The organism is Streptomyces sp. NPDC101152 (genome assembly GCF_044768275.1).
Classification (GTDB): Bacteria; Actinomycetota; Actinomycetes; order Streptomycetales; family Streptomycetaceae; genus Streptomyces.
In genome coordinates this window covers 122,078-179,748 of record NZ_JBIWPO010000003.1, presented here as the reverse complement: position 1 = coordinate 179,748, position 57,671 = coordinate 122,078, and the positions used below count along the sequence as shown (strand labels likewise).

Annotated in this window: 42 protein-coding genes (1 of these 42 cut by a window edge); 18 read left to right on the top strand and 24 right to left on the bottom strand. The window is 71.6% G+C overall.

Features of this window, described 5'->3' with window-relative positions:
• On the bottom strand, positions 1–2,732 hold the 5' portion of the coding sequence (locus tag ACIRVK_RS05435) for an NEW3 domain-containing protein (RefSeq protein WP_404244078.1). 1,495 nt of this gene lie to the left of the window's left edge; only the first 2,732 of its 4,227 coding nucleotides appear in the window; it begins with the start codon at positions 2,730–2,732; the stop codon falls past the left edge of the window.
• Between the two features lie 144 nt (positions 2,733–2,876).
• Complete coding sequence (locus ACIRVK_RS05430; RefSeq protein WP_404244077.1) at positions 2,877–3,761, bottom strand: MurR/RpiR family transcriptional regulator; 885 nt, start codon at positions 3,759–3,761, stop codon at positions 2,877–2,879.
• Between the two features lie 158 nt (positions 3,762–3,919).
• Here ACIRVK_RS05430 and ACIRVK_RS05425 point away from each other — a divergent pair, with 158 nt between their 5' ends.
• Entirely contained in the window at positions 3,920–4,684 is a 765-nt protein-coding gene (locus ACIRVK_RS05425; RefSeq protein ID WP_404244076.1) for a sugar isomerase domain-containing protein, read from the top strand.
• Between the two features lie 605 nt (positions 4,685–5,289).
• Entirely contained in the window at positions 5,290–8,103 is a 2,814-nt protein-coding gene (locus ACIRVK_RS05420) for a SpoIIE family protein phosphatase (RefSeq protein ID WP_404244075.1), read from the top strand.
• Here ACIRVK_RS05420 and ACIRVK_RS05415 read toward each other — a convergent pair.
• The gene (locus tag ACIRVK_RS05415) at positions 8,075–9,412 is read right to left on the bottom strand and encodes a hypothetical protein (RefSeq protein WP_404244257.1); all 1,338 of its coding nucleotides are present in this window, start codon (positions 9,410–9,412) and stop codon (positions 8,075–8,077) included. The two genes, ACIRVK_RS05420 and ACIRVK_RS05415, sit on opposite strands and share 29 nt — an antisense overlap.
• 90 nt (positions 9,413–9,502) lie before the next feature.
• On the opposite strand from ACIRVK_RS05415, the gene ACIRVK_RS05410 reads away from it, so the two are divergent.
• A complete protein-coding gene (locus tag ACIRVK_RS05410) occupies positions 9,503–10,741 on the top strand; it encodes a molybdopterin-dependent oxidoreductase (protein ID WP_404244074.1) in 1,239 nt (412 codons plus the stop codon).
• Positions 10,742–11,090: 349 nt separating this feature from the next.
• Here ACIRVK_RS05410 and ACIRVK_RS05405 read toward each other — a convergent pair whose 3' ends face one another.
• From ACIRVK_RS05405 to ACIRVK_RS05395, 3 genes are read right to left on the bottom strand one after another with little or no spacing between them, the layout of a single operon-like run.
• Positions 11,091–11,843 (bottom strand): class I SAM-dependent methyltransferase, encoded by a 753-nt coding sequence (locus ACIRVK_RS05405; RefSeq protein WP_404244073.1) that lies wholly within the window; start codon positions 11,841–11,843, stop codon positions 11,091–11,093.
• A complete protein-coding gene (locus ACIRVK_RS05400) occupies positions 11,840–12,520 on the bottom strand; it encodes a DUF2064 domain-containing protein (RefSeq protein WP_404244072.1) in 681 nt (226 codons plus the stop codon). Before ACIRVK_RS05400 ends, ACIRVK_RS05405 begins: the two co-directional genes overlap by 4 nt.
• Entirely contained in the window at positions 12,517–13,224 is a 708-nt protein-coding gene (locus ACIRVK_RS05395; RefSeq protein ID WP_404244071.1) for a glycosyltransferase family 2 protein, read from the bottom strand. The genes ACIRVK_RS05400 and ACIRVK_RS05395 overlap by 4 nt, the downstream gene beginning before the upstream one ends.
• A 104-nt stretch (positions 13,225–13,328) precedes the next feature.
• Here ACIRVK_RS05395 and ACIRVK_RS05390 point away from each other — a divergent pair, with 104 nt between their 5' ends.
• The gene (locus tag ACIRVK_RS05390) at positions 13,329–14,042 is read left to right on the top strand and encodes a response regulator transcription factor (RefSeq protein ID WP_404244070.1); all 714 of its coding nucleotides are present in this window, start codon (positions 13,329–13,331) and stop codon (positions 14,040–14,042) included.
• Positions 14,043–14,044: 2 nt separating this feature from the next.
• Positions 14,045–15,157 (top strand): sensor histidine kinase, encoded by a 1,113-nt coding sequence (locus tag ACIRVK_RS05385; RefSeq protein ID WP_404244069.1) that lies wholly within the window; start codon positions 14,045–14,047, stop codon positions 15,155–15,157.
• Positions 15,158–15,472: 315 nt separating this feature from the next.
• Here the strand turns inward: ACIRVK_RS05385 and ACIRVK_RS05380 are convergent, their stop codons facing one another.
• Genes ACIRVK_RS05380 through ACIRVK_RS05370 form a run of 3 tightly spaced genes read right to left on the bottom strand, consistent with a single transcriptional unit; the run spans position 15,473 to position 18,664 of the window.
• Positions 15,473–16,474: an NAD-dependent epimerase/dehydratase family protein gene (locus tag ACIRVK_RS05380; RefSeq protein WP_404244068.1), complete on the bottom strand. Its 1,002-nt coding sequence runs from the start codon at positions 16,472–16,474 to the stop codon at positions 15,473–15,475.
• 52 nt (positions 16,475–16,526) lie between these two features.
• Positions 16,527–17,978, bottom strand: coding sequence for a sensor histidine kinase (locus ACIRVK_RS05375; RefSeq protein ID WP_404244067.1), 1,452 nt, complete (start codon positions 17,976–17,978; stop codon positions 16,527–16,529).
• On the bottom strand, positions 17,975–18,664 hold the full coding sequence (locus ACIRVK_RS05370) for a response regulator transcription factor (RefSeq protein ID WP_404244066.1): 690 nt from the start codon (positions 18,662–18,664) through the stop codon (positions 17,975–17,977). Before ACIRVK_RS05370 ends, ACIRVK_RS05375 begins: the two co-directional genes overlap by 4 nt.
• A gap of 151 nt (positions 18,665–18,815) precedes the next feature.
• Here ACIRVK_RS05370 and ACIRVK_RS05365 point away from each other — a divergent pair, with 151 nt between their 5' ends.
• From ACIRVK_RS05365 to ACIRVK_RS05350, 4 genes are read left to right on the top strand one after another with little or no spacing between them, the layout of a single operon-like run.
• A complete protein-coding gene (locus tag ACIRVK_RS05365; protein WP_404244065.1) occupies positions 18,816–20,153 on the top strand; it encodes a ferric reductase-like transmembrane domain-containing protein in 1,338 nt (445 codons plus the stop codon).
• A gap of 18 nt (positions 20,154–20,171) precedes the next feature.
• Positions 20,172–20,564 (top strand): FMN-binding protein, encoded by a 393-nt coding sequence (locus tag ACIRVK_RS05360; RefSeq protein ID WP_404244064.1) that lies wholly within the window; start codon positions 20,172–20,174, stop codon positions 20,562–20,564.
• Between the two features lie 22 nt (positions 20,565–20,586).
• The gene (locus tag ACIRVK_RS05355) at positions 20,587–21,306 is read left to right on the top strand and encodes an FAD:protein FMN transferase (protein WP_404244256.1); all 720 of its coding nucleotides are present in this window, start codon (positions 20,587–20,589) and stop codon (positions 21,304–21,306) included.
• Between the two features lie 26 nt (positions 21,307–21,332).
• Positions 21,333–24,491 carry an ATP-binding protein gene (locus ACIRVK_RS05350; protein ID WP_404244063.1) on the top strand — a complete coding sequence of 1,053 codons (3,159 nt, stop codon included), beginning with the start codon at positions 21,333–21,335 and terminating at the stop codon, positions 24,489–24,491.
• On the opposite strand, the gene ACIRVK_RS05345 is transcribed toward ACIRVK_RS05350, so the two are convergent.
• Entirely contained in the window at positions 24,481–25,752 is a 1,272-nt protein-coding gene (locus ACIRVK_RS05345) for a cytochrome P450 (protein ID WP_404244062.1), read from the bottom strand. The genes ACIRVK_RS05350 and ACIRVK_RS05345 overlap by 11 nt on opposite strands.
• A 177-nt stretch (positions 25,753–25,929) precedes the next feature.
• On the opposite strand from ACIRVK_RS05345, the gene ACIRVK_RS05340 reads away from it, so the two are divergent.
• Genes ACIRVK_RS05340 through ACIRVK_RS05330 form a run of 3 tightly spaced genes read left to right on the top strand, consistent with a single transcriptional unit; the run spans position 25,930 to position 28,432 of the window.
• On the top strand, positions 25,930–27,057 hold the full coding sequence (locus tag ACIRVK_RS05340) for an ABC transporter ATP-binding protein (RefSeq protein ID WP_404244061.1): 1,128 nt from the start codon (positions 25,930–25,932) through the stop codon (positions 27,055–27,057).
• The gene (locus ACIRVK_RS05335; RefSeq protein WP_404244060.1) at positions 27,054–27,764 is read left to right on the top strand and encodes an ABC transporter permease; all 711 of its coding nucleotides are present in this window, start codon (positions 27,054–27,056) and stop codon (positions 27,762–27,764) included. Before ACIRVK_RS05340 ends, ACIRVK_RS05335 begins: the two co-directional genes overlap by 4 nt.
• A complete protein-coding gene (locus ACIRVK_RS05330) occupies positions 27,761–28,432 on the top strand; it encodes an ABC transporter permease (protein ID WP_404244059.1) in 672 nt (223 codons plus the stop codon). Before ACIRVK_RS05335 ends, ACIRVK_RS05330 begins: the two co-directional genes overlap by 4 nt.
• A 96-nt stretch (positions 28,433–28,528) precedes the next feature.
• On the opposite strand, the gene ACIRVK_RS05325 is transcribed toward ACIRVK_RS05330, so the two are convergent.
• Genes ACIRVK_RS05325 through ACIRVK_RS05310 form a run of 4 tightly spaced genes read right to left on the bottom strand, consistent with a single transcriptional unit; the run spans position 28,529 to position 32,832 of the window.
• Positions 28,529–29,131, bottom strand: coding sequence for a GTP-binding protein (locus tag ACIRVK_RS05325; protein ID WP_404244058.1), 603 nt, complete (start codon positions 29,129–29,131; stop codon positions 28,529–28,531).
• Positions 29,118–29,537 (bottom strand): DUF742 domain-containing protein, encoded by a 420-nt coding sequence (locus ACIRVK_RS05320; RefSeq protein WP_404244057.1) that lies wholly within the window; start codon positions 29,535–29,537, stop codon positions 29,118–29,120. Before ACIRVK_RS05320 ends, ACIRVK_RS05325 begins: the two co-directional genes overlap by 14 nt.
• A gap of 56 nt (positions 29,538–29,593) precedes the next feature.
• The gene (locus tag ACIRVK_RS05315; RefSeq protein WP_404244056.1) at positions 29,594–30,073 is read right to left on the bottom strand and encodes a roadblock/LC7 domain-containing protein; all 480 of its coding nucleotides are present in this window, start codon (positions 30,071–30,073) and stop codon (positions 29,594–29,596) included.
• Entirely contained in the window at positions 30,070–32,832 is a 2,763-nt protein-coding gene (locus ACIRVK_RS05310) for an ATP-binding protein (protein ID WP_404244055.1), read from the bottom strand. The genes ACIRVK_RS05315 and ACIRVK_RS05310 overlap by 4 nt, the downstream gene beginning before the upstream one ends.
• A 360-nt stretch (positions 32,833–33,192) precedes the next feature.
• Between ACIRVK_RS05310 and ACIRVK_RS05305 the strand changes: the two genes are divergently transcribed.
• The gene (locus ACIRVK_RS05305; RefSeq protein ID WP_404244054.1) at positions 33,193–34,155 is read left to right on the top strand and encodes an ABC transporter substrate-binding protein; all 963 of its coding nucleotides are present in this window, start codon (positions 33,193–33,195) and stop codon (positions 34,153–34,155) included.
• Between the two features lie 67 nt (positions 34,156–34,222).
• On the opposite strand, the gene ACIRVK_RS05300 is transcribed toward ACIRVK_RS05305, so the two are convergent.
• From ACIRVK_RS05300 to ACIRVK_RS05270, 7 genes are all read right to left on the bottom strand, one after another.
• Positions 34,223–34,804, bottom strand: coding sequence for a GTP-binding protein (locus ACIRVK_RS05300; protein WP_404244053.1), 582 nt, complete (start codon positions 34,802–34,804; stop codon positions 34,223–34,225).
• Entirely contained in the window at positions 34,791–35,147 is a 357-nt protein-coding gene (locus ACIRVK_RS05295) for a DUF742 domain-containing protein (RefSeq protein WP_404244052.1), read from the bottom strand. Before ACIRVK_RS05295 ends, ACIRVK_RS05300 begins: the two co-directional genes overlap by 14 nt.
• A gap of 1 nt (position 35,148) precedes the next feature.
• A complete protein-coding gene (locus tag ACIRVK_RS05290; protein WP_404244051.1) occupies positions 35,149–35,580 on the bottom strand; it encodes a roadblock/LC7 domain-containing protein in 432 nt (143 codons plus the stop codon).
• A 14-nt stretch (positions 35,581–35,594) separates the two neighbouring features.
• Entirely contained in the window at positions 35,595–37,994 is a 2,400-nt protein-coding gene (locus ACIRVK_RS05285; protein WP_404244050.1) for a nitrate- and nitrite sensing domain-containing protein, read from the bottom strand.
• A gap of 148 nt (positions 37,995–38,142) precedes the next feature.
• Positions 38,143–39,156: a substrate-binding domain-containing protein gene (locus ACIRVK_RS05280; protein WP_404244049.1), complete on the bottom strand. Its 1,014-nt coding sequence runs from the start codon at positions 39,154–39,156 to the stop codon at positions 38,143–38,145.
• Between the two features lie 228 nt (positions 39,157–39,384).
• Positions 39,385–39,921 (bottom strand): hypothetical protein, encoded by a 537-nt coding sequence (locus ACIRVK_RS05275; protein WP_404244048.1) that lies wholly within the window; start codon positions 39,919–39,921, stop codon positions 39,385–39,387.
• A gap of 24 nt (positions 39,922–39,945) precedes the next feature.
• On the bottom strand, positions 39,946–41,046 hold the full coding sequence (locus tag ACIRVK_RS05270; RefSeq protein ID WP_404244047.1) for a S8 family serine peptidase: 1,101 nt from the start codon (positions 41,044–41,046) through the stop codon (positions 39,946–39,948).
• Between the two features lie 273 nt (positions 41,047–41,319).
• Here ACIRVK_RS05270 and ACIRVK_RS05265 point away from each other — a divergent pair, with 273 nt between their 5' ends.
• The 3 genes from ACIRVK_RS05265 to ACIRVK_RS05255 all read left to right on the top strand — a co-directional run bounded on the left by ACIRVK_RS05265 (position 41,320) and on the right by ACIRVK_RS05255 (position 53,912).
• Positions 41,320–52,218, top strand: coding sequence for a LamG-like jellyroll fold domain-containing protein (locus tag ACIRVK_RS05265; RefSeq protein ID WP_404244046.1), 10,899 nt, complete (start codon positions 41,320–41,322; stop codon positions 52,216–52,218).
• Between the two features lie 104 nt (positions 52,219–52,322).
• Positions 52,323–52,592, top strand: a complete 270-nt coding sequence (locus ACIRVK_RS05260; RefSeq protein ID WP_404244045.1) for a hypothetical protein — start codon at positions 52,323–52,325, stop codon at positions 52,590–52,592.
• A 783-nt stretch (positions 52,593–53,375) separates the two neighbouring features.
• A complete protein-coding gene (locus ACIRVK_RS05255; protein ID WP_404244044.1) occupies positions 53,376–53,912 on the top strand; it encodes an SMI1/KNR4 family protein in 537 nt (178 codons plus the stop codon).
• Positions 53,913–53,939: 27 nt separating this feature from the next.
• Here the strand turns inward: ACIRVK_RS05255 and ACIRVK_RS05250 are convergent, their stop codons facing one another.
• Complete coding sequence (locus ACIRVK_RS05250) at positions 53,940–54,389, bottom strand: ATP-binding protein (protein WP_404244043.1); 450 nt, start codon at positions 54,387–54,389, stop codon at positions 53,940–53,942.
• Between the two features lie 147 nt (positions 54,390–54,536).
• Between ACIRVK_RS05250 and ACIRVK_RS05245 the strand changes: the two genes are divergently transcribed.
• The gene (locus ACIRVK_RS05245) at positions 54,537–55,460 is read left to right on the top strand and encodes a helix-turn-helix domain-containing protein (RefSeq protein ID WP_404244042.1); all 924 of its coding nucleotides are present in this window, start codon (positions 54,537–54,539) and stop codon (positions 55,458–55,460) included.
• A complete protein-coding gene (locus ACIRVK_RS05240) occupies positions 55,457–55,654 on the top strand; it encodes a DUF397 domain-containing protein (RefSeq protein WP_404244041.1) in 198 nt (65 codons plus the stop codon). Before ACIRVK_RS05245 ends, ACIRVK_RS05240 begins: the two co-directional genes overlap by 4 nt.
• A gap of 198 nt (positions 55,655–55,852) precedes the next feature.
• Here ACIRVK_RS05240 and ACIRVK_RS05235 read toward each other — a convergent pair whose 3' ends face one another.
• Both ACIRVK_RS05235 and ACIRVK_RS05230 read right to left on the bottom strand, forming a co-directional pair.
• Positions 55,853–56,281 (bottom strand): DUF6114 domain-containing protein, encoded by a 429-nt coding sequence (locus tag ACIRVK_RS05235; protein WP_404244040.1) that lies wholly within the window; start codon positions 56,279–56,281, stop codon positions 55,853–55,855.
• Entirely contained in the window at positions 56,281–56,937 is a 657-nt protein-coding gene (locus ACIRVK_RS05230) for a DUF6230 family protein (protein ID WP_404244039.1), read from the bottom strand. The genes ACIRVK_RS05235 and ACIRVK_RS05230 overlap by 1 nt, the downstream gene beginning before the upstream one ends.
• Positions 56,938–57,671: the final 734 nt, after the last annotated feature.

The following is a 57,671-nucleotide window of genomic DNA, read 5'->3' as shown; positions in this document are numbered from 1 at the left end:
GCGACCACCAGCAGCGGCAGCCGCTCCAGGTCCCGCAGGTCGGCCCCCGGCACCCACTCCTCGCGCAGCCCGGCACGCGGCGCGACCCACACCGCCGCCACACCGCCCTCGGCCAGCCGGCGCCGCAGTTCCCGCCCGGCGGCCGGGTCCCAGCCCAGTGCCTCGGCGACGACGGCGTTGCGCTCCGGTCCGCCGACCGCGATCCGGATGTCGGGGAGGTTGGAGTCGACCTCCAGATCGCCGTAGCGCGGGCCCCCGGCGATCGTCGAGGTCGCCGTGACCCCGGCGCGGACGAGCGCCGCCGCCAGCGGGGTGCCCAGTTCGCCGGCCTGCTCCCAGGACGGGTACACCAGCTCGGCCACGCCGATGGACCGGTGGCCGATCAACTCGCCTGTGTCGTCGCGCAGTTCGACCCGGGCCGTGGAACCGATCCCGAACCATGTGTTCGCCGGGTTGTCCAGCGTCCACGGGAACCGCTCGCTGTCGACGTCCACGAAGCCGAAGCCGCGCCCGATCACCGCGTCCGCGACCTCGTGCACCGGCAGCCCGCCCTGCACGTCGGAGGGCCAGCGGACCCGGATCAGCCGGTCCGCGCCGTCGTAGCCGTCGACGGTGGTGGTGACGTCGAGGCGGGGGACGCCGGTCCACAGCGTCAGGCGCTGGGTGTACCGGAAGAGCCCCAGATCGGCGCGGACCGTGAGGCGCGAGCCGGCCGGGGAGTGCTCGACGTGGACGTCCGCCCGCACGTCACGGCTACGGGCGGCGGTGGTGCCGGTCGGGGTGAGGTGCCAGGGTCCCTCGCCGAACCGGGGGTGCCTCGCGTACTCCTCCTGTACGACCAGCTCGTTGCCGATGTCGCCGGAGCGCAGCAGTTCGCGGCCGCCCTCGGTGAGCGCGCGCAGGGCGCTGACACCCCCGCCGCGCGCCGGGTCGACCGTCACCTCGTAGAACTCGTTGCGGATCGTCGTGCCCTCGCCGGGGGTCCACTCGGGGACGGAACCCTCGGTGAGGGGAAGGGCCTTGAGGCCCATGCCGGGGGCATCGGGGACGACGACGTGCAGCCGGCCGTCCTCGCGGACGGCGGGGAGGCCGGCGGGCACGAGGCCCGGGTCGTCGACCGTCAGCACGTCGCGCCGGGTCCACGTCGAGGAGTTGAAGGCGACGAGGTCGGGGCCGTCCGACGGCGTGACGTGGTCGGCGAGGACCTGGGTGGCGTCGGCGTGGACGGTCTCGGCGAGGTCGTGCAGCTCCCGCCAGCCCGTCATCAGGTCGATGTAGACCTGGTCCGACTCGGAGCCGGTGATCGCGTCGTGGTGGGCGCCGTAGACCAGTTGCCGCCAGGCCTTGTCGAGGGCCGCGTCCGGGTAGGGGTGGCCGGTGACCAGGGAGGCGAGGGTCGCCCATGCCTCCGCGTCGGCCAGCAGCGCCTCGCCGTACCGCTGGGCCTGCTTGGTGTCGATGTAGGAGACGTCCTTGCCGGTGTAGACCGGGTTCATGTCCCGGGTCTGCGGTGAGGCCCTGCGGCCCTCGGCCTCGAGCTCCGCGCGCACGGCGGCGAAGAAGTCGCGCGGGGTGCCGCTGACGAACCGGGGCCAGACGTAACGGGCGTTCCAGTCCCGGTGGATGTCCATCACCCAGCGGCAGGGCGGCGCGTAGTCGCCGCCGACCGGGAGCAGGACGTTGCGGGTGAGAGCGACCGACCTCAAGCCCCGGAACAGCTTGAGGGCGGCCGCCTCCGCCGCCGGCAGGGTGGGGGCGTTGTCGATCGCCCAGCCGGCGCCGTAGTGGTTGACCATGTAGGCCGTCAGGAGCCCCCGCCCGGAGGGGGCGATCCAGCTGAACTCCGCCGGGAACTGCATCCGCCCGGGGTCGCGCGGCTCCTCGCCGAAGACGGACAGGGTCGGGCCCCACTGGTGGAACGGTCCGCGCGCCCAGGAGCTGGAGCTGATCCCCGCGTCCGCCATCAGCCCCGGGAACTGCGGGTCGTGCCCGAACGCGTCCAGCTGCCAGGCCGTCTCCGGCGAGCCGCCCATGATCCCGCGCTGGAACCCGTCGCCGTACAGCGCGTTGCGTACGGTCGCCTCGGCGCCGGTGAGGTTGGTGTTCGGCTCGTTGTAGGTGCCGCCCATGATCTCCACCCGGCCCGTGCGCATCAGCTCGCGCAGGAAGGCCCGCTCCTCGGGGAAGGAGTCCCAGTACGGCTTCAGGTAGTCGACCTCGGCCAGCACGAAGGTGTAGGCCGGGTCCCGCCGGGCCAGGTCGCAGTGGGCGCGCACCAGGCTCATCCCGGACTGGCCGCGCGAGTCGAAGGTGCGGGCCGGCAGGCCGGTGGTGGCCGGGTCGTCGGCGACGTCCCAGGTCTCGGTGTAGGCGCCCTGGGTGTTCCACCACACCGGGTCGTAGTGGAAGTGGCTGACCATGAACATGGTCCAGCCGGGTTCGGCGGTGGTGAACTCGAAGGCGTGCCGGGCCACTTGGGAGCCGTCGACGGCGGTGAGGGTGACCTCGCGGCGGTCGCCGGGCGCGAGGCCTTCGGCGGTCACCGGTATCTCGGCCCGTACGGTCCCGTCCTCGCCCGCCATGGCGACCGCGTCCCCGGTGACGTCCGGGCCCTCGACGGTGAGCAGGACCGTCCGGCCCGGCGCGTGGTCGATCTCCACGGCGACCACCTGGCGCGGATGCCCGGCGGCTTGGACGAAGAGCTCGGTCGACTCGGCAGCGGTGACGCGCATGGGTCTCCTACCAGGATGCTCGGCTGAGCCCCATCCTGGCACCGTGAGGATGATTCAAACAACCGTCCTCACGTTTTATCGGTGGTTCATCCATACAGATCTGCCCGGCATCGTCCGGCTCCGTCCGCCCTGCGGCGGACGCGCTCACCTCGCCCGGCGGGACTTCACCGCGTGCTGCGGGGTGATGTGGTCGGTCAGGGCGAGGGAGGCGCTGGCGCGCTGGTAGGAGAGCTGGCCCACCCGGACGTAGAGACAGTCGACGATCATCAGCACCGAGTGCCGGCCGCCGATGCTGCCGGTGCGGAAACTGGTCTCCGAGGTGGCCGAGATCAGCCGGATGTCGGCGGCCCGGGCCAGCGGCGAGCGCGGGTCGGTGGTGATGGCGACCGTGGTGGCGCCCCGCTCCTTGGCCATCTCGAAGGGCTCCAGCGTCTCGCGGGTCGCACCCGAGTGGGAGATCCCTATCGCCACGTCCGCCGGGGTGAGCAGGGCCGCCGAGGTGGCCGCGCCGTGCACCTCGGTCCAGCCGCGGACCTGGCAGCCGATCCGGAACAGCCGCGTCTCCGTCTCCTGCGCCACCGCTCCGCTGCCGCCCACGCCGTACACGTCGATCCGGCGGGCCTTGGCCAGCGCCTGGGCCGCGCGCTCCAGCGCGTCGAGGTCGATACGGTCGATGGTCTGCTGGATCGCGCGCAGGTCGGCGCTGCCGACGACCTGGACCACCCGCTCCAGGGTGTCGTCCGGCGAGATGTCCGGACCGATCTCCGCGCTGCCCCAGTCGGAGACCTCGCCGCGGCCGCGCTCCTGGGCCAGCTCGATCAGCAGGTGCTGGTAGGAGTCGAGGCCGATGGCCCGGCAGAAGCGGGTCACCGTCGCCTGCGAGGTGCCGGTGCGGCGGCCCAGCTCGGCGGCCGAGCAGTGGGTGACGGCGGCCGGATCCTCCAGGATCAGCTCGCCGACCTTCCGCAGGGAGCCGGCCAGCCGCGGCAGCTCGGTCCGGATCAGTGTCGTGACGTCCGTGGAGGGCATGAAGAGAAGGTATCAGCCACCCTTCGGGCCATGGATTGAATACCAGGACCACAAAGGCGAGCGGTGTCCACTCATTGCTCGCTGCATGGACCATGTGATTTATTGATTCATCTGTGACGATGTACGGGGTGGTTCAATCCACCAGTGGGGAGTGTCGCGTGTCCGTCGAGTCTGTGAGCGCCGAGGGCTTCGCGCGGGAGAGCCTGGCCGTCCTGCAGGACCTCACCAAGTCCGCGCGCGACGAGGTCGCGGGCGCCGCCCGGCTGATCGCGGACTGTGTGCGGGCCGACGGGGTGATCCAGGCCTTCGGTACCGGCCACTCCCAGGCGATCGTGCTCGAACTCGCCGGCCGCGCGGGCGGGTTGGTGCCGACCAACCGGCTGAGCATCGCCGACCTCGTGCTCTACGGCGGCGACGATCCCGGTGTCCTCGACGACCCGCTGCTGGAACGGCAGGCGGGCGTGGCCGAACGGATCTACCGCCTCGCCGACCCGGCCCCGCAGGACCTGTTCGTGATCATCTCCAACTCGGGTGTCAACAACGTGATCGTGGAGACGGCCCTGCGCGCCAAGGAGGAGGGGCACCGGATCCTGGCCGTCACGTCCCTCACCCACACCCGGGCGGTGCCCGCCGGGCACCCCAGCGGCAAGAAGCTCGCCGACCTGGCCGACGTGGTCCTCGACAACCGCGCCCCCCGGGGCGACGCGCTGCTGGACCTGCCGGGTGGCGGTGCGGTGTGCGCGCTGTCGACGCTGACCGGCGTGATGCTGGTGCAGATGGCGGTCGCCGAGGCGTCGAAGCTGTTGCTCGACGCGGGGTGGCGGCCGCCGGTCTACGTGTCCGCCAACGTCCCCGGCGGCTTCGAGGGAAACCTGGAACTGGAGAAGCGGTACGCGGGCCGCATCCGAAGGACCGCGAGCTAGTGCCGCGGCAGGCGACGTTTGCCCGGTAAGGAGCGGCGTCCGGGGCGTCCTCTCGGCGTGCCGGGCGGAAGGCGCCGTTGATGGACCGGACGTACTTGGGGTTTCGGCCGGTGCGGCGAGCGGGCGTGCCGGGCGTCGCGACGGGGCGAACGGTGCCTGCCGCGGCACTAGCTCTGGACCGAGGGTGCGCGTCGGCTGCTGCGGCGGACCACTGGCTCCACCGGCACCAGTGGTTCGACCGGGACCGGCTCGGCGCGGCTGTGGTGACCTCGGTGCGGCGGGCGAGGACCCGGCCGACGTCGTACCCGGAACCGGCACTCCTTGAGGCGGCGGTGACCACCGAGGGGCCGCCCTCGACGTCGTTCTCCAGCACGCGGTGTTGATCGCGGTCAGCGGGGACGCGGGCCCGTACCGCGCGGTGCCGAAGGGAATCACGCCGCGCATCGGGGCTCCTTCGAACGGCTTCGGAGAAGGCCTCGATCCCGTGGGTGTTCGATGTCGTTGTGGCCTGCGTCACACTGGGTCTAGGGTGAAACCGCTTGGAGGATCCGCCGGGGGGCGAGCCGAGCGGCGGCGCGCGACCGGGCCTCCTCCGGGTGAGGGAAGTGATCGCGGTGTCCGTCGCCTGGGACGACATCGGCGGACTCGTCGATGCCCACGAACGTTTTCTCGCCGGAGCGCGTGTCGAGGCGGACGTCCGGGGCGCGGTGCTCGAGTCCTGGAAGCGGTGCCGCTCCGCGGGAGTCGAACCGCATCAGCTGCTGGTTCCCTACGCGCCGGACCTCAACCTGGACGAGCGGTTCCTGCGGGCGGCCGATCCGGTGCTCAGGCGGCTGACCGAATCGCTCGCCGAGGCCGGCATGACCATCGCGCTGTGCGACGCGCACGGGCGCATGGTGCAGCGGCTCGGCGGCGACCGGCGGCTGCGGGACCGGCTCGACGAGGTGAACTTCGCACCCGGCTTCGACGCCTCCGAGCCCGTGGTCGGCACCAACGGCGTCGGCACCGCACTCGCCGAACGCGGACCCGTCTACGTCGTCGGCCGCGAGCACTTCGCCGACTGTCTGCAGCCCTTCGCCTGCGCGGGCGCCCCGGTGCGCGACCCGCTCAGCGGGCACATCGAGGCGGTCCTCGACCTGACCTGTCTGCGCGACGACGGGGATCCCGCCATGGTGCGCCTGGTGCGGGACGCCGCGCGGGACATCGAGGCCAGGCTCCTTGAACACGCCACGCAGCGCGAACGCGCGCTCATCGCCGCGTACCGGCGTGCCGACCTCGCGACGCGCGGGCGGTCCCAGGCGGCCGACGGGAGCGCCTTCGGCCGGATCGACCTGGCCCTCCTGCGGGAACGCGCAGAGGAACTCATCGCCTCCCCGAACCGCACCCTCGACGAGGTCTCCCTGCCGGGCGGCCGGATGGCGACCCTGATGCGCCGTCAGGTCATGGGGCCCGCCGGGGAGTCGGGCGTGGCGGTCGAGGCACGCATCCTGGGCGGACCACGGGTGACCGGGCTCGGCGCGACGGTACCGCCGGGAACGGTGACGCCGGGCGCGTCCGCCCCCACGGCGAGCGGGCCGACCGGGACAACGCCGCTGACCTCTACCCGGGCGCGCGGTACGTCCGCCCAGCCCCCCGACAGCGTCGGTGACATCCTCGACGACGGGGAGAGCCGGCTGCTGCTCGTCGGGGAACCCGGGGTCGGGCGGCTGGCGCTGCTCGCGCGACGGCGGCTGGAGTGGCTGCACGACGCCGGAGTGCGCGTAGGCACCACCCTGGACGTGACCCGTACCGCCGAGGAGCTGGCCGAGGTGACCGTACCCCGGTTCGCCGACTTCGTCGCCGTGGACCTGCCCGACGCGGTGCTGCGCGGCGAGGAACCCGGTCCGCTCGGCGCCAAGACCCCGCTGCGCCGGGTGGCCCTGGGCGCCGTGCACGGGGAGTCGCACCTGTACGGCGTCGGCGACGCCGTCGAGTACGTGCCCGCCGCACCGCAGGCGCGCAGCCTGGAGAGCCGGCGCTCCGTGCTCGAACCCGTGCTGGCCGCCGCGGGCGGCTGGATCGCCCAGGACCCCACGCGGCGGGAACGCACCCTCGCGGCGGGCATCCACTCCCTGATCAGCGTGCCGCTGCGGGCCCGCGGCACCACCCTCGGCGTGGTCAGCTTCTACCGCTCGGAGAAGCCCGCGCCTTTCGAGGACGACGATCTCTCCCTCGCCCAGGAACTGGCCGGCCGCGCGGCGATCTGCATCGACAACGCCCGCCGCTACACCCGCGAGCACAACACGGCGCTCGCCCTGCAGCGCAGTCTGCTGCCGAAGGGGCGTTCCGAGCAGAGCGCCGTCGAGGCCGCCTATCGCTACCTGCCCGCCCAGGCGGGCGTCGGCGGCGACTGGTTCGACGTGATCCCGCTGTCCGGCGCGCGGGTCGCGCTGGTCGTCGGGGACGTGGTCGGACACGGGCTGCACGCCGGCGCCACCATGGGCCGGCTGCGCACCGCCGTGCACAACTTCTGCTCCCTCGACCTGCCTCCCGAAGATCTCCTCACCCACCTCGACGACCTGGTCGGACGGCTCGACCGGGGCGAGGGATGGGCGGTGGAGAGCACCCAGGCCGACTCCGGCATCGTCGGGGCGACCTGCCTCTACGCCGTCTACGATCCGGTGTCCCGGCGCTGCACCCTCACCCGCGCCGGGCACCCCCTGCCCGCGGTCGTCGCCCCCGACGGCACCGTCGACTTCGTCGACCTGCCCTCCGGACCGCCCCTGGGCCTCGGCGGCATGCCCTTCGAGACCGCCGAGCTGGAACTGGCCGAGGGCAGCCAACTGGTGCTCTACACCGACGGGTTGATCGAGGACCGGCTGCGGGACATCGACGCCGGCCTGGACCGGCTGCGTACCGTCCTCGCCGTTCCCGGCCGCCCGCCGGAGGACACCTGCGAGGCGGTCCTGGACGCGCTGCTGCCGGCCCGCCCCAGCGACGACGTGGCCCTGCTCGTCGCCCGCACCCACGTCCTGGGACCCGAACGGGTCGCCCAGTGGGAGCTGCCCAGCGACCCCGCGGTCGTCTCCCGCGCCCGCACGGCCGTCACCGGGCAACTGGCCGCCTGGGACCTGGACGACCTCGCCTTCACCACCGAACTGGTGGTCAGCGAACTCGTCACCAACGCCATCCGCCACGCCACCGGCCCGGTCCAGCTGCGCCTGCTGCGCGACCGCGCCCTGATCTGCGAGGTCCGGGACCGCAGCAGCACCTCACCGCGGCTGCGCCGGGCCCGCACCGAGGACGAGGGTGGCCGCGGCCTCTTCCTGGTCGCCCAGCTCACGGAGCGGTGGGGGACGCGGTACACCCCCGAGGGCAAGGTGATCTGGACCGAACAGCCGCTGCCCGGACTCACCACCACGTCAGGAGCAGGTGGTTGACGAGCAGCGCGAGCACCGCCTGCGCGCTGAGCCAGATGCGCGGACGGGTCAGGAACGCGCAGGCCGGAAGGAGCCACAGGGCGAACGGCAGCCAGATGCGCTCCGTCTCCGCCTTGCTCATGCCGGACACGTCGGCGACGAGGATCGCGAGCAGGGCGGCGGTCGTCAGAACCGTCAGGCGCAGCGCGGGAGGTGAGTCCCTGCCGAGGAGGGCCGTCCCGGTGCGCCGCAGGCCCGCCGCGGTCGCGGGGCCCACGATGAACACCGTGCAGGCGAGGTTCGCCCACACCCAGTAGGAGTACGGCCGCACTCCGCCCACCCCCTGGTAGTAGCGGGTGACCAACAGGTGATAGGCCTCCCACCAGTTGAAGCCCAGCGCGGTGAACACGACCGGTACGACGGCCAGTCCGGCCGGCAGTAAGGGGAGGGGACGGATGCGGCGCGGGCCCAGCAGGAGCACGGCGGCGGCGAGGAGGGCGAAGAGCGTGAGGCCGTAGGAGAGATAGGCGGTGAGGCCGAACAGGAGGCCCGCGGCGAAGCCCGCCACCCGCGGCCGGTGTCCCGTCACCGCCAGGGATAGGAACGCGACCGCCCAGGCGGCGACCCCGGTGAAACAGCCGTCCGCCGAGACGCCCACCCACACCGCGCCCGGCATCAGCACCAGGAAGGGCGCGGCGCGGCGCGCCAGTTGTTCGTCGGCGAGCGCCCGCACGGCGACCAGGACGGCCGCCGCGGCGGACGTACCGACGGTGATGACGAAGGCGCCCGCCCAGCCGCCCCCGCCGAGCCCGATCCGGTCGAGGAGGACGAACGTGAGGGTGGCGCCCGCCGGGTGCCCGGCGATGTGGGCCGGCCACTCGTTCGGGCCGCTCAGGATGTGGTGGGTGAAGTCCCGCAAGGTGTGCGGGATGTCGTGGAACCGGCCGATGACCTGGAGGTACTCGTTGCGTGTCGTCAGCCGCTGGGCGACGCCCCGGTACCAGCCGTCCACCAGGGCGAGGGACCAGGTCCACGCCATGCCCGCGCCCCAGGCGGCGAGGAGCAGCGGGCGCCAGGGCAGCCGGGCCGCCAGCGCGGGTCCGTAGGCCACGACGGCCACCGCGACGGCGATCGCCGCCGGAGTACCGGGACCGACGTGCGGCTCCCACTTCGCCAGCAGCGGCGGCCACGGCACGTAGAGGGAGCGGTCGCGGTGTTCGATGCCGGTGCCGACGGCGGCGGCCACCACGACGAGCAGCGCGGCGGCCGCGGTGGCGTACAGGTCTCTGCGAAGGTCGCGGTTCACGGTCCGAACGCTAGGCCGCTCCACCTCTGCCGGGCGGCTGACGTGCGAAGACGTCAGAGTTTCGTCATGGTTCACGCACCCGCTCCCGGGGCCGTGCGGACCTACGGTCGGGGCATGGCACGGTCACCCTTCTCGCCCTCCTTCTGGCGCAGCCCGCTGCGCGGCGCCTGGCTCACCTCGGTGCTCGGAGTCGTCCTGCTCGGCGGCATCACGGTGCTGTTCGTGACGGGACTGCTGTCGTACGCCGCCTACAACCCGGACCTGTCGCCGGTCAACGACCAGACGCCCGGCAAGGGGTTCCTCGGCTTCTACCTCTTCGCCTGGCCGACCGACCCGCACTGGCTGTACCGGCTCACCCAGGGCGTCCACGTCACCCTCGGCATCACCCTGATCCCCGTCCTGCTCGCCAAGCTCTGGTCGGTCGTGCCGAAGCTGTTCACGCTGCCGCCGGCCCGCTCCCTCGCCCACGCGCTGGAACGGATCTCGCTGCTCCTGCTCGTCGGGGGCGGCCTGTTCGAGTTCGTCACCGGCGTCCTCAACGTCCAGCTCGACTACCTCTTCCCCGGCTCCTTCTACCCCCTGCACTTCTACGGCGCCTGGGTCTTCTTCGCCGCCTTCCTCGCCCACGCGGTGCTGAAGACGCCGACCGCCTGGCGCACTCTGCGGCACCTGCGGGAGGAGACAACGGAGACGGAGAAGGCAACCGGGTCGACGCCGCCCGACCCCCACCCGCCCACGGTGTCCCGGCGCGGCGCGCTCGGGCTGGTCGGCGGCTCCTCGCTGCTCCTGTTCGCCACCACCGTCGGACAGGACGTCGACGGGCTGCGCTGGACGGCGCTGTTCGCCCCCCACGGCCGCCGTGACCCAGGGAGCGGACCCGGCGGCTTCCAGATCAACAAGACCGCCGCCTACGCCGGGATCAGTCCGGCCGAGACCAGCGACGAGGCATGGCGACTGGTCGTGACGGGACGCGGCCGCACCGTCCGGCTGAGCCGCCCCGAACTCCTCCGGCTCCCCTTGCACAGCTCGGCGCTGCCCATCGCCTGCGTCGAAGGCTGGTCGACCGGCGACCAGTGGTGGCGAGGCGTACGGCTGCGGGACCTCGCGGCACTCGTCGGGTACGACGGCGATCCACCCGACGTGCTCGTGGAGTCGCTGCAACGCCACGGCGCCTTCCGGCGGGCCGCCCTGCGCGCCAACCAGGTCGCCGACCCGCGGTCCCTGCTCGCCCTCCTCGTGAACGGCGAGGACCTGACCCCCGACCACGGCCACCCGGCCCGGGTCATCGTGCCCGCGGCACCGGGTGTGCTCAACACCAAGTGGGTGGCCCGGCTGACCTTCGGAGACCTGTGATGAAGCGGCCCAGGATCCTGTTCCCGATCGGCAGCCCGCTGCAACTCCTGCTGCTGGCCTGCTCGTTCGCGCTCGCCGCCTATGCGGGTGTCCGGCTGCTCGCCGGGGACTGGTTCGGCGTCGCGCTGTGGGTCGTGGGCGCGGCGCTTGTGCACGACCTGGTGCTGCTGCCGCTGTACGCGGCGGCGGACCGGGCGCTCGTGCGGGCTTCCGGGCGGCGGCGCGGGCTGGTGGGGTACGTCCGCGTTCCGGCCGCGCTCTCCCTGCTGGTCCTGCTCGTGTGGTTCCCGCTGATCAGCGGACAGGTGGCGGGGCGTTACGCCGCCGCCACCGGCCTCTCCACCGACGGCTACCTCACCCGCTGGCTCCTCATGACGGCCGTACTCTTCGGCGGCTCCGCGCTGCTGCTGGTGGCGCGGCTGCTGCGGCCGCTGCGCAGGGCGACGAAGCACCGGCCGCCGGCCGCCCACTGATCGACGGCACGCCAGCCCGCGCGGCGGGCGTGCCGCAGCAGGGCGGGCGTGCCGAGACGGGCCCAGGGGAAGGGGATGCCGGCGGCGCCCCTCGCGTCGGTGACGTGGACCAGGACCCGTTCGTCGAGGTCCGGTCCGGGGACCGTCTCGGCGATCAACAGGCCGCCAGGGGTGAGGAGTTGGGCTGTCCGGTCGAGCAGTGCGCCCGGGTCGCCGCCGATGCCGATGTTGCCGTCGATCAGGAGGGCGGTGCCCCAGCGGCCCTCGGCGGGGAGGGGGTCGAAGACGGAGCGGCGCAGGGCCAGGGCGCCGAGCGCGAGGGTGCGGGCCACGGCCGCCTCGCTCACGTCGATGCCGAGGGCGGGGTGGCCGTGGGTGCCGAGCGCCGCGACGAGGCGGCCGGGGCCGCAGCCGATGTCCAGGACCGGACCCTTGCAGCGGCGCAGGACCTCGCGGTCGGCGGCGTCGGCGTCCGCGCACCAGCGTTCGATGTCGAGGGGGAGGAGCCAGCCGTCCTGACGGCGCAGGAAGAGGGGGCCTTGGCCGGTGTTGAGGGCGTGGGTGTAGGGGTCGGTGGACCAGGGCTCGGGGGCGATGGTGCGGGGGATCGCCGTGGGGGCCGTGCTCATTGGCCGTCTGCGGGTTCGTTGTGGCTTGTCGCGCCCCGCGGCGGAGCCGCATATTGACACAGCCCCGCGCCCCTGTGGGGCGCTTTCAGGGCCGTCAGTTCAGCTGCGAACCGTCCGTTTGGTGCGCTTTTCGCGACCGAGTCTGCGTCGTATGCCGTATCCACGTCCCGCAATATCGGTAGGTCTCGGACCCGTAGGCCGGTGAGGCGGGCGCGTTGGGTCGCGCCCGTATGGGGGGTCGACATGGGGACGCCGCGCAGGAGGGACGGGTCCGGGGTGGCCAGGCCCAGCGCCCAGAAGCCGCCGTCCTCCGCCGGGCCGAAGTAGGCGTCGCAGTCGGCGAAGTCCACGCTCAGCAGCTCCGGCGTCACCTGCGGGGTGTCCATGCCGATGAGGAGCGTCGGGCCCGCGCAGCCCGCGAGGGCGGCGGCCAGGCGTTCGTCCAGACCGCCCGCGCACTGCCGTACGACCTCGAAGCCGGGCGGCAGCCAGGGGCCGGGCTCGCCCTCCAGGGCCAGGACGCGGCGGTGGGCGGGGGTGCGGGCGACCGTGTCCAGGGTGTCCGCGAGGGACGCCTCGGCCAGTGCGGCCGCCTCCCGCGGGGTGAAGGGCGGGGTCAGGCGGGTCTTCACCCTGCCGGGGCGGGGCTCCTTGGCGATGACGAGGAGGGTGGTCACGCGCCGGCCTCCTTCTCGGCCAGGACACGGCTCATGTCCCGTACGGCCTGCCAGGTCCCGCGCCAGGTGCCGGTCACCTTGGAGGCGCCGGTGCGCGGGCGGTACGGGACGTCGTACTCGGCGACGCGCCAGCCCGCGTCGGCGGCACGGACGACCATCTGGAGCGGATAGCCGCTGCGCCGGTCGGAGAGGCCGAGGGCGAGCAGCGGCTCGCGACGGGCGGCGCGCAGGGGGCCGAGGTCGCGCAGCCGCAGACCGGTGCGGCGGCGCAGCAGGCGGGCGAGGGCGAGGTTGCCGGCGCGGGCGTGCGGCGGCCAGGCGCCGCGGGTCTGCGGGCGGCGGCGGCCGAGCACCAGGTCCGCCTCGCCGGACAGGACGCGGTGCGTGAACGGCACCAGGTCATACGGGTCGAGCGAGGCGTCGCAGTCGCAGAAGCAGACCAGGTCCGCCGTGGCGGCCAGCAGGCCCGCGTGGCAGGCGGCGCCGAAACCGCGCCGCTCCTCGTGCACGACGGTCGCGCCGAGGGCGCGGGCGAGATCGGCCGAGCCGTCCGTCGATCCGTTGTCCACGACCAGCGCGCGCCAGCCGTGCGGGATGCGGCCGAGGACCCAGGGGAGGGCCTCGGCCTCGTCGAGACAGGGCAGGACGACGTCGACGGACGCCGCTGCCGGTGCTGTTGGGGAGGGGGTCGTCACGGCTCTCACCCTACGAGCGGGAAACGGACGAATCGGGCGTCGGCTCCTTACGAAACGCGGACGTCGGAAGGGCGTCGGTGCCGTTCGCGCGCGCGTGGTGCGAGGCTGGCCCCATGGAGCAGCAGCAGGGTGGACAGGCCGGGGCCAGGGTGCTCGTCGTGGACGACGATCCCACCGTCGCCGAGGTCGTCACCGGGTACCTCGACCGGGCCGGATACGTCGTCGACCGGGCCGGCGACGGCCCCGACGCGCTCGCGCGGGCCGCCGCGCACTGGCCGGACCTCGTGGTCCTCGACCTGATGCTGCCCGGCATGGACGGGCTCGAGGTGTGCCGGCGGATGCGCGGGCACGGACCCGTGCCGGTGATCATGCTCACCGCGCGCGGCGACGAGGACGACCGCATCCTCGGTCTGGAGGTCGGCGCCGACGACTACGTCACCAAGCCGTTCAGCCCTCGCGAACTCGTCCTGCGCGTCGAGTCCGTCCTGCGCCGCACCCGGCCCGCCCAGCCGGCCGGGATGCTGCGGTCGGCGGCCCTGAGCGTCGACCCGCAGGCCCGCCGTGCCCTCAAGGACGGCTTTGAACTCGCCCTCACGGTGCGTGAGTTCGACCTCCTCGCCTTCTTCCTGCGCCACCCCGGCCGGGTCTTCAGCCGCGAGGACCTGATGCGCGAGGTGTGGGGCTGGGACTTCGGCGACCTGTCGACCGTGACCGTCCATGTGCGGCGGCTGCGCGGCAAGGTCGAGGACGATCCGGCCAGGCCCCGGCTGATCCACACCGTGTGGGGTGTCGGCTACCGCTTCGACGGCTCGCCCGCGGAGGTGTGACCGTGCGCGACAACCTCCTCATCGCCCTCTTCGCCTTCCTCGGCGCCGCCGCGGCCGGACTGCTCGGGGCCTGTGTGCTGCTGCTGATCCGGCGCCGCTCGCTCGCCCTGCACCTCGGCGTGGTCGCCGCGGTCGCCGTCACCGCGATGCTCGCCGGCACCCTCGCGGTCGCGCAGGCCATGTTCCTGTCCGGGCACGACCTGAAGGTCGTCACGACCGTCGTCGCGATGGCCGCCGTGGTCTCCCTGGCCACCGCCCTCCTCCTCGGCCGCTGGGTCGCCGCCCGCAGCCGCGCCCTCACCCTCGCCGCCCGCTCCTTCGGCGAGGGCGGCGACTTCACCTCGCCCGCCGGCCCCTCGACCGCCGAACTCGCCGCCCTCAGCCGCGAGTTGGAGGCCACCAGTGCCAAACTCGCCGAGTCCCGGGAACGCGAGCGCGCCCTGGAGTCCTCCCGTCGTGAACTCGTCGCCTGGATCTCCCACGACCTGCGCACCCCGCTCGCCGGACTGCGCGCCATGTCCGAGGCGCTGGAGGACGGCGTCGCCGCCGACCCCGACCGCTACCTCCGGCAGATGCGCACCGAGGTCGAGCGGCTCAACGACATGGTCGGCGACCTCTTCGAGCTCTCCCGCATCCACGCGGGGACGCTGGCGCTCAGCCCGAGCCGGGTCTCCCTGTACGACCTGGTCGGGGACGCGCTCGCGGGCGCCGACCCGCTGGCCCGCGAGCACGGCGTACGGCTGGTCGGCGACCGGGTCGAGCCGGTGCCGGTCGAGGTGGACGGCAAGGAGATGAGCCGGGTGCTGGGCAACCTGCTGGTCAACGCGATCCGGCGGACCCCGGCCGACGGCACGGTCGCGGTCGCCGCCGAGCGCTCGCCGGACGGTGTGGTGCTGTCCGTCACCGACGGCTGCGGCGGCATCCCGGAGGACGACCTGCCCCGCGTCTTCGACACCGGCTGGCGCGGCACGCACGCCCGGACGCCCCCCGCGGGCGCGGGTCTCGGCCTCGCCATCGTCCGGGGCATCGTGGAGGCCCACCAGGGCACGGCCACCGTACGCAACGTGCCCGGCGGCTGCCGCTTCGAGGTGGTGCTGCCCGCCGCCGCTTCCTGAAAGGCGCACAGCACCACCCGTCCTAGGGGGTGTTTTGAAAGCCCCGCACAGCACCCACGGCGCCCGGCACGCACCCTCGCCGCACCGGCCAAAGGCCCGAGTAGCTCCTCCCCCACTCTCGGCTACGCTCGAGCGGGGGGACCCCCATCCAGGACCTTCGTCCGGCACGCCGAGGCCACGCACCGAACACCGCGGGCACCGCACTGGACTTTCAAAACACCCCCTGGTGCCGCGGCACGCAACGTTCGCGGATTCCGTCCGGCACGCCGAGAGGACGCCCCCGACGCCGCTCCTTACGCGTTGCCTGGCGCGGCACTAGGCCCCCCGCATCCCGGCCGCCGCGAACTCCCGCATGCCCTCCGCGAAGTCCACCTCCGGCTTCCAGCCCAGCTCGGCGCGCAGGCGCGCCGAGTCCGCCGTGATGTGCCGTACGTCGCCGAGCCGGTACTCGCCCGTGACGAGCGGCTGCGGGCCGCCGTGGGCCCGGGCCAGTTCGCTCGCCATCTCGCCGACGGTGTGCGGCTCCCCGCTGCCGGTGTTGTACGCGGTCAGCGCGCCCGCGCGCGCATCCGCCTCCAGGGCAGCCACGTTGGCCGCCGCGACATCCCGTACGTGCACGAAGTCCCGCCGCTGGCGCCCGTCCTCGAACACCCGCGGGGCCTCGCCGCGGGCCAGTGCCGAGCGGAAGAAGGAGGCGACCCCGGCGTACGGGGTGTCGCGGGGCATGCCCGGCCCGTACACGTTGTGGTAGCGCAGCGCGATCGCCGAACCGCCGGTCGCCCGGGTCCAGGCCGCCGCCAGGTGCTCCTGGGCCAGCTTGGTCGTCGCGTACACGTTGCGGGGGTCGACCGGCGCGTCCTCCGCGACCAGGCCGGGGGAGAGGTCCGCCCCGCACGCCGGGCACGGCGGCTCGAAGCGCCCCGCCTCCAGGTCGGCGACGGCACGCGGGCCAGGCCGGACGACGCCGTGCCGTTCGCACACATAGCGCCCCTCGCCGTACACCACCATCGACCCGGCCAGCACCAGGCGTCGTACCCCCGCCTCGGCCATGGCGGTGAGCAGCACGGCCGTACCGAGGTCGTTGCGGGAGACGTACTCCGCGGCGTCCGCGAAGCCCGCGCCCAGCCCCACCATCGCCGCCTGGTGGCACACGGCGTCCACGCCGGCCAGCGCGCGGGCGACGGCGTAGGGGTCGCGCACGTCGGACGGCGGGTCGGCCCGCACGTCGTACACCACGGGCTCGTGCCCGTGGGCCGAGAGGGCCGTGACGATCTGGGACCCGATGAACCCGGCACCGCCGGTGACCAGTACACGCATACGGCCACGCTAGGCCCGTGAGCAGCCGGAACAGCGGGCCGCGCACGTCATGTCACCGGTCCGTAAGACCTCGCCGGGGCAGCGTCACCGTGAACACCGTGGAGCCCGGCTCGCCGCTCAGTTCGATCGTGCCGCCGTGGGCGCGCACCAGGGCGCCGGCCACCGAGAGGCCCAGGCCGCTGCCGCCCCGGTCGCGGCTGCGGGCCTTGTCGACGCGGTAGAACCGGTCGAAGATCCGCTCCCGGTCGGCGGGCGGCACGCCGGGCCCGGCGTCCTCGACCCGCACCGCCGCCCGGTCCGCCTCCAGCGCGACCGACACCGACACCGGGGTCCCGGCCGGGGTGTGCACGGCCGCGTTGGTGAGCAGGTTGTCCAGGACCTGCCGGATGCGGTGCGGGTCGAGGCGCAGCTTCAGCGAGGCCGCCTTGGAGGTCACCGTCAGCGGGCGCTGCGGATGGCTCGCCCGGAACGCGGCGGCCGCCTCCCGCACCAGGTCCACCAGGTCCGTCTCCTGCACCCGCAGCGGCGCGTCCACCTCCGCCGCGTCCAGACGCGCGAGCAGCAGCAGGTCGTCGAGCAGGACACCCATCCGGGCCGCCTCGGCGCGCAGCCGGGCCAGGTGCCTGTCCCGCTCCTCGGGGGCGTTGGCGGCGGCGTACTGGAAGAGGTCCGCGTAACCACGTACCGACATCAGGGGCGTGCGCAGTTCGTGCGAGGCGTCCGCCACGAACCGGCGCAGCCGCTGCTCGGCCTCCGCGCGCACCGCCAGCGAGTGGTCGATGTGCTCCAGCATGGTGTTGAAGGCCGTGCGCAGTTCCTCGACCTCGGGGCCGCCGCCCCGCTTGTCGGCGCGCAGCGGCAGCCGGGCCGCGGACTCGGTCAGGTCGTGCGAGGCGATGCCGTGAGCGGTGTGCGCCATGTCGCTCAGTGGGTTCAGACCGCGCCGCAGCATCCGCCGGCCGAACAGCACCAGCGCCGCCAGCGCCAGCCCGAAGGCGACCACCTGCACGGTGATCAGCCGCCGTACCGTGGCGTCGATGTCGTCCATCGGCGCCCCGCTGACCAGCACCACACCCGGCTTGACCTCGCAGGCCCGCAGGCGGTAGACGCCCTGGTCGGCGATGTGCGCGGTGCTCAGCACCTCGGCGTTCCTCGCGGCCTGCGCGCGGGCCAGAGAGGTGAGCGGGGCGATGTCCCGGGGCAGGTCCTCGGGCTGCTCCGGCTTGCGCAGCACGGCCTCGCCGCTGGAGATGTCGTACACGGCGTAGTACCAGCGGTAGTACTTCTTGCCCTCGAGCGTGCCGTTCTCCGCGATGCTCTTGGACTGCGCGACCTGGGCCAGGCCCAGCTGGTCGTCGAGCTGCGCGGAGAGGTAGTCGCGCATGTACGTCGTCAGGGCCGTGCCGACGACGGCGAAGACCACCAGCGCCAGCGCGCCCAGACCCAGGGCCAGCCGGGTCCCGAGCCGCAGCCGGCGGTACGCGCGTGACAGCCGCCGGATCACTCGGCCGCCTGCCGGATGACGTACCCGAAGCCCCGTACCGTCTGGATCAGCGGCTCACCCGTGTCGTCCAGCTTGCGGCGCAGCCGGCTGACGACCAGCTCGACGACGTTCGAGCGGCCCCCGAAGCCGTACTCCCACACATGGTCGAGGATCTGCGCCTTGGTCATCACGGTCGGCGACTTGCGCATCAGGAAGCGCAGCACCTCGTACTCGGTCGGGGTGAGCGTGAGCAGTCTGCCGCCGCGGCGCACCTCGCGGGTGTCCTCGTCCATCGTCAGGTCCGCCACCCGCAGCACCGAGCGCTGGAAGCCGGGTCCGGCGCTGCGGCGCAGCACGGTCCGCAGCCGCGCCATCAGCTCCTCCACCGCGAACGGCTTGACCAGGTAGTCGTCCCCGCCCCGGGTCAGGCCCGCCACCCGGTCGGCCACCCCGTCCCGGGCGGTCAGGAACACCACGGGCACCATCGCCCCGGAGCTGCGCAGCCGGTCGAGCACGCCGAAGCCGTCGATGTCCGGCAGCATCAGGTCGAGCACCACGATGTCCGGGCGGAACTCGCCGGCCATCCTGAGCGCCTCCTCGCCGGAGTTCGCGGTGACCGCGTCCCAGCCCTCGTAGCGGGCGACGGTCGCGACGAGATCGGCGATGGGCGGGTCGTCGTCCACGACGAGGAGGCGTACTTTTTCCACCCGCTCATAGTGCGGCACCGGCCCGGCCGGGCCCTGTGGTCCGGCACACAGCGGGCACATCGATAAGTACTTGAAAGTTGTCCGACAGGTTCCCGACAGCTCTCCCGGGCCAAGCTCGTCACCCAGGACCCGATCAAGGAGCTGCCGTCCCGTGACGACCGTCCAATCGCCCCCTGCGCCCCTTGCGGCGATACGCCCCAGGGTGGTGGCCCGCACGGGCCTGTACGCCGTGCTCGCCGCGAACGCGGCCGCTGTCGCCTACTTCTTCGCCCAAGCGGGCTTCGCCTCCAACGCGCTCATCGTCATCGGCCGCCTCTTCGGCCTCTACGGCGCCCTGGTCATGGCCTTCCAACTGGTGCTGGTGGCCCGGCTGCCCTGGCTCGACCGCCGCATCGGCATGGACCGCCTGACCTCCTGGCACCGGTGGACCGGCTTCGCCCTCCTGTGGACCCTCCTCGCGCACGCCGTCTTCATCAGCTTCGGCTACGCGCAGGGCGCGGGCGTCGGCCCGGTCACCGAGCTGGTCGACCTCGCCCGGACCACGGAGGGAGTCCTCCGCGCGACCGTCGCACTCGCCATCATCCTCGTGGTCGGCGCCGTCTCGGCCCGCTACGCCCGTCGCCGCCTCGCCTACGAGACCTGGCACTTCATCCACCTGTACACGTACGTCGCCGTGGTGCTGGCCTTCACGCACCAGGTCGCGGTCGGTACGACGTTCACCGCGTCGTCCGCCGCGAAGGCCTACTGGTACGGCGTGTGGGCCGTCGCCCTCGGCGCGGTCGTCCTGGGCCGCCTGGTGCTCCCGCTGTGGCGCAACACCCGCCACCGGTTCCGCGTCTCGGCGGTCGTCGCGGAGTCCGACAACGTCGTCTCCGTCCACATCACCGGCAAGGACCTGGACAAACTGCCCGCGCAGGCCGGCCAGTTCTTCCTGTGGCGGTTCCTGACCGCCGACCGCTGGTGGCAGGCCAACCCCTTCTCCCTCTCCGCCGCCCCCGACGGCCGCACCCTCCGCCTCACCGCCAAGGCCGCCGGCGCCGGCAGCGCCGCTCTGCGCCACGTGAAGGTCGGCACCCGCGTCTTCGCCGAGGGCCCCTACGGCGCCTTCACCACCCTGCACCGCAGGAAGACCGAGTCCCTGCTCATCGCGGGCGGCGTCGGAGTCACCCCGATCCGGGCCATCCTGGAGGACATCGAGGGCCACGCCGTCGTCATCTACCGCGTCGCCTCGGAACGTGACGCCGTCCTCTACGACGAGCTGCGCGACCTCGCCGCCGCCAAGGGCGCCGAACTGCACCTGGTCACCGGCCCGCCCGTTCCCGACCGGCTGGCACCGCGCGAACTGGCCCGGCTGGTACCGGACATCGGCGACCGCGACGTCTTCCTGTGCGGCCCGCCGCCGATGATGAACGCGGTCCTGCGCACGCTGGGCGACCTGGGCGTGCCCAAGCAGCAGATCCACTTCGAGCGCTTCAGCCTGGCCGGCTGAGGAGGACGGGAAACCATAGTGAAGCGAGCCATACCCGTCGTCGTCCTCAGCATCGCGGGCCTGGTCCCGGTCTGGCGCTACGAGCCCTCGATCGCCGGCACGACCACCACCGCCCAGCCCTCCACGACACCGTCTTCCGCGCCCTCTTCCGGCACGGTCGTCAAGGGAACGACGATCCAGACGGAGAAGGGCCCGGTGCAGGTCCAGGTGACCTTCTCCGGGGGGAGGATCACGGCGGTGCGGATGCTGCAGCAGCCGAACCATCCGCAGACGGCGGCCGCGGTGCCGAAGCTGATCGCGGAGACGTTGACGGCGCAGAGTGCGAAGATCGACACCGTGTCCGGGGCGACCATCACCAGCGAGGGATACAAGCAGTCCCTCCAGGCCGCGATCGACGCGAAGGGTGCCTGAGGTGCGGCGCGTCGAGCACGTCATGGGGTTCCCGGTGTCCCTGCGGGTGGACGACGAGGGGGTGCCGGAGGGGGCTGCCGACGCCGCCTTCGGGTGGCTGCGCGAGGTCGACGAGCGGTTCAGTCCGTTCAGGCCGGACAGCGAGGTGTCCCGCTACGGCCGGGGCGAGTTGGAGCGTGGCGACCTCAGCGCGGACCTGGTCGAGGTGCTCGAGCTGTGCGAGCACTACCGGCTCGCCACCGGCGGCGCCTTCGACGTACGGCTGCCGGGGCGGGAGTTCGACCCCTGCGCGGTGGTGAAGGGCTGGTCGGTGCAGCGGGCGGGCGACCTGCTGACGGCGGTCGGAGCCAGGCGGTTCGTGCTGAACGCCGGCGGTGACGTGGTCGTCGCCGGCGGGCCCTGGCGGGTGGGGGTACGGCATCCCGAACACGCCGACAAGCTGTGCACGGTCCTGGAGCTGACCGACGGCGCAGTGGCCACGTCCGCCCGCTACGAGCGCGGCGACCACATCATCGACGGGCGGACCGGGCGTCCGGCGACCGATCTGCTCAGCCTGACGGTCGTCGCGCCCTCGCTCACCGAGGCGGACTCGGTGGCCACGGCCGCCTTCGCACTGGGCACCGACGGCATCGGATGGGCCGCCGCACGGGCCGGGTGCGAGGTGTTCGCCGTGGACGCGCGCGGACAGGTGCTGCGGACGGAAGGCTTCCCGGTCGCGCCGGAGTCCTCGGCGGCGGCCTGACGCCTCGCCCTGGCTAACCTGGCGCGGTGACCATCGAGTTGACGCTGCTGTCCGCAGTCGCCCACCGGGGCCGGGAGATCACCGCGCCCCGGCTGTGCGGGCTGCTCGCGCTGCTGGCCGGGGAGCTCACGGCAGGCTGCGGCGCGGCTCGGCTGGTCGACGGACTGTGGCCGGACGAGCAGCCCGAGAACCCGACGAAGGCCCTGCAGGTCCTGGTGTCACGGGCCCGCCGCCAGCTCGGTGCCGAGGTCATCGCCAGCACCCCCACCGGCTACCGGCTCGCCCTGCGCGCGGACCAGGTAGACGCCTCGGCCGTCCTGCTGTTCGCCGCCGCGGCCGCGGAGAAGGCCCGCGCCGGTGACCACGCGGGCTCCCTCGCCGAGGCGGAGGAGGGACTGGCGCTGTGGGACGCCGTCCCGGCCGGGGAAGCCCCCGCCCTCGGCGATCCCGTCGCCGATCTGCGCGCGGAGCGGGCCGGCACCCACCACGCGCTCACCCGCTCCCGTGCCCTCGCCCTCGCCCGCACCGGCCGACGCGCAGAGGCCGTCGCCCCCCTTGCCGATCTGGCCGCCGCCGGGCCCCACGACGAGGAACTCCTGCTGGAGCTGATGCGCTGTCTGTCCGCCACCTCCGGCCCGCCCGCCGCCCTGACCACCTACGACACCCATCGGCGCCGCCTGCGCGACGAGCTCGGCACCGACCCCGGCCCCGCCCTCCAGGAACTCCACCAGGAACTGCTGCGCGGCGACGCCCCCGTCGTCCGCAACGGCGTGCCGCACGAGCCCAACCCGCTGCTCGGCCGGGCCGCCGACGTCGCCGCCGTGACCCGGCTGCTGCACAGCGCCCGCGTCACCTCCGTGGTCGGCCCCGGCGGCCTGGGCAAGACGCGCCTCGCGAGTGCCGTCGCCCGGGACGCCGAGCAGCGGGTCGTGCACCTCGTACCGCTCGCCGGTGTCCGCCGCGACGCCGACGTCGCCGCCGAGGTGGCCTCCGCGCTGGGTGCCGGCGACAGCCTGCGGCCCGGTGCGGGCGGCGGCGACGTGGTCGCCGGGATCCTGGGCGTCCTGGGCGTCTTGGGCTCCGGGCCCGCGCTGCTCGTCCTCGACAACTGCGAACAGGTCGTCGCCGGGGTCGCCGACCTCGTCCAGGCGCTGGTGTCACGGACCAGTGACCTGCGCGTGCTGACCACCAGCCGCGCCCCGCTCGGTCTGTCCTCCGAGGCCGTGCACGCCCTGCCGGAGCTGGATCTCGCCACCACCGTCGAACTGTTCGCGCAGCGCGCCCGCGCCGCCCGTCCCGACGTCGATCTGCCCGCCGACACCGTCGCGGCCCTCTGCCGCCGCCTCGACGGACTCCCGCTCGCCGTCGAACTCGCCGCCGCCCGGGTGCGGGTGATGTCGGTCGCCGAGATCGCCCGCCGGCTGGAGGACCGGTTCGCGCTGCTGCGGGGCGGGCGCCGGGACGCGCCCGAACGCCACCGCACCCTGCACGCCGTCGTCGACTGGAGCTGGAACCTCCTCGACGAGGAGGCGCGGTCCGCGCTGCGCACCCTGTCCGTCCTCCCCGACGGCTTCAGCGCCGAGACGGCGGAACAACTCGTGGGCGACCCGGACGTGTTGGGGACCCTGGAAGACGTCGTCGACCAGTCCCTGCTCAGGGTGACCGACACCCCGGCCGGCACCCGCTTCCGCATGCTGGAGACCGTACGGGAGTTCGCCGCCGCGCACCGGGAGCGGGCCGGGGAGGACACGGCCGTGACGGAGCGGTTCCTCGGCTGGGCACGGGAGTTCGGTGTCGCCCATCACGACGCGCCCTTCGGAGCGCGGCCGTTCGCGTCCTGGCAGCGCGTCCGTGCCGAACAGGACAACCTCGTCCACGCGCTGCGGCGCGCGCTCGAACGCGCCGACCAGGACACCGCCGTGGCGGTGACGGCCGTCCTGGCGAGCCTGTGGTCCGCCGAGGCCGGCGCCCAGCACGCCCGCCTGCTCGCCCTCGCCGAGGACACCGCGCCCCTGCTCTCCCACTACCGGCCCGGCCTCGCTTACGTGGAAACCGCCCGCACCGCCGCAGCCCTGCTGGCCGCCAACTCCCTGTTCGGCCTCGGTCCCGGCGGCGCCCGCGCCCTCCTCGCGCTGCGGCGCCTGCCGCCCGCGCCGCCGGACACCCTGATCCGGGCGATGGCGGTCGTGCTGAGCGCCCTTCCCGAGGTGCTCGCGCCCGGCGGCCGCGGCACCCTCGACACGCTGTGCGACAGCGACCGGCCGCTGCTCGCGGCCGTCGCCAACGGCGCCGCCAGCTACGTCGGCGAGCACGACCGGGACCCCGAACGGGCGCTGGCGTCCGCGCGCCGGATGCTCGACGCGGTCGCCGACCAGGACGTGCCGCTGCTGCGGATCTGGCCGCGGGCCCGGTTCGCCGAACTGTGCCTGCAGACGGAACGCGGCACGGAGGCGATCGCGCCGATGAAGGCCGCCCTCGAAGCCCTCGACGAGTTCGGCGAGTGGACCGACACGATCGGCCTGCGCTGGGGCATCATGCTCGCGAGCCTGCAGGCCGGAGACCTCGACGGGGCGGAACACTGGCTGGAACAGGCGCTGCGGCACCAGCCCGAGGGAGCCACCGCCGACCCCTTCACCCCCGACCTGGGAGCCCGCGCCGAGATGGCGCTCGCGCGGGGCGACATCGAGACCGGACTGGGCCTGTGGCGCCGGGCCCTGGACCGGCTCGCGCGCACCGGGGACCCGGCGTCCGGCGGGGAACCGGTGATGGAGGCCTGGGGGCCGGAGCTCCAGGCGGTCGCCGCGACCGCCCACGCCCGCTACGGCCGCGCGGCCCTCGTCGAGAAGGTCCTCGCGGCCTTCCCCGGCCGCGTCACGCAGCTGCTGACCCGCTCCCCGGTGGTCCAGCCGGCGTACTTCCCGCTGTGCGGGGCGCTCCTGCTGGCCCTCGGCACGGCCGACCTGGCGAAGGGGGAGACGGGCGGTGTACGGCTGATCGCGCTCGCCGAGCGGCTGCGGTACCTGCGCAACTTCCAGCCCACCATGTCCCTGGCCCGCGCCCGCGAGGACGCCCGCGACGCCGACCGGGCGGCGTACGAGGAGGCGGTGTCCGCATACGCCGCCCTGGACGACGACGGGCTGCGCGAAGCCGCGCTGGGCCTGGTGCGGGAGTGGGTCACAGGCTGACCGGCAGCGCCAGCAGGTGGAAGCCGTCGCCCGGCCAGTGCCCGAAGGGGAGTTCGGCACGGTCGGCCGCCAGCTTCGGCGCGGCGGGGCGCCGTACGACGAGTTGGTCGAGGACCACGCCGGTCACCAGCCGGCCGAGCGCGGCGCCGATGCAGTAGTGCGGGCCGTGGCCGAAGGCGAGGTGACCGTCGCCCCGGCCGAACTCCCGGCCCACGTCGAGGCGTTCGGGGGCGTCGTAGGCGGCCGGGTCGTGGTCCGCGGCGAACAGGGCGACCGTCACCGCCTCGCCCTTCCTGAGCTCGGTGCCGGCGAACACGAAGTCCTCGGTGGCGTACAGCGTGGCGCCCATGCGCACCAGCGTGACGTACCGCAGGAGCTCCGGCACCGCCCGGCCGAGCAGCTCCGGCTCGGTGCGCAGCCGCTCCCACTGCTCGGGAGAGTCCAGCAGGGCGAGCACGGCGTGGGCCAGGAACAGGGCCGGCGGGGTGATGCCGGTGTTGATCAGCAGGAAGAAGACGGTGACGATCTCGTCGTCGGTCAGGCCGCCGTCCGCCAGCAGCGCCGACACCAGGTCGTCGGCGGGCTCGGCGCGACGGCGGGCGACCAGTTCCTTCGTGTACTCCACGATGCCGCCGAGCCCCTCGAGGACGCGGCTGCCGTCGCCGTACGCGAAGTCCCGGATCCAGCCGCACACCTTGTCCTGGTCGCCCGCGTCGACGCCGACCAGCGCGCAGATCACGGCCGTGCACAGGGGATAGGCGAACTCGCCCAGCAGGTCCGCCTGTTCACGGCCGGCGAGGGTGCCGATCAGCTCGCGTGCCGTCTCCTGCACGAAGGGGCTCAGCGCCGCGACGCGGCGGGCGGTGAAGGCGCGGGTGAGGGGGGAGCGGCGGCGGGTGTGCTCGTCCCCGTCGAAGAGGGCCAGATGGCCGGAGAGGTAGCGCGCGTACTCGGGCGGAAGGCCCCCGGCACCCTCGGCCAGCAACTCGGCCTGCGGATCGGGCAGGTCGCAGCCGCCGATCGCCGAGCGGTCCCGGACCAGGCGCGCTTCGGTGAGCGCGGCCTTCACGTCCTCGTGCCGGGTCACCAGCCGTACGGGAGTGGTCAGTCCCGGCAGGACGACGTGACCGAGGCCGGGGCGGGAGCGGAGGCCGGCGTAGGCGCCGACGGGGTTCTGGACGAGTTCCGGGGTGAGGTGCACGGCGGTCATGGCGACTTCCTTCTCGTTGAGGGAAAGGGCCGGTGGTGTGGTCGGGTTCATGCCGCAGAGCGTGCGGGACGCCGGATTCAGCGCGGCTTCACTCCGGTTTCAGCCGGGCGGACGGAAACCGCCAGGAGAGGGACGTGATCTCGCCAAGCTCCCGACGAAGTCCTGAAACACTCGCGGTCTAGACTCTCCCCCCAACGGCCCTGCCAGACCCGAAGGGTATTCGGCGCTTTGATACGGATAGATTCAGTCACCAAGCGGTACCCGGACGGCACGGTGGCGGTGGACAACCTCTCCCTGGAGATTCCCGACCGCGCGATCACCGTCTTCGTCGGTCCGTCGGGCTGTGGCAAGACCACCACCCTGCGCATGATCAACCGGATGATCGAGCCGAGCGAGGGCACGATCACCATCGACGGCAAGGACATCACCCGGCAGCCGGTGAACTCCCTGCGCAGGTCGATGGGGTACGTCATCCAGAACGCGGGCCTCTTCCAGCACCGCACGATCATCGACAACATCGCCACCGTGCCCCGGCTGCTGGGCTGGGACAAGGCGAAGGCCCGCGCGCGGGCCCGGGAGCTGATGGAGCGGGTGGGCCTCGACGGCTCGCTCGCCAAGCGGTACCCGTACCAGCTCAGCGGCGGCCAGCAGCAGCGCGTCGGCGTGGCGCGGGCGCTCGCCGCCGACCCGCCGGTGCTACTGATGGACGAGCCCTTCTCGGCCGTCGACCCGGTGGTGCGCAAAGGTCTTCAGGACGAACTCCTGCGGATCCAGGACGAGTTGGGCAAGACCATCGTCTTCGTCACGCACGACATCGACGAGGCCGTGAAGATCGGCACCATGGTCGCCGTGATGCGCACCGGCGGCCACCTCGCCCAGTTCGCCCCGCCCGCCGAACTGCTCACCGACCCCGCCGACGCCTTCGTCGAGGACTTCCTCGGCGCCGACCGCGGCATCCGGCGGCTGTCCTTCTTCTCCTCGGCCGGCCTCGACCTGCTGACCAGCCCGATCGTCGCCGTCGACGCCACCGCCGAGCAGATCGCCGCCCGCACCTCCAAGGACGTGCCCTACCTCCTCGTCACCGACGTGGACGGCAGGCCGCTCGGCTGGAGCGAGCCGGAGGCGCTGCGGGCGGGATCCGTCGACCCGGCCCGCCTCCTCACCCACGGCCGGCCCTTCGAACACGGCAAGGAGTCCCTGCGCGCCGCCCTCGACGGCGCCGTGCTCTCCCCGACCGGCTGGGCCGTCGCGGTGGACGCCGGCGGCCGGGTCACCGGGGTGGTCTCCCAGCAGACCATCGGCGAGGCCATCCGCGCCGCGCACGCGGCGGGCCGTACGGAGAAGGTCGCCGGATGAGCGGCGGCCTCTTCGACATCCCGAGCGACCTGCAGAACACGTACTGGGGCCTGGTCGGGCTGCACCTGCGGGAGGCGCTGGTCCCAGTCGCGGCCGGCCTCCTGGTGGCGCTGCCCGTCGCCCAACTGTGCGTACGGTTGCGGTGGTTGTACCCGCCGGTGCTGTGGGTGACGACCGTCCTCTACGCCATCCCCTCGCTGGCCTTCTTCGTCGTCCTCATCGACTACACCGGCCAGACCGAGACGACGGTGATGATCCCGCTCGGGGTCTACAGTCTGGTCGTGTTCGTCCCGGCGATCGTGGACGGCGTCCGCTCGGTCCCCCAGGAGACCCTGGACGCGGCCACCGCCATGGGCCTCGGGCCCGTACGACGCTACTTCCAGGTCCAGTTGCCGATCGCCGCGCCCGCGATCATCGCCGGGCTCAGGGTCGCGACCGTCTCCAGCATCTCGCTGGTCAGCGTCGGCATGCTGATCGGCAACCAGGGCGGGCTCGGCAACCTCCTCAACGACGGCATGATCTACCACCAGAACCGGCTGATCTGGCTGTCCGTGGTCGGCACGGCCGTCCTCGCCATCTTCGCCGACGCCCTGCTGGTCCTGCTGCGCGTCCTCGTCACGCCGTGGATGCCGCGCGGCAACCGCAAACCGCGCCCCGTGGACGAGCCCGAACCCCTTCAGGCCGTACTGGAGGACACCGTCCGATGAACGTCCTGCACTTCATCAACAGCTTCTTCAGCGACAGCGCCCACTGGCACGGCTACGACGGCATCCCGACCCGGCTGCGCGAGCACATCCAGTACTCACTGATCGCCCTAGCCGTCGCCGCCGCCATCGGCCTGCCGGTCGGCCTGCTCACCGGGCACACCGGACGCGGCGGCAACACGGTGGCCCTCATCGCCACCGCGGGCCGCGCCCTGCCCAGCTTCGGCCTGCTGGTGCTGATGTTCGTGCTGCTGGGGCTGGGCCTCACCCCGGTGATGATCCCGCTGGTCGTGCTCGCCGTACCGCCGATCCTGGTCACCACCTACGAGGCGGTGCGCTCCGTCGACCCGTCCCCGGTGGACGCGGCCCGCGGCATGGGCATGGCCGAGCCACGCGTCCTCTTCCAGGTCGAACTCCCGGTCGCCCTGCCGCTGATCCTCAGCGGCCTGCGCTCGGCGGCCATCCAGATCGTCTCGACGGCCACCATCGCCGCGTACGTCTCCCTCGGCGGCCTCGGCCGCTACATCGTGGACGGCCTCTACCAGCGCAACTACGAGAAGGTGGTGGGCGGGGCGACGCTGGTGGCGGTCCTGGCCTTGGTGACGCTGGGCTTGTTCTGGCTGGTAGCCCGCTTCACCGTGTCACCCGGGGTACGCAGAAGCGCCCCTTAGGGGCGCGGGGCTGTATGCGATGTGCGGCTACCGCCGCGCCGGCGCGACAAGCCCCCACCGGCCCGCAGAAGAACGCGAACCGGTGGGGGCACACTCTCAGCCGCCGCTACGTGCCAGCGCCTGCTCCAGCACAACCAGCAGAGCGTCCCGCACAGACCCCCGCTCCCGCGCGTCGAACACCACCAGCGGAACCCCCTCGGTGACGTCCAGCGCCCAGCGGACCTCGTCCAGGGTGTGCTCGACCTTCCCGTCGAAGGCGTTGACGGCGACCGCGAACGGGATCTGCCGGTGCTCGAAGTAGTCGACGGCGGCGTAGCAGTCGTCGAGGCGACGCGTGTCGACGATGACCAGTCCGCCGACCGCGCCCTCCACGATGTCGTCCCACATGAAGCCGAACCGCTCCTGGCCGGGCGTGCCGAACAGGTACAGCTTCAGCGTCGGGTCGATGGTGATGCAGCCGAAGTCCATCGCCACCGTGGTGGTGGTCTTGCGCGGGGTGTGGCTGAGGTCGTCGACGCCGGCCGCGACCTCCGTGATGGCGGCCTCGGTGGTCAGCGGCTCGATCTCGGAGATGGAGCCCACGGCGGTGGTCTTGCCCACGCCGAAGCCGCCCGCGATCACCAGCTTGACCGGCAGCGGCGGTGCGACGGCGGCCACCGGAGCGGTCGCTCGGGGGGCGGCCGGTTCAGTCCGTGTCACGGAGTACCCCTCGGGAGTCGGGGATGGCACGCAGGGCCTCGATGACCCTGCGCAGGACGGAGGCGTCGTGGGTGACGCCGGAGTCGGGCACGTGCACCACCAGGTACCCGGCGGCGCGCAGGTCCTCGGCGAGCACCCGGACCACGTTGAGGTGCAGCCGCAGCCGGGCCGCGAGTTCCGCGACGGACTGCGGCTGCCGGCACCCGGCGACGATGTCGTGCTGCTCGAAGGTGAGGTCCTCGAGCACGGCCAGTCCATCGGCGGTGGCCACCACCTGGGTCTCCACCGGCACCGGCCGTTCGGACGCGGTGGGCGCGACCCGGCCGGCGGTGACCAGGAACGGCCGTACGGCGGGGGCGGGGCCGACCGGGTCCGGGTCGCCCGGCGGTGGGGAGCCGTCCGCCATGGGGTGTCTTCCTCCTCGATCGCGCCCTCAGGAAACCATGTGAGGGCGGCAACCGGTCAGCGCGCGGATGCGGCGCCGACGCTGTTCTTGAGCTGGAGCACGAGTTGGGGGCTGAGGGCGCTGCCGGCCCGGTTGGCGAACAGCGTCATCTCGTAGGCGATGTTGCCGAGCTTGGCCTCCTTGTCGGTGACCACGCCGAGCACGGCGCCGCTGCCGATCGCCGAGACCAGGACATGGCCGCCCTCCAGGTCGATGATGACCTTGTTCAGGGCGCCCAGGCCGTAGTTGCCGGACGCGCCGGCGGCCAGGGACGTGATGCCGGAGACGATCGCGGCCAGCCGCTCCGAGTCGGCGTGCTCACGCAGTTCGGAGACGGCGATGAGCAGTCCGTCGGAGGACACCGCGATGGCGTCCACGACGCCCGCGGTCTCGGTCGCGAAGCGGTTCAACAGCCAGGTGAAGTCGGCTGCGGCGGCCTGCAGTTCGGCCGGCGTGCTGGCTCCCGCGTGGGGAGTGTCGCCTGTCGACGTGCTCACTGCTCGGCTCCTTCCGGGAGGTGGTTCTGGTCGTGCGGGTCGGGGAGGGTCTCGGGAGCGGTACCGGCCGGTCGGGCGCCGTCGCCCTGTGCCGGGACCGCGGCGGCGCTGTCGCGGTTCGCCCGCTCCACGGCCGCCTCGAACTCGTCGAGCGCGTCCCGGACGGCGTCCGCGTCGGCGGGCCGCGCGACCTGGAGCGCCGCCTGGTGCGCCGCGGCGTCCACGGTCGTACGGAGCGTCGCGCCCCGCACCCGTCGGCGCAGCGGCCGGGCCGAGCCGTCCCCGGGGGGCGTCGTGCTCGTCGCGGGGGCCGTGGCGCCGCTTCTGACCTCGGCGGACAGCGCTGTCTCGCCGCTTCGGACTCCGCCCGACGATACCCAGTCGTCAACGGCGTCGTGACGGGAGGGTGTTGCGTCCTCGGCCGGTGCGACGGCGTCGCCTGGCTCGTGGAGCGGTTCCGGGTCCCTGGCCCAGCTCGGGCGTCCCGCCTCCGGCGCCACGGTGGCGGGCGGGGTCTCGCCGCGCGCCGTGGGGATGAACGGGGTGCGCTCCGCGTCGGCCGTGCCCGTGTCCGAGGCAGGTGCCGTCTCCGCCGGGTCCCGGCGGGGCACCCGGCGCGGGAGCGGTCCCGGCTTGCTGCCCGGCGAAGTGCCGGACGCCAGACGGGCGTTGTCTCCGGCGGGGGTCGACGGCCGGGGCCCGGTGGCGGGTTCCGAGGCCGACGCGATGGAGCCCCGCCGGCCCGTCGAGCCGCCGGCGGCGACGCCCACCGGGCTCATCGCCAGCAGCAGGGACGGCGGCACCGTCACCTCCGCCGTCACGCCGCCGCCCGGGGTGCGGGAGAGGGTGACGGCGACGTCCCAGCGGCGCGCCAGGGTGCCGACCACGAACAGACCGAGCACCTTCGTCGGTACGACGTCCAGCCGCTCGCGGCGGATCAGCCGGGCGTTCTCCTCGGCGAGCCGGTCGGCGCTCATGCCGAGGCCGTGGTCGGCGATCACGATGGCCGCGCCGCCCGGCGCCTCCTCGCCGGACGTGTCCCGTACGTACACCTCGACGGGGCTGCCGGCCGGCGAGAACGACACCGCGTTCTCCAGCAGTTCGGCCACCATCAGCGTCAGGTCGCCAATGATGTCGGGTTCCACCATGACCTCGGTGCGCGCGTGCAGCCGTACCCGCTGGAAGCCCTCGATCTGCCCGAGCGCGGCCCGTACGACGTTGGTGAGCGCGGTCGGACCGGAGTCCAGGACCGTCTCGCGGATGCCGGCGAGCAGCATCAGGCTGTCGGCGTTGCGGCGCAGGCGGACGGCGATGTGGTCGATGGAGTAGAGGCGTTCCAGCAGGGCCGGGTCGGTCTCGCCGCGCTCCACGGCGTCGATCAGCGCGAGCTGACGTGCCGTCAGGTTACTGACCCGGCGGCCCACATTGCCGAACATCTCGGCGACGTTGCGCCGGCTGAGCACCTGCCGCTCCAGCAGCGCGATCGACGTGGTCTGTACGCGGTTGAACACCTCGGCCAGCGCGCCGATCTCGTCGTTCGCGGTGACCGGCATCTCGCGCAGCTTCGGCGGGCTGTCGTCCTCGGCGTCGTCGTCGGCGACCCGGGCCAGCTCGCGCCCGGCGACGTCGGCGACCTCCCGCGCGGCACCGGTGAGGGCCTCGACCGGCCGTACCACCGAGCGGCGCACCAGGATGGAGAAGGCGATCCACAGCGCGAAGCCGAGCAGACCGATGGTCAGCAGCAGCGCCGCCCGCCAGATGGCGTCGCTGGCGGCGGCGTCGGCACGGTGGGCGATCTGGTCGATCAGCGAGGTGGTGATGTCCAGCCTGCTCACCGCCTGCTGCGGGTAGGCGGGGTAGGTGCCCAGCGCGTCCTGGAAGGCCGTCCTGATCTCCGCCGGGGTGCTCGCCTGCAGGGTGCTGGGGGCGACCTGGAGTTCGGCGTACGCCTGCGAGATGACCCGCATGGCGCTGGTGTGTTCGATCCCGGCCAGCGCCTCGGCCTGCTGCTGGGTGGCGAACCGGGCGAACCGGTCCGACTGGTTGTTGAAGAGTTCGTAGGCGCCGACGGCGGTGGTGAACTCGATCTGCGCGTTCGTGTCACCGGTCGTCGCGGAGAACACGCCGGTCTCGAAGGAGCCGTGCGCGGCGTCCGCGCGCAGCAGGGAGTCGAGCAGGTTGCCGGTGAAGGTGGCGGCCAGCTCGGAGTTGCGGTCGAGACCGAGCCCGTCGATCAGGGTCCGGGCGGCGTTGACGTAGGCGGGGTCGATGTTGCTCGCCGGCAGGTAGCTCTGCTCGACGGTGGTGCGCAGGCTGGTGAGACCCTCGACCTCCTGCAGCGCCTGCGCCTCACCGGCGGGCAGCGCGCCGCCGAAGGCGTCCCGCACCCTGGCGATCTGCGTGTCGACCGCCTTCTGCGCCTTGCGGTAGGCGGCCAGCGAGGACTGGACGCCCCGGCCGCCGGCCTCGTAGCGCACGGAGAGCAGGATCGCCAGCTGGTGCTCGCTCTCCAGGTCGTTGACCAGGGAGGCGACCTGCTCGCTGTTGCGCACCAGATCCGCCGCGTTCGACGCGTCCCGCGCCTGGGAGACCTGACCGGCGATCAGATAGGAGAGCAGGGCGGCTACGACGGCCAGCGGCACGCCGACCATGAGGTTGAGCTTGCGCCGGAACGGCCACCGGTCGGCGAACCGCCGTATACCACCCCTGGACGAGGGCTGGGCGGGCCGGGGGGTCGCGTCCACCTCTTTCGTGGACACCGGGCCTCCTTCATGGGGGTGTCGGTCGCGCGACACGAAGCGCCTGACCGATTCTGATCGATTGCTGGATCATCAGGAATGGTGCGGATGACACCGCAGCGGCCCCCGTACTCCGCTGTGACCGACGTCAACTTCGGTGAGACTACCGCTTTCTGGAACGATCAAGTACGTCGCCCTACGTCAAGAATCCGTTACAAAGCGCCTCCGCTTCCCCTTCAGCCTGTTCACACTGCATTCACAACCGATCACGCATTGAGGCCAATTGGTGACCAGGCTGCTCTTGACTGAGTAAGAACCGGCTGGATTGGATCAGCAGCAGAGCTTGCTTCTCATCAATCCCCCGAGTCCGGAACGGGAATCGTGACTTCCAACGCCCCACGCCCCAGGTCCATCAGGAGCTACCCCGCGGCGGCCGTCGCGCTTGCCGCGACCACGGCCCTGCTGGCGGGATGTGGTTCCTCATCTTCCTCCAGCAGCAAGTCCGACCCGCTGCAGGGCGGCAAGTCCGACGGCAAGACCGTCGTCGTCGGATCCAACAACTTCGCCGAGAGCATCCTGATCGCCGACATCTACGGCGAGGCCCTCAAGGCCAAGGGTGTCAAGGTCACCTACAAGCCGAACATCGGCAGCCGTGAGACCACGTACGGTCTGCTGAAGAACGGCTCCATCACCGTGCTGCCGGAGTACAACGGCGCACTGCTGGCCTACCTCGACCCGAAGGCCGCGCCCAAGACGGTCGAGGCCACCACGGCCGCGATCGAGGCGAAGCTCGACTCCAAGCTGACGCTCCTGAACCCCGCCTCCGCGCAGGACAAGGACTCCGTCACGGTCAACAAGGCCACCGCCGACAAGTACAAGCTGACCTCCGACTCCAGCGTCGCGGACCTCAAGGCCGTCGCGAAGGACCTGACCATCGGGGCCTCGCCGGAGTTCCAGACCCGGCAGCAGGGCCTGGTGGGCCTGAAGTCCGTATACGGCCTGGAGTTCAAGAGCTTCAAGGCGCTGGACGCGGGCGGCCCGCTGACCCTGGCGGCGCTGAAGAAGAACACCGTGCAGGCCGCGGACATCTTCACCACGGACCCGAACATCACCAAGGAGAAGTTCGTCGTCCTGCAGGACCCGCAGAACCTCTTCGGATTCGAGAACGTCCAGCCGCTCGTCTACAAGAGCGGACTCTCTTCGGACGGCGTCGCCGCGCTCAACGCGGTGTCCGCCAAGCTCGACACCAAGACCCTGCTCGACCTCGACTCGCAGGTCCAGCTCGAGAACAAGGACCCGCTGGACGTCGCCAAGGCCTGGCTGAAGACGGCCGGCCTGTCCTGACCGTCCGACCGGCCGACGGGGTGCCCCCTGAGACAGGGGGCACCCCGTCGCCGTACCCCGCCGGAATTCAGGTCTGCGCTTGTTGAGCGGCTATCAACTGGTCCAGCAACGCGATCAGCACGTCCCGGCACGATCCCCGTTCGCGGGCGTCGCACAACAGGATCTGGACGTGGTCGGGAAGGGCGAGGGCGTCGCGGATCTCCTCGGGCGGGTAGGGATGCTCACCGTGGAAGCCGTTGACGCCGACGACGAAGGGGATGCCCCGGCGCTCGAAGAAGTCGATCGCCGCGAAGCTGCTCTCCGGGCGGCGCACGTCGACCAGGACGACCGCGCCCAGAGCGCCGATGGCCAGGTCGTTCCACATGAACCAGAAACGCTGCTGGCCGGGCGTGCCGAAGAGGTAGAGGACCAGGTCGTCGCCGATGGTGATGCGGCCGAAGTCCAGGGCCACGGTGGTGGCCTTCTTCTCCTCGATGCCCTCGAGGTCGTCCACGCCGACGCCGGCCGAGGTCAGCGACTCCTCGGTGCGCAGCGGGGCGATCTCGCTGACCGACCCGACCATGGTGGTCTTGCCCACGCCGAAACCGCCGGCGATGAGGATCTTGACCGTGTCGGGTGCCGACCGGGTGATGGTGTCAGAGTCGGCCAAGGCCGTCCCTCACTTTCTGCAACAGGTCCAGGTCCTGGTTCCGGGTCACCGGGTGAGGCGGGCGGAGCGTGATCCGGCCCGCCTCCAGGAGATCGCAGAGCATGATCACCACCACGCTCACCGGGAGGTCGAGCAGGGCGGCGAGTTCCGCGACGGCGATCGGCTCGGCGCACAGGCGCAGGATGCGCTGCTGCTCCGGCTGAGGTCGGGTGGCCCAGGTCGGCGGCGGGTCCACCGCGGTCACCGTCGTGATGAGCGTGAAGTCGGCGCGGCTGGGCCGGGTGCGTCCGCCGGTCAGCGCGAACGGCCGTACGAGACGGCCTGCCGTGTCGCCTCCGCCCACCTCACGCGCCGGAGTCGGCAGTGGGGCCGATGCCTGTTCGCGGGGCCGCGCTCAGGTGCTCGCCGATCTTCTTCACCAGCATGTTCATCTGGTACGCCACCACCCCTACGTCGGCGCCCTGGCTGGTCAGCACCACGAGGTGGGCGCCGGGCCCGGCGGAGGTGAGGATCAGGTAGCTGTGGGCCATCTCGATCAGCGCCTGCCGCACGGGACCGCCGCGGAAGTCCATGCTGACGCCCTTGCTCAGGCTCATCAGACCGGAGGCGGTGGCGGCCAGCCGTTCGGCGTCGTCGCGCAGGAACCCGGTGGACTTGCTGACGACCAGGCCGTCCTCGGAGAGCACCACGGCGTGGTTCACCTCGGCGACCCGGTCCACCAGTCCGGTCAGCAACTGATCGAGCGCGGTGTGGGTGGCGGGGATGGGGCGTGTCATGGCGGTGTCCTTCGTCAGCGGTCGGCGGGCGGTGTCGAGGGGACTCGGGGGCCTTCGGCGGGCGTCCTGGGCGCCGGGGCTCGCGGCAGGGCTGCCTCCTCCTGGTCGTACTGCGTCTCGGCGTCCTCGTCACGCGCCCGTCGCGTCCCGCGCTGGAACCCGGCGAGCGAGGAGGCGGCCCGCTCCGCGGTGAACTCGTCCACGTCGCAGTCCCCCGCGGCGGCCGCAGCCTCCTCGCGCAACTCGGCGGCGAGGGCGGTCTGCGGGACCCGCCGGGGGAGCGGCGTGAGAGCCGTGCGCGGCCCGGCCTCGCGCCTCGCGTCTCCCGTCTCCTCGGCGCGGGAGTGCTCGCTCTCGGTGAGCGAGTCCCGCAGCCGCGCGGCGAGGGCCGAGACCGTGGCCTCGGCGGCCGACGCGGGCCGGACGGGCCGCTCCTCGGCGACGGGCTCCACGGCCTCCTCGCGCGCCGCTGCGGGCGGTTCGGGAGCCTCCCGTACGACGATCTCGTGCGGCAGCAGCACGATCGCCGTCGTGCCGCCGTACGGCGAGGGGCGCAGGGTGACGGTGATGCGGTGCCGGGTCGCGAGCTGGGCGATGACGAACATGCCGAGCCGGAGGTCGTCGGCGAGCGCCACCACGTCGAACTGCGGCTCGACGGCCAACTGGGCGTTGAAGGAGGCGTAGTCCTCCTCGGTCATGCCGAGCCCGCGGTCCTCGACCTCCACGACGAGGCCCTTGGCGACCAGCGCGGCCCGTACGCCGACGGGCGCGGGGGAGGGCGAGTACGCGGTGGCGTTGTCGATGAGCTCGGCCAGCAGATGGATCACGTCGGCCACGGCGGGCGGCGCCAGGTACACGTCCTCGTCGGTGTGCACCTCCACCCTCTGGTACTGGGCGACCTCGCCGACCGCGCTGCGCAGGATGTCGATCAGCGCGACCGGCTCCCGCCAGGTGCGCCGCGGCTGCTCACCGCTGATGATCACCAGGTTCTCCTCGTACCGGCGCAACTGGCTGGCCGTGGAGTCCAGTTCGTACAGGCCCTTGAGCACGTCGGGGTCGGTGTGCTCGCGCTCCAGCGTGTCCAGCTTGGTCAGCTGCAGGTTCACCAGGTTCTGGGACTGGCGCGCGATGCCGAGGATCACCTTCTGGAAGCCGCGCCGGGTGTCGGCGAGTTCGACGGCCGTGTGCACCGCGGTGCGCTGCGCCTTGTTGAACGCCCGCGCCACCTGGCCCAGTTCGTCACCGCCGTAGTCGAGCGGCGGGGCAGCCTGGTCCGCGTCCACCTTCTCGCCCCGGTCGAGGCGGGCCACCACGTCCGGCAGCCTCTCCTCGGCCAGGCTCAGCGTCGCCTCCCTGAGGCCGCGCAGCCGGCGGGACAGCGAGCGGGTGATCCGCCAGGACATGCCCACGCACAGCAGCAGCGCGACCAGTCCGCCCGCGCTCAACGAGGCGGCGGTCACCAGCAGGTTGTGCGCCTTGTCCGCGCTGCGGTCCAGCAGCCCGGACGTCTGGGCCTGGATCATCTGCCCGTACTCGGCGCCGACCTTGGCGAAGGCGCCCGCCCACTGGTCGCGCGCGTGCGGCAGTGCCACCTTCCCGTCCGGGCCCGGCCGGGCCGCCAGCACCTGGTCCTCGATGTCCTGGACGGTCTGCCACTCGGGACTCTGCAGGATCCGCTCGGTCTGGGTCTTCGCGCTGTCCTGCAGCGAGGGCACGATCTGGTCCTGCACCAGCCAGCGCCGCGTGTCGACCAGTTGGGTGAGCGTGGCCCACGACTTGTCGCTGAGCCGCCCCGCCGGCCAGGCCAGGGTGAGCTGCGTGTCCTCCTGCGCGACCAGTTCTGCCGCGTGTTCCAGCGCGACCAGCGGGCCGGCCTGCGAGGTGAGGTCGCCGTCGTCGACCTGGGACAGCTCCTGGAAGGCGTGGATCTGGTCGTCGATGATCGAGCTGTACTGGTCCAGCGCCTGCGCCGCGGTGATGTCCGTCGGGTCGTCGACCTGTCCCCGGTAGTACTCGAGGCTGCCCACCGAGCCGACGACCGAGTACAGCCGGTCGGAGATACGGGCCGGCGCCTTCCTGATCGCGGCGGACTGGCCGACCAGCTTGGCGACCGCCCTGTCGGTCTCCTTGCGCTGGGCGTCCAGCGCGGCACGGGAGCCGCGCGGGTCGCCGGACAGCCAGGCGGCCGACAGACTGCGTTCCCGCTGCAGCGCGAGCGTCGCCTCGGTGCCCATGGCGCCGGTCGACCGGCTCAACTCGGTCTGCGAGCGCAGCCGCAGGCCCTCGGTGAACATCTGCGTCGTCGTGACGCCCCACATCGCGGCGAGGGTGACGCTGGGCACCAGGGCCAGCAGGATCAGCGAGAGACGTATGGAGCCGAGACGGCGGGGCCGGGCACCTGTCCGTGGAGACATGGTCGTCCTAGGCGGTCAGCGGAGGGAGGGGGTGACGGGGTGGCCGTGCGCGCGGAGAGAAGGGGTGCACAGGATGCTATCCGCACAAGTGACCGGACGGGCCCCGGGGCTTCGAAATCTTTCGAGACGTCGGTGTACGCGGGCCGGCTCAGCGGGTCCCGCCGTCCGCGAACCGGGCCACGGCGGCGACGTTCGCCTTGGTCACGAACGCCGGGCCGGTGAGCACGGGCGCGACCCCGCCGCCGCTGATGTTGCCGTTGGTCCGGTACAGCCACAGCCCGTCCACGGCGAGATAGCCCTGCAGATACGGCTGCTGGTCGACCGCGAACTGCACGTCGCCGCTCTGGACGGCCTGGACGAGGTCCTTGTTCAGGTCGAAGGTGGCGACCTTGGCCTGGCTGCCCGACGCCTGCACCGACTTGACGGCGAGCAGCGCGAACTGCGCGCCCAGGGTGATCACTTCGTCGATGCTCGGGTCCTGCCGCAACCTGGCGGTGATCGCGGCGGAGGTGGCCTGCGGGTCGGTGCCCTCCACGTAGAGGTTCTCGGTCTGGCCGACGAAGGTCTTCTTCACCCCGGCGCAGCGGGCCTCAAGGGCCACGTTGCCGCGCTCGTGGATCACGCACAGGGCGTGCTTGGCCCTCAGGCCGTCGAGCTTGTCGCCGACGGCCCGCCCGGCCACGCTCTCGTCCTGACCGAAGTACTCCAGGAGCCCCTCGGACCGCCAGGAGTCGATACCGGAGTTGAGGCCGACCACGGGTATGTCGGCCGCCTTCGCCTGCGCGACCGGGTCCTTCATCGCCTGCGGCTTGGCCAGCGTCACCGCGATGCCGTCGGTCTTCTGCCGCACCGCGTCCCGCACCAGTTCTGCCTGCGCCGCCGCGTCCGGGTCGCTGGCGTACGTCAGCTCGACGCCGTCCTTGGCCGCGGCCGCCTCGGCGCCCTTCTTCACCAGATCCCAGAAGGCGTCACCCCGCGCGCCGTGGGTGACCATGGAGATCTTCATACCGCCACTGCTGCCGGCCCCGGCCACCGAGCCGGTGCCGGACTCCGACCGGCCGGAGGAGGCGGAACACCCGGCCACGAGCAGCCCGACGGCCACCGCCAGAGCGGCTACGCGGACGGATCTGTGGGAGGCGGGAGGCGGGGGAGGAGTGTTCATGAGGGTACGGCACCTCGCTGTGCGGCCGAACTGGAGAAACGGCGAGAGCGAGCTCCCGGGCCGCGTCCGACGTGCTGTACGCCGTCCGGGTGACTCTCACTGGCCGGAGCCAATCGTGTGTGACCGCCGGTAGTCAAGTGAGCAGCCACTTTCAGTGAGTTCTCGCTGCCGCTTCGTGATGAGGTCGTGGCTTTCGGGATCTCTTCGGCGAACGGCCTCCGAGGCAGTTCACAGCTGCGCCGAGATGAACTGCCTGACGTGGTCGGCCACGGCACCCGGGCCGCCGTTCGAAGGCGTGATGACCGAGACGCCGGGACGCGAGGACGTGGCGCCGACGAGCACGAACCGCTGGTGCGGGTTGGCCTTCGCGGCGGCCTCCGTCGCGGCGCGCATCCCGGTGCCGACGGCGAAGATCAGACGGCACCGGTGCTGCACCGCGCCGTTGACGTACGGGAGCGCCGCCTTGGCGTCGATCGTCGGGTCCGGAAAACGCTCGGCGTTGACCTTGCCGGTGTCCGCGGCGGCCCGCATGCCCTGCCAGGTCGCCCGGGCGAGGGCGGCGTCGGTGGCGCCGGCCGGCGAGTCGAGCAGACAGGCACGCAGGTTGCGGGAGACGTTGGCCGCCTTCGGGGCGGAACTGCCGTCGGGCAGGAACACCACGAGGAGCACGGCGACCAGGACGGCCACCGCCCCGGCCGAACCGCTCAGCACCGGGTGGCGGCGCACGAGGGCGGTGAGACGGACGGCGTGGTGCGGTGCCTGCATGGGGGTCCCTTGTCGACGGTGGGGTCAGCTCGCGCGCGCGGCGCGCCGACGGCGGCGGACGACGACCCCTGCGGCCGCCGCGAGGCCCGTTGCCCCGACGATGCCCGCCACCCAGGCCGTACGGTTCCCGGTGCTCCCTCCGCTCGCCCGACTCCGTTCCGGGACGGAGTCGGCCGTGGAGAGCAAGGGGTTGGCGCGGGACGCCGGTTCCGCCGCGCCGAGAGCCTTGAGCGGGTCCACGACGCCGTAACCGACGTGCTCGTCGCGCCCGGACCTGGCCCCGGTACGGTCGGCGGTGCCGATGAGCCGGGCGACGATCTGTCCGGCGCTCTCCTTCGGGTACCGGGAGCGCAGCAGCGCGGCCGTGGCGGCGACGAACGGGGCCGAGTAGCTGGTGCCGGACTCGGTGAGGTGGCCGCCGCTGCTCCTCGTCGAGTAGATGCCGACCGCGGGCCCGGCCAGGGAGACGTACGGGCCCGACTCGCTGGCAGGCCAGAAGGCTCCGGTGCGGGTGGTGCCGGAGACGGCGACGACGCCCGGGAAGGCCGCGGGATAGGTCACCGGGTTCCCCGTGCGGCCGTTGTTGCCGGCGGCGGCCACGAGGACGACGTCGTGCCGGACCGCGTAGGCGACGGCGTCCCGCAGTTGCGGGTCGGCGGTGGTGGTGACCATGGACACGTTGATCACCCCGGCCCCGTGACGGGTCGCGTAGACGATCCCCTCGGCGAGCGCGAGCGGGTCCGCCGCGGTGCCGACGCTGACCCGGACCGGCAGCACGGTCGACCTCGGGGCCAGCCCGGCCACCTCGCCGTGCGTGCCGCCGCCGGCGATGACCCCGGCGACGGAGGTGCCGTGGGAGTCGTCGGAGAGGTCCACCTGGCCGGTCGCGGCCTGGTGGGTGAGGTCCGTGCCCGGCAGCACCCGGTCGGTCAGGTCCGGGTGACGGGCGTTCACACCGGTGTCCACGACGGCGACGGTGACGTGCTCGCCCTCGCTGAGCGACCAGACCCGGGAGGCGTCGAAGTGCCGGGCGTCCAGCGGCCACTGCGCGGCGGCGGCCACGGGGGCCGCCGGGGCCGACGCCGGGTACACGGCCAGCAATGACGGCAGCGCGGCGTACGCCAACGATCTGAAGATCCCCCGCACGAACCCCGTCCCCCCGGCTGCCTTTTCACTGACGGCACATCAACTCACTTGTGCCACAAGAAGATTGACCCGTCGAGTTGACAGGAATCAGTCAAGAGTGACTCATGAGATCTTCAAACTTGCGAGTGTCTTGTGATGTTTCTGTGGCGATGTCCGGAGTTGCATGGCTGTTGCAGCGATGCGGCCCACTGATACAACCCCTCGCTGTCAGAGGTTCGTTGACGAACTTTGCGGTGGCGGGGGAATCCACACATGGGCCGCTTTTGGGCTTCTCATCGGCGTGCGCGCGTTTCACCGAGAGCGACGGCGCTGGTCGCGGCGGGCGCGCTGATCGCCGTGTTGGCGGGGCAGTCGGCCCAGGCACTGCCCGCCTCGGCGGGCCGGCCGGCGACGCCCCGGCAGCAGAACGGCACGGCGGCGGGCAGGAAACACCACGTACCCGCCTCGGCGACCGGGAGCAGAGCCCGGTCGAGACTCGCCGCGGCGGACCCGGGCAAGGTCAAGGGCGCCGTCGGCGCCTACCGGACCCACGGACGGCACAGTGGCCCGGTCTCCTCCGGCAGCAGGATCCACCAGGCCCCGAAGGCCGTCCCCGCCCCGTCGGCGACCAGGCCCCGGGGCTTCGACCTGTCCACCAGCGTGGAACAGCCCCGGCTCGACACCGCCACCACCACCGTCTACAAGAACGCCGACGGCACCTACACGGCCCAGATCCACACCCACGCCGTCAACCGTCGCCTGGCCGACGGAAGTTGGTCCCACATCGCCCAGCCCGGCGCGGGCGCGGCGAGCACCGCCTCCCCGACGGCGCTGACCGCGGCCGGCAACCCCACGGACCAGGCCAACGCCTCCTCCTCGACCTACGTGGAGTCGGGCGTCACCCAGAACTTCCACGGCAACGGTCAGCTCTATGTGGGCAAGTACCAGAGCAACGACTACAACTCGTTCCTCCAATTCAGCGGGTTCGGCACCCAGTTCGCCAACGACTACATCGTGAACTCGACGCTGTGGCTGGACACCGAGTTCTCCGGCAAGGACACCACCGGCACCTGCTCCGCCCAGGCCGTGAACGTCGCCCCCGTCTCCTCCTCCTGGGACCCGGCGAAGATCGACACCTACCCCGGCCCTGCGGCCGGAGCGCAGATCGGCACGGCGAGCTTCGCCGCCGGCACCGACTGCTCCAACGGCCGCCAGTGGGAGGGCGTCAGCCTCGACACCAAGACGGTGATGAACTGGGCCCACGGCTGGGCGTCGAACTACGGTCTGCGGCTCAGCGCGGCGTCGACCGCGGCGGCGGCCAAGGAGTTCTACGCCGACGACCCCTACCTGGCCATCGAGTACACGCCCAACGGCGCGGGCGCCTCCTACTCCGAGGTCAGCTACGCGTCGCCGTGGAACAACCAGCCCGGCTGGGGCAAGGTCACCGTCCAGAACCGCGGCACCGCCACCTGGACGCCGACCAACGGCTACAAGCTGTCGTACCAGCTCTACACCGTCTCCGGCAGCACCCGCACCCTGCTCACCAGCCCCGCCGCGACACCGGCCGCGATGCCCTCGACGGTCGCGCCGAACAAACCGGTCACCGTCACCGCGTCCATACCGGCACTCCCTGCCGGGAAGACCTATCTGATCTGCTGGGACATGTCCTACAACGGGACCCTCTTCTCCACCTACGGGGTCCCGCAGACCTGTTACTCGCTGCCGGTGGTCAACAACCCGCCCATCGTCGACACCTTCACCCCGGGCAACAACGGCTCGGTGTTCAGCCTCACCCCCACGCTGGCCGTCACGGCCCACGACCCGGACAACTACCCGGGCACCGGGCTCAGTTACTCGTTCAACGTCTACGCCGACGGCTCGACGACCGCCCTCGCCACTTCGGGTTCGCTGACCACGCCGGTGTGGACCGTCCCGACGGGCAAGCTCGCCTACGGCAAGACCTTCTACTGGACCGCCCAGGTCAGCGACGGCAACACCGCCTCGCTGTGGTCGGCGCCCGACTACTTCACCATCCCGGCCGCGCCCCAGCCGCTGGTGACGGCACATCTCGGCGCGGCCCCGTACGACTCCACCGTCAAGGGCGTCGACCCGCAACTCGGCGACTACTCGACGCAGACCACCGACGCGACCGTCCCTGGTCCTCCCGACAGCCCGACGCTCAGTATCCAGCGGACGTACAACAGCCTCGACCCGGGCGTCTTCAAGGCGTTCGGCGCGGGCTGGTCGTCGTTGCTGGACATGCGTGCGACCGAGGACGCGGACGGGTCCGGCAACGTGGTGATCACCCGGGCGGACGGGCGCCAGGAACGGTTCGGCGCGAACGGCGACGGCACCTACAGCCCGCCGGCCGGCGACTACGCCGTCCTGTCCGCACCGGCGGGTGGGTACGGCACCGCCGGCTTCATGCTGACGGAGAAGTCGGGCACGCGGTACTTCTTCACGGACCAGAACACCGACCCCGTCACCGGTCAGACCTACTGGGGTCTGACCCAGTACGGCAACCGCGATGGTCACGGCCTGGACGTCGATTGGCTGCCCGTCACCCTGGCCCTCCCGGACGGCAGCACCATCAAGCCCGAGGAGCCGACCGCGGTCGGCTATGAACTCGACCAGAACAACGGCTTCAACAACGGCGGCGTTAACGGTGCCGACATGGGGACCACACTCCAGCTCACCTGGGGCATCCAGCAGGTCACCGCCTCGGACGGCACCGTCAAGAACGTCCCGCACGTCGACAAGGTCACCTCCAAGCCGGGCCTGTTCGCGGCCACCCGCAACCCGTGGACGTACGGCTACGACTCCGCGGGCGACCTCACCTCGGTCTGCCCGCCCGACAGCAGCAGCACCACCGCGACGGCCTGCACCCAGTACAGCTACACCTCCGGCAGCGGTTCCGGATCGCACTTCGCCTCGATGGTCCTGGACTCCAACCCCACGGACTACTGGCGGCTCGGCGACACGACCGGCTCGGCCACCGCCAAGGACGGCGTCGCCGCCAACGAGGGCACCACCGACGCCACCGCGGCCAATGTCACGTTCGGCCAGCCGGGCCCGCTGGCCGGCACCCCCGCCACCGCGGCCTCCTTCAACGGCACCAGCTCGTACGTGTCGCTGCCCGACAACCTGCCCGCGAACAGCAGCAACCTCGCGGTCGGCATGTGGTTCAAAACCACGCAGGCGGGCGGGACGCTCTTCTCGTACCAGAGCGGAAAACCCGGTACCTCGGTCTCGTCCGGCTTCGTCCCGTCGATGTACGTCGGTACCGACGGCAAACTCCACGCCGAGTTCTGGAACGGGCACGCCGCGCCGATGGCCTCGCCAAACGCGGTCAATGACGGCAAGTGGCACTACGCCGTGCTCTCCGGCGCCCGCACCGACCAGAGCCTCTTCCTGGACGGCGCCAAGGTCGCCACGCTAACGGGCAGCACCATCAGTTACGGATCCTGGCCCTACACCACCGTCGGCGCGGGCGAACTCGCCGGCTCCTGGCCATCGGTGCCCTCCGGCAACGCGCTGGGCTGGTTCAACGGCCAGATCGAGGACGTCTCCTTCCTCCAGCACCCGCTCGGCCTGCCCGCCGTGCAGCAGGAGTACGCCTCCGCCACCCTCGCCTCCCGCGAACTGACCGGCACCACCCTGCCCTCCGGCAAGACCGCGCTCGCCGTCGGCTACGACGCGCTGACCGACCGCGCGTCCAGCGTCACCGACGCCGACGGCGGCACCTACCAGATCGCCACCCCGGTCACCACCGGCAGCAACGACTACTACTACGGCGCCGTCCGCGGGACCCGGCCCGCCCTCGACTACCCGTTGACCGAGACCGCCGGCCTCACCGCCGCCAACCAGTACGGCATCGACAACACGGCCGGCAGCGCCTCCGACGGCATCTACAACGACGTCATGCTCGGCGAACCCGGCATCTTCGGCCCCGGCGGGGACTCCGCGGCCGGGTTCAACGGCACCGACTCCTACCTGTCACTGCCGAGCGGAGCTCTCGACGACAGCAGCGGCAGCGCCTCCGTCGCACTCTGGTTCAACACCAAGCAGGCGGGCGGCGTCCTCTTCTCGTACCAGAACGGTCAGATCGGCACCACGCTCAGCGGCAACTACACTCCGGCCCTGTACATCGGCTCCGACGGTTTGCTGCACGGCCAGTTCTGGGACGGCAGCCTCTCGCCGATGGCCTCCAAGGCCGCTGTCAACGACGGCAACTGGCACCTGGTGATGCTCACCGCGAGCGGCACCACCCAGACACTCTGGCTCGACGGACAGAGCCAGGCCACGCGCAGCGGCAAGTCCATCGCGGGCCAGGTGAAGACCTGGGGCGAGACCACGGTGAGCGTCGGCGCCGGATATGTCGCCGGCTCCTGGCCGAAGTCGCCGAGCAACGCGCTCGGGTACTTCAACGGCGAGATCGGCCAGGTCGGCGTCTACCAGACCGACCTCGGCCAGAGCAGCGTCGAGGCTCCGCTCGGGCTGTACAAGGCCAAGGGGTCGGCGACGCTGCTCATGCCGTCCACCACGCTGACGGTCACCGACCCCGCGCAACACACCGAGACGTACACCTTCGACCCGTCGAACGGAAACCGCACCACCTCCATCACCGACGCGGGCGGCGGCCGGACGACGTACGCCTACGACTCCCTCGGCTTCCAGGACGCCGTCACCGACCCCGACGGGCACTCGACCACGCGTCAGCACGACGCCTACGGCAACGTCCTGACGACGACCACCTGCCGGCAGGCCAACTCCTGCCAGACTTCGTACTTCAGCTACCACACCAACGCGTCCGACCCGATGGACCCGCTGAACGGCAAGGTCCTCTACGCCGCCGACGCCCGCTCGGGCGCGACCGGAACCGCCAACCCGGCCTACCGGACGGCCTACACCTACACTCCGTTCGGCGCCCTGGCCTCCGTAACCACGCCCCCGACACCGGACTACCCGAGCGGCCGCAAGACCAGCTATACGTACTACAACGAAAACGAGATATTTGCGGACTATACGGGCAATTCGTATAACGAAGTGTACGGGATGCTCGCCACGGTCACCGACCCGAGCGGCAAGGTCACCCGCTACCACTACTGCGGCACCGTGCGTCTCGGGAAGGTCTGCAGCGAGACGGACCCGTCCGGCCAGATCACCTACTACCTGAACGACACCCTCGGCCACCTCACCACCAAGGTGGTCAGCTCCGACACGTACCCTGCGACACTTTCTGCTGCCGGCGCGCTGGTAGGCGGTGCGCAGACGGTATACACCTACGACCCGCTGGGCCGGACCCTCACCGAGACCGGTCCGGCGACCACCGACGCGGTCAGGGGCGTCACCCACACCCCGAAGACGACGTACAGCTACGACGCGGACGGTGACCTGACCGGCACGTCGACCGCCGACACCACCGGTCACGACGCCACGCGTGCGACGACCTACGTCTACGACGACAACGACCGCGTCAAGACCGTCACCGACCCGGCTGGCCAGGTCACCGGGTACACGTACGACAGCTTCGGCCGCAGGACGACCGAGACCAACTCGGCAGGCACCACCTACCGTTACGCCTACTCGCCGACCGGCCAACTGCTCACCACGACCCTGCTCGGCTGGACCGGCGACCCCACCGCGCCCTCGGACCCGCAGGACCTGGTCGTTCAGTCCCGGGCCTACGACCCGGCGGGACGGCTCGCCTCCGTCACCGACTCCATGGGCCGGACCACCGCCTACAGCTACTTCGACGACAACCTGCTCCAGTCCCAGACCGACGCCTCCGGCACCTCCAGCGCCACGACCACCAAGGCCTACGACTACGACGCCGCCGGCAACATGACCTGGGCGTGCGACGTCTGGTCCGGCACGGCCTGCCTCAAGCAGACCCAGTACACGGTGGACGCCGCCGACCGGACCACCAGGACCGCGGTCGACCCGTCCGGCGTCAACCGGATCACCGTCAACACCTTCGACCCGGACGACAACGTCCTCTCCCGCATCCTCACCGGCGGCGGCCAGAGCAGGCAGATCGGCTACTCCTACGACGCGGCCGGAAACCGCACCGCACAGTCCGTTCGCACCGACACCACCGGCCCGACCGGTTACTGGCCGTTGGACGAGGGCGCCGTCAGCGCCGCCGACTCCTCGGGGAACGGATTCACAGGTACCCCGAGCACCGGTGCTTCCTGGGGGCCGCCCGGCAGTAATTACACGGCCTTCAACGGCACCTCCGGAGCGATCCTCACTAGTGGTACGCCCGTGGTGGACACCACCCAGGGCTTCACCGTCTCGGCGTGGGCGTACCTGAGCGCCACCAGCACCACGAAGGACTTCACGGTCGTCAGCCAGCAGGGCGCCCAGAACAGCGCCTTCCAGTTGGAGTACAACCACACCACCAAGTCCTGGGCGTTCGTCCGCGCGAGCAACGACACAGCCTCGTCGACCGACTACGTCGCCAGCGACCCCACCCCGGCGACGGCCGGCACGTGGACCCACCTGGTCGGCGTGTACGACGTCCTCGGGTCCATGAGCCTCTACGTCAACGGCGTCGAGGTCAGCGGCATCTGCCAAAATTGCACCCTGGTCTCCGATACCACGCCGATGGCCAGCACCACGGGCGTCGCGATCGGCCGGGGCAAAGCCGCGGGCGCCTCCGTCAACTGGTTCGCGGGCCGGATCCGTGACGTCCAGTTGTACGGGCGCGAACTCTACGACGCGGAGATCAGCCAGCTCTACGCCTCCTCCACCACCACCGGCGAGTCCCCGGTGTCGGTGGGCGCGGCGGGCTGGTGGAAACTCGACGACGGCGAGAACCCGACCGCCGGCGACCACTCCGGCGCCGGGAACGCCGGCACGCTGAACGCCTCGACGAGCTGGTCACCGGAGAACGGCGGCTCCGCCGTCTTCGCGGGGGCCGGACAGATCGCCACCTCCGGACCCGTTCTCGACACCACCAAGAACTTTTCGGTGTCCGCCTGGGCGAAGATCACCAGCACGCCCAGCGGCACCTGGCAGACAGTCCTGGCCCAACAGGGCACCCAGGCGGCCGGGTTCTCCCTCGACTACAACCCGACCGCCGGCCGCTGGGCCTTCGATCGCGCCACCACCGACGTCGCCTCCCCGACCCTGGCGGGTGCCACCTCCACGGCGGCACCCACGCTCAACTCCTGGACGCACCTGGTCGGCACGTACGACGCGAGCAGCGGCAAGATGACGCTCTACGTCAACGGCACCGCCCAGAACACAGCGACCGACACCACACCCATCGCGAGCTCCGGCCCGCTCGTCATCGGCCGCGGATACACGGCCGGGGCCGCCGCCCAGTACTTCAACGGCTCGGTCAGCAAGGTCCAGACGTACAACCGCGTCCTGACCGCCGCCGAGGTCGCCTCGTTGCACACCTCGGCCGGCACCGCCGGCTCCGCGCCGCTGACCACCACCTGGACCTACGACCAGCGGGGCCTGCCGCTGACGATGACCGACCCGCGTGGCAACGCCCCCGGCGCCACCGCGTCCGCCTACACCACCACCTACGCCTACGACGAGGACGGGCGGCTCACCACCACGACCTCGCCGCCGGTCAGCACCGAGACCGGCGGCGGTGCCGCCCAGCAGACGGTGGCCGTCGCCAAGTCGGGCTACGACACGTTCGGCGAACCGATCGAGACCGACGACGCCGACGGGAACATCGTCACCACCACCTACGACCCCGACGGCCGCGTCCAGGCGGTCTCCCGGCCCGCGTACACCCCGCCGGACGGCTCCGGCACCATCACCCCCACCACCTCCTACACGTACGACGCGCTCGGCGAACTGCACACCGAGACCGACCCGCTGAACAACACCGCGTCCTACGTGTACGACCAGCTCGGCGACAAGGTCCAGCAGACCCTGCCCGGCGGCCGCGTCACCCACGTCGGCTACGACACCGACGGCGAGATCCTCAACATCACCGATCCGACCGGCGCCCGTACCGAGTCCACGTACGACGCGCTCGGCCGCCGCAGCACCAGCACCCAGGTGGAGCGGCACCCCGCAGCGGCGGCCTACACGACGAAGTACGGCTACGACGGTCTCGGTGACCTCACCTCCATCGAGGACCCGCTCGGCAACAAGGCCGGCGCGACCTACGACGCGCTCGGCGAGGCGAGCACGGTCACGGACGCGCTCGGCAACACCACGTCGTACGCCTACGACGCCGCCGGGCAGGTGGTCAGAACCACGGCCGCCGACTCCACCGCGGCCACGTGGAGCTACGACCAGGCGGAGCGCCTCGTCGCCACGGCCCAGCTCGACGCGAACGGCGCCACCCTCAGCTCCACCTCCTACGGCTACGACGCCGCGGGCAACCAGACCTCGGCCACCGACGCCCGGCAGCACACCACCACCGCGACCTTCGACGCCCTGAACCGGACCGTCAGCCAGACCCAGCCGGTGGACGCGAGCACCTCGATCACGACCTCCTTCGGCTACGACGCCGCGGGCCACGAGACCCGCTACACCGACGCCGACAAGAACGCGACCTACTACACCTACAACCCGCTGGGCCAACAGGAGACCAGCGTCGCCCCCAGCATCACCGGCCTCACCTCGACCGCCGACCGCACCACGGCCTTCTCCTACGACGCCGACGGCCGACAGCACACCATCACCCGGCCCGGCGGGGTCACGCTCACCGAGTCCTACGACGACAGCGGACGGCTGACAGGGGAGTCCGGCAGCGGCGCCGAAGCCGCCACGGCGACCCGCAGCTTCTCCTACGACGACGACGGCCGCCCCACCGCCGTCTCCGCACCGACCGGCACCGACACCTTCACCTACGACGACCGAGGTCTCCTGCTCACCATGGGAGGCCCGGGAGGCAGCGCGACCTACGCCTACGACGCGAACGGCGACATCGCCACCCGCACCGACGCCACCGGCACCGCCACCTTCGGCTACGACGCCGACAGCCGGGTCAACAGCGAGACCGACCCCCTGACCGGCACGACGGCGACGCTGACGTACACCCAGCTCGGCCAGCCCAAGACCGTCACCTACGGCACGAACGGCGCGACCCGCGGCTATGACTACAACGCGCTGCACCAGCTCACCGCCGACACCCTGAAGACCCCGTCCGGGTCCACCGAGGCGTCGGCCGCGTACACCTACAACGCGGACGGTCAGATCGCCACCCGCACCACCACCGGCACGGCGGGCTCCGGGACCAGCACGTACGACTACGACTACGCGGGCCGTCTGAAGTCAGCCACCACCGGCTCCTCGACGACCAGTTACGGCTACGACGCCAACGGCAACCGAACCAGCGCCGGTTCCACGACGGCCACCTACAACGCCCGTAACCAGCTGACCTCCGTCACCAACGGGCCGGCCACCACCACCTACGGCTACACCGCCCGCGGCACGACATCCAGCGTCACCTCTAGCGGCTCCACCACGACCTTCACCTCCGACGCCTTCGACGAGCTGACCGGCACCAGTACGGGCTCCAGCTATGGCTACGACGGCCTGGGCCGGCTGACGACGGCCGCCTCCGGCGGTCGGAACGCCACCTTCACCTACGCCGACGGCACCAACAACGCCGTCTCCGACGGTGCCCAGGACTTCGCCCGCGACCCGGCCGGCGGCCTGCTCGCCGTCAGCGCGGCCGACGGTACCGGCGCCGGCCTCGCGCTGACCGACAGCCACGGCGACGTCACGGGCACCTTCACCGCCACCGGCACCGCGCTGACGGGGTCCACCGCCTACGACGCCTACGGCACGCCCACCGCCACCAGCGGCACGCGGACCGACCTCGGCTACCAGTCCGGCTGGACCGACCCGGGGACGGGTTACGTCAACGCCGCCGCCCGCTGGTACAACCCCGCCAACGGCGACTTCACCAGCGCCGACACGGTGACCAACCCGGCCACCCCCGCCGTCAACGCCAACCCGTACGCCTACGGCAACGACGACCCGCTCGATGCCACGGACACCTCCGGCCACGACGCCTGCACCAGCGACGACATCAAGGCCCAGGAGCAGGCCTACGAGGCGCAGCAGGCCTGGCTCAAGCAGTGGCAGGCGGGGGCCTGGGGCCGGATGGAGAAGTACTCCCAAGAGCAACTCGCCATCTGGAAGCGGGAGAACGCACGTCAGGAGGCCCGTAACGCCGCCGACGAACGGGCCCTGCAGCAGCAGATCGCCGACCAGGAGCAGCAGTTCCAGAACGAGTTCGACGACGCGATGAACTCGGAGCTGTCGAGCCACTCCGGCGGCCACGGCTCAGGCTCCGACTCGGGCAGCGTTTCGTACGGCAACTCCTACGGCTCGTACGGCTCGTCCGGGACCAACTACTCGGGCTACTACTACGGAGTCGCCATCGGAGGCGGGCTCGCCTACGGTTACGGCGCCGCGAGCTACGGCGGCGGCGGGGCGATCGCCGAGGGCCTGGAAGGCGTCGGCGAGGCCATCTGGGGGGACCTCGCCGCCGGCGGCGCCGAGGAAATCCTCTTCGGCCTGGCCCTGGCCGCCTCGACAGCCGACGACTGCGGCGCACACGGCATCCCCACCCGCCCGAAGGACCAGAACCTCGGTGGCGTCAACACCACCCCGATCATCGGCACCAGCCCCAAGGAGGACGCCGCCGCCGCGGCCGGTCACGACGCCACCAGCTCGAAGGCGACCGACGACCATGACAAGACGACCGAGCAGACTGCCGCGGGCAGCGGTAGCGGGTCCGGCGGCGGCTCCGCGAACCCGCCGTCGACGGGCGGCTGCACATCCGAGCCGGAAGAACCGGACGAGTCGAGTGGGAACCCCTTCGGCTTTCGTAGTCCAAACCCGAATCATCCGCCGAATGAGGCCGTCATGAGGGCGATGGCGAGGCAACCCATCCACGAGAGTTCAGTGGACTGCTCTGAAATTGCAGAAAATCTCCTCAGAGCTGCGGGCGGTGAAGGGCGAATTATCTCTCTCAAGGGGGAAGGTGAAAACTTGCTGGTCCCGGAAGGCGGTACCACCGTCGAGTACTCGTACCACCAGGTGTACACCGATGGACGGTATGTGTATGATCCGCGAATGAGCTCCGATGCGATCCCGCGGGGTGATTTCATGAAGATGATCCGGTCGCTCAATCCGGGGCTCAGGTTCGGGCCTCCTGGCTTCGACGGGCCGTTCTCGTGATCGGCTCTCAGGATGTGCTGCGAGCCCTCGAAGCCCGAGGAGCGGTCCAGTGGTCCAGGATATCCGTTGGGCGTGATCCCCTCGATTCGCTTGTCCGTCCGCCAATGGTCGTGTGGCGCTACAGCGATCCGCAGGATCGGGTGCGGGACGATTTTCAGCGGATTGTGGCGGAATTTGATGGGGATGTCGAGTGGGCGGTGGATCTCTCGGCGGAGAACTGGGTCATCATGACGCAGAGGTTGAGGCGAGAATTCGCAAGGGCTGCAAAGGGGTATGTGGGGGTCCTGTCGGATCTCAAGAATTCCGATCAGGAATTCTGTCTCCAGGCAACCGCGGATTTGAGTAAACTGCTGCAGAAAATTCGAAATCCCTGAAAGTGTTCGTGACGGCCGTGGCTACAGGCGTCGTCACACGGCGGATCACGGTCTGTGATCACTTTCCAGGGCTGCCGTTGCAATCGGCGGGCCTGGCCGCGTCGGCGATCTCCTTGGTCTTGGCGCGGATCTGGTGTGACGCAGGTTGATGCCGTCGCTATGGCGAACGGCAGGCGTGTTGTCCATCGCGATCGTCCGGACTCTTAAGTGCGCCGGATCGGCCGCGGCGCCAGTCTGGTGGCATCGTACTGTTCGCGATCCGGGCCATCGTCGGACGTCTGGCATGCGAGATTAGCGGACCCCTGGGAGCAGGAACGCTCGGTAGGCGAATACCGCCGCGCTGCGGTCGGGGTCACCCGGACCGCCCCCGGTAACCGATTGACGACCACGAGACCACCGCTCGTTCGCCGCACTCGCCCGGCGGTGTTCCCTCTGCCCGGCTGCCGGGTGCACTCGCAAAGACGGTGAAGAAGGTCCAGGCGTCTGCCCGCACATAGTCCGCGCGCGCCTGGCGTCGCTTGCGTCGGCCAACCCGTTGGCTCCCAGTCCGGCAGCCAACGGGCCACCTACAACAAGACCCGCATCATCGGTGACCAGTCCAACGGGGCACCGCGTGCAGAGAACTTCTCAACCGCATTCGACCGTATGAAAAGAGCGGCATGTGGCGAGGGAGAGGAGGATAGTGACGCAACTCAAGCAGGGGAACTGCGTGCAGCATTCCGCACCAAGGCCAGACCCCCTGTTTGACGTGACGGTGGAGAACAACTCGAGCTGGCAGGACACATGCTGAACGTTGAGGACCTGGAGCGCACGATGCCGGGGTTGCGGACGGTCCGTCCGGGCGCCGCCCGCCGGGTGGACTGGCGGGCCCTGGAAGGCTCGCTGGGTGTCGGCCTCCCGGCGGACTTCAAGGAGTTCACCGAGGCCTACCCGCCGGTGGAGATCGACGAGTTCCTCCGGATCTGGAGCCCCACTCCCGGGCGGGAGGAGGAGTTCGTCGAAGGAGTGCGCTACGGCTTGGAGATCCTGCGGGATCTCCAAGAGGCCGGCGACGCCGAGGACTACACGGCGTACCCGGAGCCCGGGGGGCTGCTTCCCTGGGGCGAGTCGATCGAGGGCGATGTCTTCTACTGGCGCCTGGCCGGCCCGGCACCGGAGCTGTGGCCAGTGGTCGCCAGTGGCCGCAACGGCGCCTGGTGGGAGTGCGATGGTGGCATGCTCGCGTTCCTCGTCGGCCTGGTGGACGGGACAGCAGAGAGGGCTGAGCTGCCTGACGGCGTCCTTGGACCCACCGCGTCTGTGGTCCTGCTCGGCACTTGACGCGGGCAGCGCCGCGCAGCGCTTGCGCTATCCCTCTTGGAGCGCGTACTCCGCCCAGACCGTCTTGCCCGGACCGTCCGCACGCGGGTGCCAGTCCCAGCGGGCGGCCAGTCGCGATACGAGGAGCAACCCGCGCCCGGTCTCCTCGGCACCGTCGGCCTCCGGTACGGCGGCGGGGCGGCGGGGCAGGCGTTCGGCGCGGGTGTCGGTGACCTCGACGCGGACGGTGCGGCCGTCGGCCGGCGCGAGCACACGGAGGTGGAAGTCCCGGCCGGGTACGTGTCCGTGGCGCACGGCGTTGGCGCTGAGCTCGGCGACGATCAGGACGAGGGCGTCGTGCGGGTCGGTGCCGTACGGAATGCCCCAGGCGTCCAGCCGGACGGCGGTCAGGCGGCGGGCGAGGCGGGCTCCTCGGGGTGTCGAGGTGAACCGCATCTCGAAGATGCGGGCGGCGAGGGGCAGCTGTTTCGTCGTCATGCCGACAACGGTGTCGCCGATCGCGTAGCGTGACCAGTGGTGACGCACCGACGCGGACCGGCTGTACGCGCAGTGTCGGTACGAGTACGAGGCGCGCGGCGTTACGGCGTCCGGTGGGCAGGCGTTGGGCCGGGGAGGCGGTGGTCGATGACTGAGCGTACGACGGGTGTGGCGGAGGGCGGGGCGCTTGCGGACACCGGAGGTGAGGCGGGCGGGGTCGTGAGCCTCGGGGACGGGTGGGAGAACGACGACGGGGGCGGGCGGCGGCCGGAGGACGGGAAGGGTCTCGTCGTCGCGTTCGGGCTGACCATGAAGACGCTGCGGGTGCGTGCGGGGCTGGACCGGGAGGAGTTCGGGCGGCGGATCGGGTACTCCGCGTCGACGGTCGCGTCGTTCGAGCAGGGGCGGAGGATCCCGTCGCCGAGGACGATCGACCGGGCGGACGAAGTGGTGGGCGCGGAGGGGATGTTGAGCGTATGGAAGGAGGAGGTGGAGAAGGCTCAGTATCCGGTGTTCTTTCAGGGGATGGCGGCGTTGGAGAAGGAGGCGATGGAACTGCTCTCCTATGACACACTCGTGGTCAAGGGCCTGCTCCAGACAGAGGACTACATGCGGGCGCTGCTGGCCATGCGACGCCCGGTTTTGGATCAGGAGACCATCGAGCAGCGCGTGGCAGCCCGGTTGGCCAGGCAGGAGATCTTCGACCGCTGGCCCGCGCCGTTGCTGAGTTTCGTACTGGACGAGTCGGTGCTACGGCGTCCCTACGGTGGCAGGGGCGTGCTCCGGGGGCAGTTGGAACACATCCGTCTGATCGGGCAGAAGCGGAACGTCGAGATGCAGATCATGCCGCTCGACCGCGAGGAAAGCGCTGGTGTGGACGGGCCATTCACCATCGTTATCCGCAAGGACGGCAAGAAGTTCGTGTACGCGGAGGCTCAGGGAACGAGCGCTCTCCAGACGGACGCGGAACAGACGACTCTCGCCGCCGCACGCTATGGGATCATCCGATCACAGGCTCTCCCTCCGCGAGAGTCACTGGAGTTCATCGAAGGATTGCTGGGAGCGCTATGAACAACGCTGAGTCCTCGACCGCCACCTCTGGCCTCGCCTGGTTCAAGAGCAGCTACAGCGGGGCAGAGGGCGGCGATTGTGTAGAGGTGGCGGCCGGTACAGCAGTTGTGCACGTCCGGGACTCCAAGGCCGAGGCCGGCCCGATGCTGACGGTGTCGCGTGAGGCGTGGGCGGGGTTCGTCGGGCTGGTCTGACGTTCGTAAGGCTGCGAGAGCCCTGCCGGTTCCTGTTGACGGCAGGGCTCTCGTACGCGTGAGGAGGCCCCGCCAGCGGTGCCCGCTGCAGGTCGTAGTGTCGACCAGCGGCGGCATGCGGGACGCGGGCACGCCACAGGCCCCGCGCCCGTCGCGTCCCGTGGACGGACGTGGCGCAGGGGCCTGTCGGTACCGCTTCTAGGCCTGTACGGCCTCCGTGGCGCGTGCTTCCTTCTTGCGCTTGCGTCGGCTGACGCGCGGCTCCTGGTCCGGCAGCCAACCGAAGATCAGGCAGCTGCCGACGGCGCCGAGGGCGAGGCCGACGAAGAAGCCGCCCAGGTTGGAGGTGAGCCAGCTGCCTAGGGAGCACAGGACGCCGATGATCGAGTAGAACAGGCGCTGGGCCGGGCTGAAGAGGGTCAGCAGTCCGCACAGCACCATCACCGTCGGCAGCAGATAGCCGGCCACGCCCTGCATGCCGACGTGCATGATGACCTTCAGCGAGGCCTTCTCGGTGAGCAGGATCCACCCACCGCCCAGGGTCAGCAACAGCCCGCCCCAGAACGGCCGATGGGCTCGCCATGCGCGGAAGGCGGGCCGCCACCCCTGTCGTGGACTGTCCGACATCAGCAACCCGTGTCGCTGAAGCTGAGTTTCAGGCCGGGAAGCGTGAACGTCCCTGCGGTGGTCTTGTAGTTGGTCTGCCGCAGGTTGTCGATGTGGACTTCGTCGGACTGCTGGCCGAAGACGCCCGGCTGTCCCTTGACGCCGGCCTTGTCGAGCCAGTAGGCGTCGTTGCCGATCTCGATGTTGGTGAAGGAGGCGTCGCCCGTCAGCAGCGTCGAGTCGGTGGTCAGGTCGGTCGCCATCACCTTCGACGAGCCGCTGCCCGCTTTGATGAGGAGGTTGGTGCCGCCGAGATCGACGCTCTGGCAGAGGCTGTCCAGCTTCGCGCTCTTGATGGCCGACGTCACGACCAGCACATCACCGCCCGTGTCACCGACGTTCGGGTTGTTCTTGGTGTCCATGTGGTCGAGCGCGCCGAACTGCTCGAAGCCGGTTCCTTCGAGCGACTTCGCGGTGACCGTGAAGGGCATGCCGGAGATGAAGAACGACACGCCCAGCGCCCCCTGGGCAGTGAGGATCGCGAGGCCGGCGAGGGCTCCGACGGCAGGCACCGCCATCACCGCGGCGCGGCGCAGCCGGACCCGCCCGCGTCTCGCGGGGTCGGGTGTGGAACCGCTTTCCGGGTTCCCTGGAGTGAGGTCGGCGGACGAGGCCATTTCTGCTCCCGTGTGCATAGTCAGTGCGGGTTGGGCATCAGCGGCGCGTTGTCCTGGCGCGGACAGCGGCTGCGAGCGCACGCCTCCCTCCACCTCCCGGACGGGGTGGAAGGGCTTACTCGTACTCCGCAGTAGCCAACCCGGAAGTTACCCGTGGTTACTTTGCAGGGTCAAGGTAGTTGTGAAAAAAGGATGTTGATTGTGTATCGCGTGTGCCCCGGTGCTGGCCAGGGCTTCGGTGAATGCCCCGTTCCCCTTCAGCGGTTTCCTTGAACGATCGTCAACTCGCATACAGCCGCTTGACGTTGACTGACCCTCAGGTCTAGAACTGCCCCTGGCTTCCCCCGGATCCGTGGCGCCGGATCCCAGCCACGCGGCACCGCCCGCGTCTCCCGGACCTGTGTTGTCCAACTCGGGCGCATCGTCGCCCGGCACGAACCCTCCACGGCCCGGCACGGGCACTCCCCCCTGCTCCGCGCCGGGCCGCTTCCGGCCCGGCCCGTTCCGGCGGCCCTCCCCACGGGTCTTCGGGCGGTCACCGGCCGGTCGTCGTCGCCGGTGCGTGACGTAAGGAGAAGGCGTCACGCACCGGCGACGACGAACGCCGACTCGCTGCCCCCACTTCCAGCGACGCCCCCCGCGGGGCCCCCCCCCCCCCCGGCCGCCCGCCCCCCCCCCCCCGGCGGCTTCGAGGGCGAGGAGGTGGGTGACGGAGGCGGCGCGTTCCTCGTCAC

What these genes read in the sequence shown, in the direction of transcription:
- ACIRVK_RS05430 (WP_404244077.1), bottom strand. Translation starts at nt 3,761, where the DNA reads ATGCCCTCCACGGACGTCACGACACTGATCCGGACCGAGCTGCCGCGG.
- ACIRVK_RS05410 (WP_404244074.1), top strand. Translation starts at nt 9,503, where the DNA reads ATGGCACGGTCACCCTTCTCGCCCTCCTTCTGGCGCAGCCCGCTGCGC.
- ACIRVK_RS05405 (WP_404244073.1), bottom strand. Translation starts at nt 11,843, where the DNA reads ATGAGCACGGCCCCCACGGCGATCCCCCGCACCATCGCCCCCGAGCCC.
- ACIRVK_RS05390 (WP_404244070.1), top strand. Translation starts at nt 13,329, where the DNA reads ATGGAGCAGCAGCAGGGTGGACAGGCCGGGGCCAGGGTGCTCGTCGTG.
- ACIRVK_RS05380 (WP_404244068.1), bottom strand. Translation starts at nt 16,474, where the DNA reads ATGCGTGTACTGGTCACCGGCGGTGCCGGGTTCATCGGGTCCCAGATC.
- ACIRVK_RS05355 (WP_404244256.1), top strand. Translation starts at nt 20,587, where the DNA reads ATGGGGTTCCCGGTGTCCCTGCGGGTGGACGACGAGGGGGTGCCGGAG.
- ACIRVK_RS05345 (WP_404244062.1), bottom strand. Translation starts at nt 25,752, where the DNA reads ATGAACCCGACCACACCACCGGCCCTTTCCCTCAACGAGAAGGAAGTC.
- ACIRVK_RS05335 (WP_404244060.1), top strand. Translation starts at nt 27,054, where the DNA reads ATGAGCGGCGGCCTCTTCGACATCCCGAGCGACCTGCAGAACACGTAC.
- ACIRVK_RS05330 (WP_404244059.1), top strand. Translation starts at nt 27,761, where the DNA reads ATGAACGTCCTGCACTTCATCAACAGCTTCTTCAGCGACAGCGCCCAC.
- ACIRVK_RS05320 (WP_404244057.1), bottom strand. Translation starts at nt 29,537, where the DNA reads ATGGCGGACGGCTCCCCACCGCCGGGCGACCCGGACCCGGTCGGCCCC.
- ACIRVK_RS05290 (WP_404244051.1), bottom strand. Translation starts at nt 35,580, where the DNA reads ATGACACGCCCCATCCCCGCCACCCACACCGCGCTCGATCAGTTGCTG.
- ACIRVK_RS05285 (WP_404244050.1), bottom strand. Translation starts at nt 37,994, where the DNA reads ATGTCTCCACGGACAGGTGCCCGGCCCCGCCGTCTCGGCTCCATACGT.
- ACIRVK_RS05280 (WP_404244049.1), bottom strand. Translation starts at nt 39,156, where the DNA reads ATGAACACTCCTCCCCCGCCTCCCGCCTCCCACAGATCCGTCCGCGTA.
- ACIRVK_RS05275 (WP_404244048.1), bottom strand. Translation starts at nt 39,921, where the DNA reads ATGCAGGCACCGCACCACGCCGTCCGTCTCACCGCCCTCGTGCGCCGC.
- ACIRVK_RS05265 (WP_404244046.1), top strand. Translation starts at nt 41,320, where the DNA reads ATGGGCCGCTTTTGGGCTTCTCATCGGCGTGCGCGCGTTTCACCGAGA.
- ACIRVK_RS05260 (WP_404244045.1), top strand. Translation starts at nt 52,323, where the DNA reads ATGGTCGTGTGGCGCTACAGCGATCCGCAGGATCGGGTGCGGGACGAT.
- ACIRVK_RS05255 (WP_404244044.1), top strand. Translation starts at nt 53,376, where the DNA reads ATGCTGAACGTTGAGGACCTGGAGCGCACGATGCCGGGGTTGCGGACG.
- ACIRVK_RS05250 (WP_404244043.1), bottom strand. Translation starts at nt 54,389, where the DNA reads ATGACGACGAAACAGCTGCCCCTCGCCGCCCGCATCTTCGAGATGCGG.
- ACIRVK_RS05245 (WP_404244042.1), top strand. Translation starts at nt 54,537, where the DNA reads ATGACTGAGCGTACGACGGGTGTGGCGGAGGGCGGGGCGCTTGCGGAC.
- ACIRVK_RS05240 (WP_404244041.1), top strand. Translation starts at nt 55,457, where the DNA reads ATGAACAACGCTGAGTCCTCGACCGCCACCTCTGGCCTCGCCTGGTTC.
- ACIRVK_RS05235 (WP_404244040.1), bottom strand. Translation starts at nt 56,281, where the DNA reads ATGTCGGACAGTCCACGACAGGGGTGGCGGCCCGCCTTCCGCGCATGG.
- ACIRVK_RS05230 (WP_404244039.1), bottom strand. Translation starts at nt 56,937, where the DNA reads ATGGCCTCGTCCGCCGACCTCACTCCAGGGAACCCGGAAAGCGGTTCC.